45 protein-coding genes and 4 pseudogenes are annotated in these 57,671 nt (G+C 58.4%); 28 read left to right on the plus strand and 21 right to left on the minus strand.

Annotated elements, in window-relative coordinates; translation table 11 throughout:
- On the minus strand, nucleotides 1-3,152 hold a 3,152-nt coding region (locus FHX16_RS26785), incomplete at its 3' end, for a N,N-dimethylformamidase beta subunit family domain-containing protein (protein WP_259131320.1).
- 355 nt (nucleotides 3,153-3,507) lie between these two features.
- Between FHX16_RS26785 and FHX16_RS26790 the strand changes: the two genes are divergently transcribed.
- From FHX16_RS26790 to FHX16_RS26800, 3 genes are read left to right on the plus strand one after another with little or no spacing between them, the layout of a single operon-like run.
- Nucleotides 3,508-5,307 carry a thiamine pyrophosphate-binding protein gene (locus FHX16_RS26790; protein ID WP_259131322.1) on the plus strand — a complete coding sequence of 600 codons (1,800 nt, stop codon included), beginning with the start codon at nucleotides 3,508-3,510 and terminating at the stop codon, nucleotides 5,305-5,307.
- Between the two features lie 13 nt (nucleotides 5,308-5,320).
- Entirely contained in the window at nucleotides 5,321-7,012 is a 1,692-nt protein-coding gene (locus tag FHX16_RS26795; RefSeq protein ID WP_259131324.1) for an FAD-dependent oxidoreductase, read from the plus strand.
- Nucleotides 7,005-8,006: a 3-oxoacyl-ACP synthase gene (locus FHX16_RS26800; protein WP_259131326.1), complete on the plus strand. Its 1,002-nt coding sequence runs from the start codon at nucleotides 7,005-7,007 to the stop codon at nucleotides 8,004-8,006. The genes FHX16_RS26795 and FHX16_RS26800 overlap by 8 nt, the downstream gene beginning before the upstream one ends.
- Nucleotides 8,007-8,129: 123 nt before the next feature.
- Here FHX16_RS26800 and FHX16_RS26805 read toward each other — a convergent pair whose 3' ends face one another.
- Nucleotides 8,130-12,059 carry an AAA and adenylate/guanylate cyclase domain-containing protein gene (locus FHX16_RS26805; protein ID WP_259131328.1) on the minus strand — a complete coding sequence of 1,310 codons (3,930 nt, stop codon included), beginning with the start codon at nucleotides 12,057-12,059 and terminating at the stop codon, nucleotides 8,130-8,132.
- 264 nt (nucleotides 12,060-12,323) lie between these two features.
- Between FHX16_RS26805 and FHX16_RS26810 the strand changes: the two genes are divergently transcribed.
- The 8 genes from FHX16_RS26810 to FHX16_RS26860 all read left to right on the plus strand — a co-directional run bounded on the left by FHX16_RS26810 (nucleotide 12,324) and on the right by FHX16_RS26860 (nucleotide 19,003).
- Nucleotides 12,324-13,985 carry a SulP family inorganic anion transporter gene (locus FHX16_RS26810; protein ID WP_259131330.1) on the plus strand — a complete coding sequence of 554 codons (1,662 nt, stop codon included), beginning with the start codon at nucleotides 12,324-12,326 and terminating at the stop codon, nucleotides 13,983-13,985.
- A 231-nt stretch (nucleotides 13,986-14,216) separates the two neighbouring features.
- Nucleotides 14,217-15,011 carry a DUF2092 domain-containing protein gene (locus tag FHX16_RS26815; protein ID WP_259131332.1) on the plus strand — a complete coding sequence of 265 codons (795 nt, stop codon included), beginning with the start codon at nucleotides 14,217-14,219 and terminating at the stop codon, nucleotides 15,009-15,011.
- A 22-nt stretch (nucleotides 15,012-15,033) separates the two neighbouring features.
- Entirely contained in the window at nucleotides 15,034-15,234 is a 201-nt protein-coding gene (locus FHX16_RS26820) for a hypothetical protein (RefSeq protein ID WP_183757890.1), read from the plus strand.
- Between the two features lie 1,080 nt (nucleotides 15,235-16,314).
- A complete protein-coding gene (locus tag FHX16_RS26830; RefSeq protein WP_259131334.1) occupies nucleotides 16,315-16,989 on the plus strand; it encodes a L,D-transpeptidase in 675 nt (224 codons plus the stop codon).
- 13 nt (nucleotides 16,990-17,002) lie between these two features.
- Nucleotides 17,003-17,539 carry an OmpA family protein gene (locus tag FHX16_RS26835; protein WP_259131335.1) on the plus strand — a complete coding sequence of 179 codons (537 nt, stop codon included), beginning with the start codon at nucleotides 17,003-17,005 and terminating at the stop codon, nucleotides 17,537-17,539.
- A 389-nt stretch (nucleotides 17,540-17,928) separates the two neighbouring features.
- Nucleotides 17,929-18,072 (plus strand): selenium-binding family protein, encoded by a 144-nt coding sequence (locus tag FHX16_RS26845; protein ID WP_259131338.1) that lies wholly within the window; start codon nucleotides 17,929-17,931, stop codon nucleotides 18,070-18,072.
- Nucleotides 18,073-18,546: 474 nt separating this feature from the next.
- Nucleotides 18,547-18,792 carry a hypothetical protein gene (locus tag FHX16_RS26855; protein WP_259131340.1) on the plus strand — a complete coding sequence of 82 codons (246 nt, stop codon included), beginning with the start codon at nucleotides 18,547-18,549 and terminating at the stop codon, nucleotides 18,790-18,792.
- Nucleotides 18,782-19,003 (plus strand): hypothetical protein, encoded by a 222-nt coding sequence (locus FHX16_RS26860; protein WP_259131342.1) that lies wholly within the window; start codon nucleotides 18,782-18,784, stop codon nucleotides 19,001-19,003. The genes FHX16_RS26855 and FHX16_RS26860 overlap by 11 nt, the downstream gene beginning before the upstream one ends.
- Before the next feature lie 365 nt (nucleotides 19,004-19,368).
- On the opposite strand, the gene FHX16_RS26865 is transcribed toward FHX16_RS26860, so the two are convergent.
- Nucleotides 19,369-20,472: an NADH:flavin oxidoreductase/NADH oxidase gene (locus tag FHX16_RS26865; RefSeq protein ID WP_259131344.1), complete on the minus strand. Its 1,104-nt coding sequence runs from the start codon at nucleotides 20,470-20,472 to the stop codon at nucleotides 19,369-19,371.
- Between the two features lie 914 nt (nucleotides 20,473-21,386).
- On the opposite strand from FHX16_RS26865, the gene FHX16_RS26870 reads away from it, so the two are divergent.
- Nucleotides 21,387-21,683 carry a hypothetical protein gene (locus FHX16_RS26870; RefSeq protein WP_183757880.1) on the plus strand — a complete coding sequence of 99 codons (297 nt, stop codon included), beginning with the start codon at nucleotides 21,387-21,389 and terminating at the stop codon, nucleotides 21,681-21,683.
- A gap of 529 nt (nucleotides 21,684-22,212) precedes the next feature.
- Complete coding sequence (locus FHX16_RS26875; RefSeq protein ID WP_259131384.1) at nucleotides 22,213-24,264, plus strand: bifunctional diguanylate cyclase/phosphodiesterase; 2,052 nt, start codon at nucleotides 22,213-22,215, stop codon at nucleotides 24,262-24,264.
- Here the strand turns inward: FHX16_RS26875 and FHX16_RS26880 are convergent.
- The 5 genes from FHX16_RS26880 to FHX16_RS26900 all read right to left on the minus strand — a co-directional run bounded on the left by FHX16_RS26880 (nucleotide 24,185) and on the right by FHX16_RS26900 (nucleotide 30,932).
- Nucleotides 24,185-24,652: a hypothetical protein gene (locus FHX16_RS26880; protein ID WP_183864105.1), complete on the minus strand. Its 468-nt coding sequence runs from the start codon at nucleotides 24,650-24,652 to the stop codon at nucleotides 24,185-24,187. The genes FHX16_RS26875 and FHX16_RS26880 overlap by 80 nt on opposite strands.
- 208 nt (nucleotides 24,653-24,860) lie before the next feature.
- A complete protein-coding gene (locus FHX16_RS26885) occupies nucleotides 24,861-25,502 on the minus strand; it encodes a VOC family protein (RefSeq protein ID WP_259131347.1) in 642 nt (213 codons plus the stop codon).
- A 385-nt stretch (nucleotides 25,503-25,887) separates the two neighbouring features.
- Nucleotides 25,888-27,036 (minus strand): DMT family transporter, encoded by a 1,149-nt coding sequence (locus tag FHX16_RS26890; RefSeq protein ID WP_183757874.1) that lies wholly within the window; start codon nucleotides 27,034-27,036, stop codon nucleotides 25,888-25,890.
- A gap of 15 nt (nucleotides 27,037-27,051) precedes the next feature.
- Nucleotides 27,052-28,293, minus strand: coding sequence for a type III PLP-dependent enzyme (locus tag FHX16_RS26895; protein WP_259131350.1), 1,242 nt, complete (start codon nucleotides 28,291-28,293; stop codon nucleotides 27,052-27,054).
- Between the two features lie 41 nt (nucleotides 28,294-28,334).
- Entirely contained in the window at nucleotides 28,335-30,932 is a 2,598-nt protein-coding gene (locus FHX16_RS26900; protein ID WP_259131352.1) for an EAL domain-containing protein, read from the minus strand.
- Nucleotides 30,933-31,229: 297 nt separating this feature from the next.
- On the opposite strand from FHX16_RS26900, the gene FHX16_RS26905 reads away from it, so the two are divergent.
- Entirely contained in the window at nucleotides 31,230-31,460 is a 231-nt protein-coding gene (locus tag FHX16_RS26905; RefSeq protein WP_183757867.1) for a patatin-like phospholipase family protein, read from the plus strand.
- 315 nt (nucleotides 31,461-31,775) lie between these two features.
- Here the strand turns inward: FHX16_RS26905 and FHX16_RS26910 are convergent, their stop codons facing one another.
- Nucleotides 31,776-32,252 carry a response regulator gene (locus FHX16_RS26910; protein ID WP_310503155.1) on the minus strand — a complete coding sequence of 159 codons (477 nt, stop codon included), beginning with the start codon at nucleotides 32,250-32,252 and terminating at the stop codon, nucleotides 31,776-31,778.
- Nucleotides 32,253-32,474: 222 nt separating this feature from the next.
- Here FHX16_RS26910 and FHX16_RS26915 point away from each other — a divergent pair, with 222 nt between their 5' ends.
- The gene (locus FHX16_RS26915; protein ID WP_183864039.1) at nucleotides 32,475-33,146 is read left to right on the plus strand and encodes a DUF938 domain-containing protein; all 672 of its coding nucleotides are present in this window, start codon (nucleotides 32,475-32,477) and stop codon (nucleotides 33,144-33,146) included.
- A gap of 541 nt (nucleotides 33,147-33,687) precedes the next feature.
- Nucleotides 33,688-34,875, plus strand: a complete 1,188-nt coding sequence (locus FHX16_RS26920; protein WP_183757861.1) for a diguanylate cyclase — start codon at nucleotides 33,688-33,690, stop codon at nucleotides 34,873-34,875.
- Between the two features lie 210 nt (nucleotides 34,876-35,085).
- On the opposite strand, the pseudogene FHX16_RS26925 reads toward FHX16_RS26920, so the two are convergent.
- Nucleotides 35,086-35,530, minus strand: a pseudogene (locus FHX16_RS26925) (3-hydroxyacyl-CoA dehydrogenase family protein); the annotation flags it as partial.
- A gap of 229 nt (nucleotides 35,531-35,759) precedes the next feature.
- Here FHX16_RS26925 and FHX16_RS26930 point away from each other — a divergent pair.
- Nucleotides 35,760-35,993: a PAS domain-containing protein gene (locus FHX16_RS26930; protein ID WP_259131355.1), complete on the plus strand. Its 234-nt coding sequence runs from the start codon at nucleotides 35,760-35,762 to the stop codon at nucleotides 35,991-35,993.
- A gap of 44 nt (nucleotides 35,994-36,037) precedes the next feature.
- Entirely contained in the window at nucleotides 36,038-36,604 is a 567-nt protein-coding gene (locus FHX16_RS26935; RefSeq protein WP_246712699.1) for an HWE histidine kinase domain-containing protein, read from the plus strand.
- A 1,104-nt stretch (nucleotides 36,605-37,708) separates the two neighbouring features.
- Here the strand turns inward: FHX16_RS26935 and FHX16_RS26940 are convergent.
- Genes FHX16_RS26940 through FHX16_RS26950 form a run of 3 tightly spaced genes read right to left on the minus strand, consistent with a single transcriptional unit; the run spans nucleotide 37,709 to nucleotide 38,935 of the window.
- Nucleotides 37,709-37,999, minus strand: a complete 291-nt coding sequence (locus FHX16_RS26940) for a hypothetical protein (RefSeq protein ID WP_183757859.1) — start codon at nucleotides 37,997-37,999, stop codon at nucleotides 37,709-37,711.
- A complete protein-coding gene (locus tag FHX16_RS26945) occupies nucleotides 37,980-38,759 on the minus strand; it encodes a sulfite exporter TauE/SafE family protein (protein WP_259131358.1) in 780 nt (259 codons plus the stop codon). The genes FHX16_RS26940 and FHX16_RS26945 overlap by 20 nt, the downstream gene beginning before the upstream one ends.
- The gene (locus FHX16_RS26950; protein ID WP_259131360.1) at nucleotides 38,756-38,935 is read right to left on the minus strand and encodes a DUF1127 domain-containing protein; all 180 of its coding nucleotides are present in this window, start codon (nucleotides 38,933-38,935) and stop codon (nucleotides 38,756-38,758) included. Before FHX16_RS26950 ends, FHX16_RS26945 begins: the two co-directional genes overlap by 4 nt.
- A gap of 178 nt (nucleotides 38,936-39,113) precedes the next feature.
- On the opposite strand from FHX16_RS26950, the gene FHX16_RS26955 reads away from it, so the two are divergent.
- The 3 genes and pseudogenes from FHX16_RS26955 to FHX16_RS26965 all read left to right on the plus strand — a co-directional run bounded on the left by FHX16_RS26955 (nucleotide 39,114) and on the right by FHX16_RS26965 (nucleotide 41,939).
- Nucleotides 39,114-40,457 carry a PLP-dependent aminotransferase family protein gene (locus FHX16_RS26955; protein WP_259131362.1) on the plus strand — a complete coding sequence of 448 codons (1,344 nt, stop codon included), beginning with the start codon at nucleotides 39,114-39,116 and terminating at the stop codon, nucleotides 40,455-40,457.
- Between the two features lie 399 nt (nucleotides 40,458-40,856).
- Nucleotides 40,857-41,006, plus strand: a pseudogene (locus FHX16_RS26960) (SDR family oxidoreductase); the annotation flags it as partial.
- A 381-nt stretch (nucleotides 41,007-41,387) separates the two neighbouring features.
- Nucleotides 41,388-41,939, plus strand: a pseudogene (locus tag FHX16_RS26965) (integrase).
- Nucleotides 41,940-42,190: 251 nt separating this feature from the next.
- On the opposite strand, the gene FHX16_RS26970 reads toward FHX16_RS26965, so the two are convergent.
- On the minus strand, nucleotides 42,191-43,009 hold the full coding sequence (locus FHX16_RS26970) for an alpha/beta fold hydrolase (RefSeq protein ID WP_183864034.1): 819 nt from the start codon (nucleotides 43,007-43,009) through the stop codon (nucleotides 42,191-42,193).
- A 256-nt stretch (nucleotides 43,010-43,265) separates the two neighbouring features.
- Between FHX16_RS26970 and FHX16_RS26975 the strand changes: the two genes are divergently transcribed.
- Together FHX16_RS26975 and FHX16_RS26980 are read left to right on the plus strand one after the other, a co-directional pair.
- Complete coding sequence (locus FHX16_RS26975) at nucleotides 43,266-44,189, plus strand: LysR family transcriptional regulator (protein WP_183864033.1); 924 nt, start codon at nucleotides 43,266-43,268, stop codon at nucleotides 44,187-44,189.
- 935 nt (nucleotides 44,190-45,124) lie between these two features.
- Nucleotides 45,125-45,577: a hypothetical protein gene (locus tag FHX16_RS26980; protein WP_246720187.1), complete on the plus strand. Its 453-nt coding sequence runs from the start codon at nucleotides 45,125-45,127 to the stop codon at nucleotides 45,575-45,577.
- 307 nt (nucleotides 45,578-45,884) lie between these two features.
- Here the strand turns inward: FHX16_RS26980 and FHX16_RS26985 are convergent, their stop codons facing one another.
- The 5 genes from FHX16_RS26985 to FHX16_RS27005 form a co-directional block, all read right to left on the minus strand.
- Entirely contained in the window at nucleotides 45,885-46,502 is a 618-nt protein-coding gene (locus FHX16_RS26985) for a DJ-1/PfpI family protein (RefSeq protein WP_183864031.1), read from the minus strand.
- 61 nt (nucleotides 46,503-46,563) lie between these two features.
- Nucleotides 46,564-47,514: a substrate-binding domain-containing protein gene (locus tag FHX16_RS26990; RefSeq protein ID WP_183864030.1), complete on the minus strand. Its 951-nt coding sequence runs from the start codon at nucleotides 47,512-47,514 to the stop codon at nucleotides 46,564-46,566.
- A gap of 57 nt (nucleotides 47,515-47,571) precedes the next feature.
- Entirely contained in the window at nucleotides 47,572-48,564 is a 993-nt protein-coding gene (locus FHX16_RS26995) for an ABC transporter permease (RefSeq protein ID WP_183757841.1), read from the minus strand.
- Nucleotides 48,561-50,138, minus strand: coding sequence for a sugar ABC transporter ATP-binding protein (locus tag FHX16_RS27000; protein ID WP_405049328.1), 1,578 nt, complete (start codon nucleotides 50,136-50,138; stop codon nucleotides 48,561-48,563). Before FHX16_RS27000 ends, FHX16_RS26995 begins: the two co-directional genes overlap by 4 nt.
- Before the next feature lie 10 nt (nucleotides 50,139-50,148).
- Complete coding sequence (locus tag FHX16_RS27005) at nucleotides 50,149-50,829, minus strand: GntR family transcriptional regulator (RefSeq protein WP_183757838.1); 681 nt, start codon at nucleotides 50,827-50,829, stop codon at nucleotides 50,149-50,151.
- A gap of 111 nt (nucleotides 50,830-50,940) precedes the next feature.
- On the opposite strand from FHX16_RS27005, the gene FHX16_RS27010 reads away from it, so the two are divergent.
- The 5 genes from FHX16_RS27010 to FHX16_RS27030 all read left to right on the plus strand — a co-directional run bounded on the left by FHX16_RS27010 (nucleotide 50,941) and on the right by FHX16_RS27030 (nucleotide 56,038).
- Nucleotides 50,941-51,975: an Ldh family oxidoreductase gene (locus FHX16_RS27010; protein WP_183864029.1), complete on the plus strand. Its 1,035-nt coding sequence runs from the start codon at nucleotides 50,941-50,943 to the stop codon at nucleotides 51,973-51,975.
- Nucleotides 51,972-53,198 carry an iron-containing alcohol dehydrogenase gene (locus FHX16_RS27015; protein WP_183864028.1) on the plus strand — a complete coding sequence of 409 codons (1,227 nt, stop codon included), beginning with the start codon at nucleotides 51,972-51,974 and terminating at the stop codon, nucleotides 53,196-53,198. Before FHX16_RS27010 ends, FHX16_RS27015 begins: the two co-directional genes overlap by 4 nt.
- A gap of 17 nt (nucleotides 53,199-53,215) precedes the next feature.
- Complete coding sequence (locus tag FHX16_RS27020) at nucleotides 53,216-54,703, plus strand: NAD-dependent succinate-semialdehyde dehydrogenase (protein WP_183757832.1); 1,488 nt, start codon at nucleotides 53,216-53,218, stop codon at nucleotides 54,701-54,703.
- Nucleotides 54,704-54,718: 15 nt separating this feature from the next.
- Nucleotides 54,719-55,540 (plus strand): alpha/beta hydrolase, encoded by an 822-nt coding sequence (locus FHX16_RS27025; protein ID WP_183864027.1) that lies wholly within the window; start codon nucleotides 54,719-54,721, stop codon nucleotides 55,538-55,540.
- A gap of 222 nt (nucleotides 55,541-55,762) precedes the next feature.
- The gene (locus FHX16_RS27030; protein WP_183864026.1) at nucleotides 55,763-56,038 is read left to right on the plus strand and encodes a hypothetical protein; all 276 of its coding nucleotides are present in this window, start codon (nucleotides 55,763-55,765) and stop codon (nucleotides 56,036-56,038) included.
- 42 nt (nucleotides 56,039-56,080) lie between these two features.
- Here FHX16_RS27030 and FHX16_RS27035 read toward each other — a convergent pair whose 3' ends face one another.
- A complete protein-coding gene (locus FHX16_RS27035) occupies nucleotides 56,081-56,653 on the minus strand; it encodes an AraC family transcriptional regulator (protein ID WP_183864025.1) in 573 nt (190 codons plus the stop codon).
- A gap of 248 nt (nucleotides 56,654-56,901) precedes the next feature.
- Nucleotides 56,902-57,121 (minus strand): annotated as a pseudogene (locus tag FHX16_RS27040) (helix-turn-helix domain-containing protein); the annotation flags it as partial.
- Nucleotides 57,122-57,671: the final 550 nt, after the last annotated feature.

Below are 57,671 nucleotides of genomic sequence, written 5' to 3' on the forward strand. Positions count from 1 at the left end.
GGCGAACCACCAGAGCCGTTGGCGACACCGCCCTTCTCTGTCGCATCGCCGGCATCGGCAACCGCCGTCGGCGGCGTGTTGTTTGCCGTCGCCGGATTGAATAGGACATCGACCCAGTAATTCTCACTGTTAAAGGTGCTGCTCGGAAAAACACTTGCCGAATTGTAGCTATAGACGCCGGCATTCGCCGGCGCCGTGAGTGATCCATTCGTTACGGAAGAGGCAAAATAGCCTCCTGTTGCCACATAGTGCCCGTAGTTGGTGTGATAAGAGACCACATATGTGGTGCCGGCAACGATCGAGACTGGCGTTGAAAAGCTGGCGGCCTGCCAACCGACCCCTGATTCGTTGGAAAAAGTGACCGTCGCCAATCTGGTGCCTGTGCTCGACCACAGCGACCCTGTGTGCGGTCCGATGTTCAAATCGCTCTTGTAATACCGAACACCCGTTACAGTGCCTGCGACGGAGGATTGGAACTTCATTCCAACTTCGATGGCATTTGCATCGCCGTCCGGCACGGTAGGCGGTATCGCTGAAGCGGAAAAGAAGTTGTTGCCCGTTACCGTCACTGTTCGGCCACTACCGGGGGTTTCGAGATTGAGGCTGTCGTCTACCGCCCTGGTCTTGATGGTGAACGTACCGGCTGTCTGCGCGACCCAGCTATAGGTCCAGGACTCGTCTCCAACCGCCCGGTGCCAGGTCGTACCACCATCGGTGGAGACCTCGACCGACGCGATAACACCGCCGACGTCGGATGCGGTTCCGCTAATGGTGATGGCATTGCCTACCTTAAGCGGGGTCCCGTCGTTCGGCGCAATGATCAATGACACAGGCTTTGTGGTATCCGTTGACTGTGTTTCGGCTACCAGTCCCGCTTCCAGCGTACCCGGCTGGATGCCCATGTCGGCCAGCAAATTGACCATCGCCTGCTTTACGCGCGGGTCGACGGGCGTGGCTTCTAGGTCATGGTTCGCATCAAGCCCCCATGCCCAGTAAACTGTGCCGGCACCGAATACCAATGCACCACTCGGCGCCCGGTAAAGCGTCAGGTTGTGCGTTGCGGTTGCATTGCCGGTTGTCGTACCGTAGTCCAGCAGATATTCGCTGACCGGCAACGTCGTCGACGACAACTCGATAAGCCCAGCGGGGCGAAATCCATTGTCAGGCGACTCATCCCATTCATATCCGAGATAGTTCTGCTGAAGGGTTGCTGTCTGGCCCGGCTGGAGGGTTGCCACGCTGGTATCGCGCCAGAACCGCAGGTTGGCGTCATCATACGGGATGGTAATCGCATCACTTCGGTAGGAATCGACCTGGAACATGGTACCAGTCAGCGCGTTTTCCGGCCGCCCTCCCCCGACCGCGGTCGACGAGACATAACGTGGATCCCGGAAGGTTCCAGTCCATTGATTATCCGGATCAATTGGGCCGGCCCTTGTTTCCTTGTAGCTGACCAGGGTGCGATAGGGTTGCGCGCCCGCACTGATGCTTGGAGCGAAGCGAGTCTCCCAGTAAACCTCGTTGCCGCTCCAAAAGGAGAGGTTAACCCCGGCATCCCGCGCTGCCTCGACATTGGCACGCTGTTGTCCCGACCAATACTCATCGTGGCCTACACTCAGGAACATCTTATGATTTTTAATCAGGCTGCCGAGGCGGTCGGAGTCCATTCCAGCCATATAAGACACATCATATCCGTTTTTCTCAAGCCATTGAATGGCTGAGAATTCGACACCGAAGATATAATCCTGCGGCCCGGCCGCGAGGCCGCCGCCCCTGGTGGTGATCGGGCGATTGTAGCTGACAGCGTATGCACGACCCGGGGCGGAATCTCCCCCTGGCCCGTTGCCTTGGTAGAGATTGGCTCCACCCCAGGGGTTATAGGCCTGCCAGGTCTCATCGGAGGTTTGAAAGATAACATCGCTGTGGCTGCTGTCGTCGCGTACGATGAATGGGATTTGGTTCTCACCAGCGGTACCATCCTGCCGCACGAGCTTTGCAATATAGATGCCCGACGTCGCGTCTGCCGGAATTGCCCAGGACGCCGACACCGACCAGTTGCCGGCGTCGACCAGACCGGTAGCGTTATCGCGCAACGGTGTAGGCTGGTTCTGCACGCCTGTATGCTGGATCGTCGTAATCTTGCGCGCGCCCATGCCGCCGTAATAGCCGAGGCGATAGATGTCGATTCGATAGTTGTTGGAGTTCGTGTTGATTTTGAAGCTGACAGTCTGGCCGCGATTGACGCTGATGTCGGTGGCAAAACCCTCGATGTTCGTGCTGCCTGCCCCGTCGATGCCCCATTCACTCTCCGGATTACCTTGCTTCTGGTTCTCGGTCACGATCGCGTTGCTGACCGCCGCTGCGGCCGCCAAACTTTGGATCGCCGCACTCTGAGTGCCGCCCAGATCGGCTGCCGGCGCAGCAAAAAGCGTGGCGCTCTTGGAGCTGGCGCCTCCGGTTACGGGCTCTCCAACACCAACTAGAGTTCCGCTCGAGACCGTTGAAACGGTCAATCTTGCGGTTTCACGAAAACCTGACATTCGGGACAGGCCATGCAGCTGGTCGGTCGCCGACGCGCCGAACGACAGACCAAGCGCCTGGAGTGAACGAGACCCAGTCGCGCTTCCTTGGTCGAGCGTGGCCGTCTGCGGCATGACGAACCTGCCGGAAGCGACGTGCCCACCCACCATAATGGCCGGGTCTTGTCCTGAAGTCTTGCCAACCGTGCTGTGACCGGCGTGCGGCGATGACTCTATTCCAAATGTTTGCGCACCCCAACTGCCTGAGAAATGATCCCATCCCCCGGCGACAGAGCGAGACACGGCACCGTTGCCCCCCTGAGGTCCGTCTCCGTTGCCATTTGCCAGTGATAGCGGCGTCAGATCGCTGATCACCTGACCGTGCGCATCGCAGACCGCGCCCCCGTTCCGACGATCTTCTCCATCGGCTATCGTTTCCTTAAACGGGTTGTCGGCCACGGCGCCGGAGGTCGTCCCCACAGCGGTCGGCGTGGCGAGCGCGACCTGATGAGATCCGTCGCCTCCGTGGGCCGCATTGCGGGATTTCGACTTTCGGCCGCCGGAAAGCCACCTGGGGAGCCATGAATCCATGAGTGTCGAGCTGGAAGCCCATCGGCGAGCGTTGCGATTCATGGCATGCTCCCTCATAAATTTTCAAGATCAAACCTCTGAGAACCGGCCAATAAGCAGGTTTTTTAAGTATAATCTATAACGCATGAAATACAGTGTACGCCTTTCGATGTAAAACAGTCGACATCTCTTTGGCGATAGGATTGCAGCATGCTCAATGTGTAGTTGCGCTAATGACGCTCGCTGGTCACAGACTATATTCGATACATAGCAACGCGTAGCGTCTGCTAGCACTCGACATGCGGCCGGACCTCAGGCAAGATGCGTTACTGCCCGCAAGTAGCACCTGCATTCGCAACCACCTGAAATCGCGTTCATAGCTCTTCTGCCAATCTAACGAAAAGCGGAGTTCATGACGATGGCTGCACCTACGTCTTCGCAAGGCGGCACCGTTGCCGACCAGCTTCTCGATTACCTGGTTCTCGAAAATGCGACGCTGATGTTCGGCGTTCCGGGTGCCGGTATCGCACATCTTTTGGAGCGGGTCAGGCAAAGACGCGAATTCACCTATATCGTGTGCCGGCACGAGTCCGCGGCTGCTTACATGGCCGACGGTTATTTCAGGGCGACCGGCAAGCCCGGCGTCGTCCTGGTCACCAGCGGCCCCGGTGCCACCAACGCCCTCACCGGCACGATGAACGCCAATTTTGGCGGTTCTGCCGTCATGACGTTGACCGGCGAGGTGCAGCAGAACTTCCTTGGCCGCGGCTATCTCCAAGAAGGGACAGACTGCGGTCTGAATATTCGTGACATCTACGCCGCGGGAACACGTTATAGCGCCGATATCGCAGCATCGGCCGGGGCGCCTATCATTATCGAGCAGGCGCTGCGCGACATGCTGTCAATTCCCCGGCGCGCCGTACGTCTCGGCATTTCCGACAGTGTCGCGTCGGCAATGATCGACGACGAGGACCCGTTTCAGATCGTGGCGCCGCGCCCCCCGGCCCGTCCCACCAACTATCGTTCGCTGCCAGGCGGTGCACCGGTCGACGCCGTCCGGCGAGTGCTCAAGGTGATGTCGACCGCCATGCGTCCACTGATCCTGGTCGGCAGCGGCTGCCGAGACGCGGTTCGGGATCCTGACACGGCCGACGCGCTTCGGGCCCTGGCGGAGTGGTGGCAGGTTCCGGTCATGACGACCTCGGATGGCAAGGGCGTCTTTCCCGAAACGAACGAGCTGTCGCTTCGCACCTACGGGTTTGCTGGTTGCCAATGGCCGCAATATTGGATGATCAACAAGGATGGCACTGCGGCCCATGACGCCCTGCTCGTCATCGGCTCCTCGCTCGGCGAGCTTGCAACCTACCGATGGAACCCGATGCTGGTGCCGAATGGCCCATTCATCCAGGTCGATATCGATCAGGCGATGATTGGACGCGGCTTCCCCGTAACCGACGGGATCGTCGCGGAGGCCGGAGCCTTCATCCGGGCTCTTTGGGATCAGGCGCCAACCTGGCCGGCTTCCCCTGCGGTGGTTGCAGAGCGAAAGGCCGAGATCGCCGGGATCAAAAAGGCCAATTCGCCATTTTCCTCGCCCGACGACTACACCTCGGAAGCGGCTCCTCTCCAGCCGGCCGCCCTTTGCCGAACGCTCAACGAATTGCTGCCGCCTGATGCATCCATTTTCATCGATTGCGGAAATTGCGTCGGCTGGGGCCTGCATTCCCTGATCGTTGACCGAAAGCAGGAATTCCATAGCGCCCTTGCCATGGGCCCCATGGGATTTGGTGTCTGCGGCGTGATTGGCGCCAAGCTCGGACAGCCGGGTCGCCTCTCTCTCGCACTGGTTGGGGACGGAGCCTTCCTGATGCAGCTCGGCGAGATCTCCACCGCCGCCGCCCACAAGGTGGGCGCCATCTGGGTCGTCCTGAAGGACGAGGATCTCAACATGGTGGCACAGGGAATGGCGATGATGTTCCCGAGCGATGGCGGCTTCAGCGATGCCTACAGCCTTGGCACGACCGACCTGGTGAAGGTGGCGGAAGGCCTTGGCGCCAATGCGGTTGGCATCTCGAGCCCCGGCGACCTTCGGGACGCCTGGCCAAAGATCGTCGATGGCGCAAACAACGGGAGACCGCAGGTGATCGTCGCGCATATAGACCCCAAGGCCGCTCCTCCATACTGGAGCCCGCCTTACTGGCAAAAGAAGGTCGACTGAGGGAGGGGAAACCATGGTTGCATTACCTGATGTCGACGTTGCGATCGTCGGCGGCGGGATTGGCGGCATTTATGCCGGATGGCGGATGCTGACATCGCGTCTGACGGGCTCCGGCCTCGCAGGCTGGGAGACTGCCCGGGGAAAACTCAAGGTCGCCCTCTTCGAAGGGAGCGACCGCATTGGAGGCCGCCTGCTTTCGGCCCGTTCTCCGCATATGCCCGATACAACCGCCGAGGTCGGGGGCATGCGCTATGTCGCACCAGCACAAACACTTGTTACCGGCCTGGTCGAGTGCGTGTTGAAACTGCCCTACCATGCCCAGGTTGTCGATCTTCCTGGTAATATTGCCTTCCTGCGCGGCAAACTCCTGCGCACAAGCGATCTCGGCGATACGGCGGCACTCCCATACTGGTTCGATCCAGGGGAAGCGGCATGGCTGGCGGCCAGCGGTGCCGGGAGTCCCGCCTCGCTGATCGGGCGCGTTCTGACAAGCCTGATGCCCGGGCTGATGGAGAATCTCAATGCCGGGACACTGCGCCAATATCTCGAGAAAGTTGAGATCGACGGATTGCCACTATGGCAGCACGGACTGTGGAATCTCCTCGCCAAGGGCCTTAGCGCTGACGGATATGCCGCCGCCCGTGCGACTGTCGGATATGACTGTCTCGGCGGAAACACCAATGCACTTGACCTGACCGCCGAGTATTTCGATTTTACTCCTGGCGTCAGCTACCGGATGGTCAACGGCGGTTACGAGACTGTGCCCTGGGAACTCCAGAACCGTTTCCAGGCGGCTGGTGGCGAGATCCAGTTCCACCAATGGCTTGCCGGTTTCAAAGGCATCACGCTTGAGGACGGCTCCACAGGTATCAAGCTGCGTTTCCGCGACGGGACGACAAGGACGGCGCGTGCCATCGTGCTCGCCATGCCGCGCCGTTCCATCGAACTGCTCGATCCGGAAGGCAAGGTTCTCGGCCCTGAGAACATCCAGTTCCGACAAGACCTCGCTTCCGTCGCACCAATTCCCCTCTTCAAATGTTTTTTGCTCTATCCGAACTGCTGGTGGCAGGATTCCAAGGTAAGTTCCGGTCGTTCGCTCACCGACATGCCGATCCGGCAATGCTACTATTGGCCCGCAGGGCCAGACGGCGGGATCATTCCCAAGCGGGACGCACCAGGCCTCGTCATGGTCTACGACGATCTCCTGAACGTGAGTTTCTGGGAGGGGCTGGACAAGCGGGCGGAAGTCCACAAGGCAGGCCTGCCGCTCAACCTTAAAAGCCCGGGTCACCATTGGGCGAAGTTCCAGCCAGACACAGCCGAAATCGCGGACCCGTCTGACCCGTTCGCCAAACGGCTCGCCGATAACTGGGCACTGCACCCCGCCACCACACAGATGGTAAACGAACTCCATCGAGAACTCATGCAGATGCACGGCAACGACAGCGCCCCGCGCCCCATCGATGCCGCTTATATGGACTGGTCGCGCGACCCCTACGGCGGCGGCGTGCATCTTTGGAACGTCAACGTCCAGTCGGATGTCATGCTTACCCGCATGACCCAACCGGTTGAGGATTTCCCCTGCTACATCTGCGGAGAAGCCTATTCAACCAACCAAACGTGGGCAGAGGGCGCCCTGCAGACGGCCGAGATCGTCCTGCAGCAGCGGCTCGGTTTGCCGAAAGGCGAGTGGCAGCATGGTTGAGAGCGATTTGGGGATCATCGGACTGGGCTACCAGCTACCAAAAGGCGTGCGGCTCAACGACGACCCGATCTTCAACGCACTGAGGAATAACGCCTCGGAAACGGAGATCCTCGCGCTGTTCCAGGGTTATGAGCGGCGGCATGTCCTTGGAGCCGACGAGACATTGGCCTCCATCATGGTGGCTGCCGCCAAGAAGGCGATGATCGACGCGGAGGTAACGGCTGATGACATCGACCTTCTGATCGGCTGCGCTTCGCTCAGCCGTTACATCGTGCCGAGCGACCTCGGAGACGTGCACAAGGGTCTTGGTCTGCCTGAGCGGGCCATGCCATTGGCGCTCGGCAACGACTTTTCTAACTTTACGGAATCGCTCGTCATTGCCGATGCCCTGCTCAAGGCGGGACGGGTCCGGCGTGTCCTCGTCGTTGCCGGCTGCGACTGGACGCGGGCTGTCGACTATAACGAGGCTCCCTCTATCAGCGCCGGCGACGGGGCTGCGGCTGCCGTGCTCGGCGGTGCAACGGCCGGTGTACGATGGGTCGTCCGGGACCAGCAGGCTCTTGTCCAGTCCGACCTTTACGGTGTCATGTACGTCGCCGGGAACCGGATAAAGACCGACGGGCAACCGGAAGACCAACTATATAGCGGTCCCTATTTTCACATGACAGAGAAGGGCATCGACGCCTTCAAGTCTTTTGGCGGTGAAACCGCTCCGCGGGCGGCGTTGGATGTGTTGCAGCGCCAGGGGCTTTCCGGCACAGACATCACCCTAATCGGCCACCAGGCCTCGACAGTGCTTTTGAAGAGCTGGTCCAGCAAGCTGGAAACCGGACCGGCGCTCAGCACCATCACCGATTTCGGAAACATGACCGTCGCGAGCATCGCCGTGACGCTGGCTGCTCGCGAGGAGGACATAACAACGCCCTACGTCATGCTCCTCGCACTCGGGCTGGACTTGCATGCGCATGCCGTGCTGCTGCAGCGGGTGATTTGACGAAACTTACGACAACACCCAATGAATTGAGCGCAGTTTCGTTCAGCGGTGCATTTTTGTGCGACCAAGATGGAGCGACACAATACGTCGAAGTCATCGTCTCGCAGTCCACACATCTCAACCTCAGGCAAATTCGTCAGCGAGGCGTGCGCGTTTCCCTTCGGCACCCCAAGTCCGGTAAGCAGCCAGCGCCCCGGGAAGCGAGCCCGGGACCTTGCCGACTGCTTTTTGCAGCCGGGCCAGGCATTCCAGGGCGAAGGCATGGTCCTCCAGATGGCCAACTTTTGCCGCGCGTTGCGCGGCCGCACGAAACAACCTGTCAGCTACCTCAATATGCCCGGCACCCGCCTCGAGCAGCCCCTCGAGAATATCCGCCTTCGGACCGAGCCAGGACTCGTTCAGACCTTCCCAGTTGCGCATCTGGTCCGCGCAATCCCAACCCTCGGCACGCAGGGCCTGAGCGTCCTCCGGGGAGCCAAAAGCAGCAAGCGCCAGGGCCGCGACGCCATGATAGTGTAGCAGCATGACCTCGGAGGGTTGTCCGGCGAAGAATGGCAACAGGACACGTGCCTTTTCTGCCCAGGAGAGCGCGCTTCGCCAGTCTCCACCAAGCGCGGCCAATCGGAGTTTGGCAGTGTAATAGCAGGCAACCTGGTTGCTGAAGCGCGATTGCAGCATGGAGGAGAACTCCGCCTCCTCGTCCACAGTAGCATCGGAAAGCTGATCGAACGCCCGTGTCTTGCCTGCCAGTGCTCGGGCCGACTGCAACTCCAGGAGGAGCGTGAAGGCAGAATTGCGCACCCGACCACCGTTTTGCGCGAGAAGCGCGATACCGGTCGATATCACCACATCGATAGGACGGCCCGCCGCAACAAGCAGCACGACGACCGTCGTCAGATTGAAACAGCCATAGACAATTTCACCGCTTGCAAGGCCTGCGTCGGCCCCCGCCGCGGCGCGGGCAATTCCGTCCTCCAGATTTCCTACCCAGTGATTGTGGAACCACACGTTGATAAAGGCGCAGCGGGCAAAGCTTGCGCCCTTGATGACAGGTTGCAGCTGCATGCTCAGATCGCTCCATGCAGCACCCGTCCGCCGGTCACCGGTCATAGCCGCGTGGACGATAGAATACATTGCGTAGACATCTGGCGTAAAATCTGCCTGCCCATGAGCAAGCGTCAAGCGCAGGCACCTCGCGCCAAGAAGCGCGAACAATTCCGGCTTCTGACTTTGATAGGCGTAGGGCGCGATGCTTAGCAACAGCGGGACGAGACTTGCGACATGTTCGTCCTCAAGTCTTGGCAAGTCGACGAGATCCGCCGGTCGCCTGTCGCCGAGGAGTGCTGTAATCTGCTCCATTTCCTGGCCGATTGCCCTTTGAAGTTCGGCGCCATCGACCGGCACCTGCGAACCAAGGAGTGCGGCACCATGAAGGCCGATCGAAAGCGATTGCCGAACGGAACCGAGACCGAAAACGCGCTCGGCCTCGAGCCGCAAATAGTGAGCCGCGCGAACCAGTTCGCCCGCTGCCTCCAGGTGATGCGCGATGAGCGCATAAACGCGTGATATGTCGAGGACGCTGTTTTGCTCGTACCAGCTAGCGATCGCCCGGTGCAGTTGCTTACGCTGCCCATAGAGCATCAGCTCATAGGCAACGTCGCGCATGATGCCATGGCAAAAGCTGTAGCCGTCCAGCTCGTCGATGTGATCAGTCTGCAGCATGCCGGCACGCTGGTGCATCAACAGGTGGCGGCCGACGATGGCCGGCTCGGCGTTGGCGGTCGGGTGAACGGCGGCCACAAGGGCGGTCGGGAAACGCAGGCCCGCGGCGCTTGCCACCTTGAGCGTCACTTGACTTTCGAGATCGAGACGGTCGATGCGGCGCGCCACGGCGGCGTGTATCGAATCTGGCAGGGGCAGGCGATCATCGGCCAGATGTTGCGCGATCCGGCACGTCCCGTCGACCACTTCGATCAAGCCATCGTCATGAAGCGCGCGAGCGAGTTCAAGACAAAAAAACGGATGCCCGCGGGCGCGTGCTCGCAAAAGGTTTGCCAGTTCGGGAGCGATGCGGTCTGCACCGAGCCTGGTCAATGCCAACCTGTCCTGTTCCTCGTCCGACAGACCGAGCAGCTTAAGGCGCACCACACCGCCCCCGGACAGGCTTTCGATCCGCGCGTCGTCCTCCATCGGCTGCATCGCCATGACGAGGCAGAGACCGCGCACGGAACGAATAGCCGTTGCCGCCAGGGTCCAACTCTCATCGTCGAGCCATTGGGCGTCGTCGACGGTAACCAGCAACGAGCCGTCAGACGCAAAGCGGCGGAGAAGTGATACGAACAGGTCGAGCCGAGCCTCCATGCGCAAGGGCGCGCTCATCGCTTGCAGTTCGGGCGTTTCGGAAAAGTCGAGTTGGAGGATGGGGTTAAGGAGCGCTGCGCGGGGTGAAAGCTCCGGGCCAAGTGCGCGCAACGTCGCCTCGCGCCGTTGTAACTCCGGATGTCTGACCTCCAGCCCAAGCAATTGCGTGAGTATGTCTCGCCAGCCTCGATAGGGGACACGATGCTCGATCCGGTCGGCGACACCGGCAAGCGTAGCCCATTGTTCGCTCCTGAGACGATGATGCAATTCCGCAAGGAGGCGTGACTTGCCCATTCCCGATTCCGCCTCGACAAGGACGAACCGGGAATTGCCGGATTGCCTCGTCTCCTCGAAAGCTTTCAAAATCCATGCGAGTTCACTGTCGCGCCCATGCATCGATTGGTCGAAGCCGGTGCGATCCTGCCGCCTCGGCGTCCAGACGGGGACATTCAGATCCCACCCACGAACCTGGCTGTGACCGATCGGAGTGAAAGAGATGGCGTCCTGTGCGCCGCGGACAGTGGCTTCGTCGCACTGGATGGTGCCCTGCTGCAAGCCCTGCAGCCGCGCGGCAAGGTTGACTGCCTCCCCGTAAGTGGTCCATGCCCGGAAAACGTCGTTTCCGATCAGTCCGCAGAATGCCGTTCCCGTCGCGACGCCGATACTGCTCGGCTGGCCTATGCCGCGCAGCGCATCACGCATGTCGATCGCAGATCGGACTGCCCGGACCGGATCATCTGCGTGCGCAACGGGCGGAATCCCGAAAACGATCACAAGAGTGGCGCCGCGTTCATCGACGCGAATCTGTTGTATGAAACCGTCGTGCTCAGCGACCTTGGGTTCGATTGCGGCAACGACCGACTCCAAGCGGGACAGGATATCGGGCGAAGCGTGATCCAGACGTGAAAGAGCGACGAACACGACGGATATGCGCCTGAGCTCGGCAGTCCAGTCGAGGAGCTGGCTGTTGAGGCGGCTCGCGACAGGAAGCGGGATATGCCCGGCAAGTCGCTCGCGGTCTTGCGGCGTCATCGGCGGAATGGTCAGGGGAATGAGGTCGGCTTGATCGCGCAAGGTCGAAAGGATCGTTGCGTCGGGGCCGATCGAGCGCACGGCTATTGCATCACCGAGGATCGAACACGCGGCCGCGGATACCAGCAACTGTCCCTTCGCCCGTGTGATGCTCGCCGCCTGCAGGTCTGCGAGCCCCTTTCCTACGGTGACGTGGAGACGCAGGCTGCCCGTTCCGATCTCCGCCGTATGACATTGCCCGAAGGCGAGCACGGCATGGAGTTCGATCGGCTCGCCCGAAGGCAAGCTTGTTCGCGACGTGGCAAGAACGTGATTGCCGCAGGTGGCAGCGCGGAGAAGTGCGTCCGAAGGTGTCGAGCCTTCGCACGGCCAGCCGGCAAGCAGGCCGTCGCCCGCAAACATCAGCGGCTCGCCGCCATGGGCCACGATCACATCGATCAGTCCTGTGAAATGCAGTTCCAGCAGATTCGCCAGATCTTCGATGCCAGCCGGTCCCCGGGCCAGGAAATGACCGGTAATCCGGGTGAAGGCGACTACGTCGAGCCACAACAAGGCCATGCGGCGATCGGAAGGCTCATCCTTCTGTCTCCCGAAGAGCCTCAGCGGCGGTGGCGCGAAACTCTCAATCAGCCGAGCCTCATGCAAACTCGCATCCGACATAGGGGGCCTCGCGCTTTCCCGGAAACGCTGAGGGTAACGCAAATTTGCGAAACGATCCACGTCTGAGAGGCCCCTGCCTCATCCCGACAGCGGATTTCCGATCGTGTGCGATACCGTAATATACGCCCCTTGCATCGCCGATTGGGGCATAATGATGGCGGTTTGATGTGGATGCTTGGCGCGCCAATTTTTGAATGAGTCCGCCAGACGAGCGTTAGGGTCGATGCCCCGATTGAAGGAATAGCTGTGACCCCGGAAACGAAAATGACGATAGGCAGAAACAATGGCGGCGCCGCGTTCTCATCCGGCCTCCGGCTCGATGTCGTGGCCGGCCTGACAGCTGCCGCGATCGTCCTGCCCAAAGCAATGGCCTACGCCACAGTCGCCGGGCTTCCGGTGAGCGTTGGCCTCTATACAGCCTTCGTGCCGATGATTGTCTACGCATTGCTGGGCACGTCGCGAGTGTTGAGTGTAAGTTCAACGACAACCCTTGCCATCCTGGCGGGGACCGAGCTCGCGATTGTCGTTCCGGATGGCGATCCAGCCAAAATGGTTACGGCACTTGCAACACTTACTGCTTTAACCGGTGTGCTCCTGCTTGCAGCCTCGGTCCTTCGGTTGGGGTTTGTGGCGAACTTCATTTCCTCTCCCGTGCTAACCGGTTTCAAAGCAGGCATCGGGTTTGTGATTGTGCTCGATCAAATACCGAAACTGCTCGGCGTGCACATCGAAAAGGCAGGCTTTTTCCGTGACATCGTCAGTCTTGTTCATAATTTACCTGATACATCGCTGCTTACGCTGACAATCGCAGTCGTGGCACTGGTCGCGTTGGCAGTCATGGAACGGCGTTGGCCCCATTCTCCGGCCCCACTCGTGATCGTCGCTGCGGGCATCCTGATTTCGTGGGTCATCGGCCTGGATGCCCTGGGCATCGCGACGGTCGGCTTCATTCCGCGATCACTGCCGTCACTCACTCTTCCCAGTGCCGGTTTGGTCGAGCAGCTTCTCCCGGGAGCACTCGGCATCGCTCTCATGAGTTTCACCGAAACGATTGCCGCTGGCAGGGCATTCGCAACCCCGGCCGAACCACCCATACGACCCAATCGCGAACTTCTCGCGACCGGCGCTGCGAATGCAGTCGGCGCGTTCTTTGGCTCAATGCCTGCAGGCGGTGGAACGTCACAGACGGCCGTGGTTCGAGCCGTCGGCGGGCAATCCCAGACGGCCTCCCTTGTCGCTGCCGCAACGTCGGCCGCAACCATGTTGTTCCTTGCCCCGCTGCTTGGCTTGCTGCCGCAAGCTGTGCTCGCCGCGATTGTAATCATCTACTCGGTCGGGCTCATTTCCCCAGTGGAGTTTGCGTCCATCCGAAAGGTCCGGCGGATGGAATTCCGTTGGGCGCTGGCGGCGTTCCTGGGTGTGCTCGTCTTTGGCACGCTCCAGGGCATCGTGGTCGCGATCATTCTTTCGATGATCGGCTTGGCCAGCCAGTCGGCAAAAGCGAAAGTTTATGTCATCGGCCGCAAGCGGGGCACCGACGTCCTCCGGCCGCTTTCGCCGGAGCACCCTGACGATGAAACATTCGATGGTCTGCTCATCCTTCGCCCTGAGGGTCGTCTGTTTTTCGCCAATGTGCAGCAAGTCGCTGATCAAATTCAGGCATTCGCAGCCGAATATAAACCGCGAGTGCTCGCACTCGATATGAGCGCGGTTTTTGATATCGAGTATTCCGCACTCCAGACGATGATCGACAGCGAACGCCGTGTTACCGCTCAAGGCGTAACCGTTTGGCTTGCAGGATTGAATCCGGATGTACTCGATTATCTTCGAGCCTCCGGTTTCGCCGAAACGATGGGGCGGGAGCGTCTGTTTTTCAGCACGAATGCAGCCCTGCAACACTATTTGGAAGGACTTAGTGACAGCTAGTCAGAACTGACCAGCCGCGCTGCGGTCGTATTTCGCCGCACGGCTTGTCTGCGTGGTTACCGCCATTCCTGCATTGCAAACTTCATGAGGGAGCAACTTTCCTCGACCTGATGCCACAGGCGAACCGGTCGAACACAAGCGCTCCTACGAGTTCTAGAGAACCATTCATGCCGCGCGCTTGTTCCGAGCCGCGCGGATCGTCGTCTCACGTATGGAACGGAGGAAACACCCATGCGATCTAAAGTGGAAAGCCTCTTTCGAAATGCCGGACTGCTGGCGGCGGCAACTGCCTTGACCGCACTTTCCTGCGCGACGTCGGCCCATGCGGACGAGAAGCAGGCCAAGAGCCTTTTGAAGGCGATGTCCGATTACATGGCAGCCCAGCAGGCAATATCATTCGAGTATGATACAAATCTGGAGGTCGTTACCAAGCAGGATCAGAAGATTGCGCTAGCAAGCTCCGGCGCAGTCAAGATCAATCGGCCAGACAAGCTGTACGTCACACGCCAGGGTGGCTTCGCCAACGTCGAAATCGTTTTTGATGGCAAGACACTGTCGATCCTCGGCAAGGACGCCAACCTCTACGCCCAGGCCGAGGTGCCAGGAACGACCGATCACCTCATCGACGCCCTGCGCGAAAAATTCCATCGGCCACTGCCGGCCGGAGACATCCTGATATCGCATCCTTACGACGCGCTCATGTCCGAGGTGGTTGACGTCAAGGATCTCGGCAGTGGCGTCATACGAGGCGACGAATGCGACCACCTGGCTTTTCGCACCAGGGAAGGGGTTGATTGGCAGATCTGGATTGCCCAGGGCCAGACCCCCTACCCCTGCCGCTATGTTGTCACAAGCACCAAGGTCAAAGGCTTCCCGCAATATACCATCGACATACGATCATGGAAGGCCGGAACCGACGCGGCGGCCGGCGATTTCAATTTCAAGGCGCCTGATGGCGCTAAAAGGCGAGATTTGAAAGACCTGCCGGATGCTGACGAACTCCCCGAAATATTCTCCAAGAAATGATTAGCCTGAAAGGAGAGAAGACATGCTCAAATGGATCGCGATTGCAATGCTGGCAGTTGTTGCCTGCGCCTCAAGCATCGAGCTACACGACGGTCTCGTGGTCGATTTCAAGCTACCGCCTACCGCAGAGGCAAGGGTCGGGCGACCGTTGACACCCGTGAGTGTCGCCGGTGTTGCCCGCAGAAGCGCACGTCGGTGCGCGGCAGGCGTTTACTACTGCTAGCGTGCGATTATTCATGCGTCGATTGGCGCGCCCACGCGAAGGGCGTAATCGTGGCATGCGAACTCCTCGGTGTTTGCTTTGGGAGCTCGCCCCGACCGCTTTTCGCCCGGTGACCGAGGTCCGAAAAGTCGGATTCGAGCCGGCTTTTCGTCCTGCGTCTTCAACCCATTCTTGACTTTATCCTATTAGCCCAATGGTCTGAAAGACAACCGGATTTCGCCTATGGATCCCAATTGTTTCCGAGTTCAGCTTCCAGGTGTCCGCTGGATCTTGGAAGCTTTCGGTGGCATGATAAATTTGCGCTTTCCGGTGTGCACACACAGGGCTGTGGATCGTTTTTTCGGGTCCCAGTAAGGCATTTCGCGCAGAAAACACGACTCTGAAATGCGTAGATCCGAGGGGTGGCACGCGCATGCGAACGGGCATAGACGAGTCTCTGGGTTCCTGGGCTGAGCGTGTTGTCGGCCTACTCATCATTGGCGCGATTTGCCATTCCATGGCGAAGGGACGAAAGAGAAGGCATCTGTTTTTCGGCACTTCTGAACCAGCTTTATCTGCTATGGGCCATTATTCGGGACGGCTCGTCGTCATGGTCGGCTGCGGACTCGTGATCGGCGCATTGAAGATTGGAGGTTCGGCGACGCCTTGTACTTCCCGTTCGTGACGGGCCTTACCATCGGATTGGCGATGTAAAGCCGAAGCACGGGTTTGCCCGTATCCTGGCTCTCATCATCGGATTTTCCCGCATCGTGATGACCGGGATTATTGCAGCGGTCAGCCTACACCCGCTCAGCCATGTAGATCGCGGTCGGGAGCAGTAAAGGAGCAGTAAAGATGGGCAATTTCCATGAGGATTTCTGTGGAAATCTGACATTTCGCGACACGAACATGCCCGCTGTGACGCGGCCAATGCAGAGTCGGCTAAAATCCTGATCAATCGGAAAAAAGCGGTTGCGCAATGACGGGGCGCGTCAGGTAATTGAACCTTCTGCTTCAGGCGGCGTACGTAGATTTATCTTGTGACGATAAAAAAATCTGATTTACTGCACGAAGTTTCTTGGCATTGAGGGGATGTTGCCAATGGGATGGACGCGCAGGGATTTTGTGCTTGGCGGAGCGGCTTCGCTTGGCACTTTGGCAATCAATACTCCGACATTCGCTGCAGCACCTTCATATTTTTCCGGAACCCGTGTCGACAACGGCGTGACGTTTCGCAGCACCAACTTTGCCAGGATCGACAGGAAATGGCAGCGCCAGGTCGTCAAGTATTTCAGTAGCGAGCCGATCGGAACCGTCGTTGTCGATACCACCCATCACTTTCTCTACCTGATCATGGAGAACAAGACTGCCATCCGCTATGGCGTCGGGGTCGGGCGTGACGGTTTCAAATGGTATGGTCGCGCCACGATCGACCAGAAGGCACTCTGGCCACGCTGGACGCCGCCGCCGGAGATGCGCCAGCGTCACCCGGAACTGCCGGAGTTTGTCGATGGAGGGTCACCGAAGAACCCTCTTGGTCCGCGCGCCATGTATCTGCATCGTGACGGCGTCGATACCGGCTATCGCTTCCACGGGACTCTGGAGCCGGGCAGCATTGGGAAGGATGCCTCCAGCGGCTGCATCCGCATGTTCAACGAAGATGCAATCGATCTTTATCAGCGCTGCCCCATCGGCACAGCTGTACAAGTCCTGCCGCACATTGCCGATCAGGGTGAAAGTGCCGCGAAGATCAGCCAGGCCAACGCGGTCGAATGAGGGAAATGCCCTGATGTCTGCTTTAACCGGATATTCGAGGCTGGTTGTCGCTGCGACCATCCTTATGACTCTTGCCGCCTGCACCACCACCGATGTTGCCGAAGTCGAGGAGCCTGCAGTCGCGCCGATGACCGGGCAAACGAACGATCCTGCGCCCGGTTTTGCAAATGTCAAAGCCGGCAGCGAAGAGGACTTCATCTTGAACGTCGGCAGGCGGACCTACTTCACGCAGGATTCCGCCACACTCGATCCCGTCGCCAAGGCGACACTGGACAAGCAAGCCATCTGGCTGAAAAGCAACCCGCAGTGGCTGGTCAAACTGCAGGGATTTGCTGACGATTCCGGGTCCACTTCAGCAATGGCAACACTATCGCAGAGACGTGCCGATGCGGTCATGGCCTATCTCGTCTCGCAGGGTGTAGACGCCAGCCGCGTGTGGGCCAAGGGTTACGGCAATGACCGCGAGGTTCGCGACTGCACGAGCCGCTCCTGTAAGGTGCAGAACCGGCGTGTCGTCTCAAACCTGCGCACGGAGCGCGACGCGGTCTGATCGTTCTTGGACTTGATGGAACAGCTCCTGTCGCAGCGCGCCAGTTTCGAACATCCTTCGCGACAAAAGGCTCCAGCGCACAGCTAATTTTGCCGCAAGCCCCATGGCAGGTTGATCCATCCCGCAGCCGAGATCGATGAGGGCAGCGGTGAAGCGTGGATCGCGAGGGCGTAACAGTGGCTCGAGAGGTGTAGTCATCAGCGGCCGGCGGCCTGTTCTAGTGATCGAACCAGAAGAGGTCGCCGAACGGGCCGGCTACTGAAGGCCGCACACAGTCCACTGCGGCCCCAAGGGCATTTATGTTGCTGCACTTGGCAATGCCGACGGCAAGGGATCTGGCGGCGTTTTTGATGGATCACAAGACATTTGATGTGCGTGGCCAGTAGGAAATGGATCCAGGACCAGAACGGCTCTCCTATGACGTCTGGCGGCACCCTGGCCATGACACGCTTGTCACCAGCGACATTGACCGCTGCGATCGCCATCGCCGCGGACTGATCGCCGCCAACGTCGCGGAGTGGCGACCCCATTAGACAGAGCGGCATCAGCGCCGCCAAGATCTTTCGTCGAATGGCCACAGTCGCATCACCCACACCGGGTCCGCCTACAGGGCGGAGACTGCTCGCCAGGATCGGCGGGTTCCGCCGGGATATCGATCATTTTGATGCCCCCCCATTTTTGCCCCGTCCCGGCGCAAGACCCAAATTGAGGAAGAGAGGTCCTCGAGACTTAGGACGCTATTGACGAAACCGTAGGCCTTGGTCGGATCATGTGCCGGCCGAAGCTCGAACACGAGCTGATACTTCTCGCCGAAATCCCCAGGTCGGCAATGTTGACTCGATAGCAAAATGGAACATAATGGGAACATCCAAAACACACAGAGGACGACGGCCCCACGCGTGCCGATAGCGCAGCCGCGCGCTCAACAAATCGCGGGCACCTATTGGACACCTCCCACCGAAGCAACAATCGCCGAAATCCATCCCCTTTTGATGGCAATCATTATCATGACGCCGAACCCTCGGGGTTGGGGTTTCTATTCGGCGAATGTCTATGACATCTGTTCGGGCGAGCCTCTCGGCTATTTCGATATCGCTTTTGACCAAGCTACGCGTAGAGCCTGTGGTCACTACAGTGCGGTCGGCTCCCGCGTCGTGATGCGGTCACCGATATGGTTCCAGTGCGCGGGAGATGAGTACGACGCTATTCAGCTCTTCTATGAACTCGTAAGAGAGGCAGGTCATGTCGAGTAAATCAGCAAAGCAGCTGGATATTGATTTCGAGGTCGAAGCCGCCCTCGCCTTCCACGATGAGGATGCCAAGGCGACCATCGCAACTCTTCTTGGAGATATCAAACACCTTCGCATACAGCTGGCGTTGGCCGAAGCCGCAATGAGCCGAGGCATGACTCGCGGGTGTACACCCAAATTCGAACGGGAGCCTTTAGGCGCTGGAAAGAAATAGGCGATCGCAAAGGCCGAGCTTCGAGACCGCTCCAAAAATGGCACTTCGCCCAGGGGCCGGACTTCGGAAGGCGGGTCGCGCTAAGTCGACCGGGAGATTATTCCGGGCGAGATAGTCATCTGGTCGCCGCGCCAACCTCGGCCGTTATATCTTCATGGCGGCCGATATTGGATAAGTGTTTGGGCTGAGGGGATGCCGGAGGCGAAACGGAAGCGGCCGCCGAGGCGGACGTCAGGGCTGCAAGACGCGGTTGGAAGCGCCCCAAAATGGGTGGGACCTCAAAAAGGTTCTGTGAACGGCGAACGACCAAAGCCAAAGTCGCGAAAAATCCTGGGGGCCGAGGTCGAATCCTTCACTTCGTAGAGCTACGTCCGGAACAGGTTCCTGTACTGCGACGGTTGCGACCTCAGATACTGCGGAGGAGCCGATACCTGACCGCCAAGTGCCGCGGCAGCGTGCCAAGGCCAACGAGGATCGTAAAGTGCCGCCCGTGCAATTGCAATCAGATCCGCGTCGCCCGTCGATACAATCGCTTCAGCCTGGACCGGCTCAGTTATCAATCCGACAGCCACAACGGGGATTTTCACTGCATTCTTGATGGCCCGTGCCAGCGGGACCTGGTAGCTTGGACCCACGGGGATCGATTGTTTGGGATGCAGGCCGCCGCTTGATACATGAATGGCGTCACATCCCCTCGCCTCAAGCGCTTTCGCAAAGGCAATGACTTCGGCCAGTTCAAGGCCACCCTCAACCCAATCCGTCGCCGAAACCCTCATCGTGACGGGCTTGCCTGCCGTGAACGCGCTTCGGACCGCATCGAAGACCTCCAACGGGAAGCGCATTCGATTTTCGATCGTTCCGCCATAGTTGTCCGTCCGCAGATTGGACAGCGGTGACAGGAATTGATGCAACAGATAGCCGTGCGCACCGTGTATCTGGACGGCATCGATACCGATATTGGCCGCCCGTCTTGCAGCTGAGGCAAAAGCATTGCAAATGCGCTCTAAACCGCCGAGATCCAGAGCCGTCGGTAGCACGTACTCCGAACTGAACGCTACAGCAGAAGGCGCTTCAGTCTGCCAGCCGTTCATCTGATCAGGCGGGATTTGTTGGCCACCGCGCCATGGGATGCTTGTCGAAGCCTTACGCCCAGCGTGAGCGAGCTGAATCGCGATCGGCATGTCCGAATATCTGCGTACCCCTTGAAGGGTCCTTGCCATGGCGGCTTCCGTAACGTCATCGTATAGCCCGACATCGGCGAAGGTGATCCGCCCCTCCGGCGATACGGCAGTCGCTTCTATGGTCAGCAATCCCGCTCCCGATAGGGCGAGGTGGCCCAAATGGATCAGATGCCAGTCAGTTGTGCATCCATTTTCCGCTGAATACTGGCACATCGGGGCGATGACAATTCGGTTTGAAAGCTCCATCCCGGCTACGCGAAAAGGAGTGAAAAGAACAGGAGTTGGCATAGGGTTCCCTTACTTGAGCGATAAGAAATGCAGGACGGTGGCCCCATATTGTCCGTGAGTTGCCACTTTCGCAAGTTGACGGGTAATCTATCGACGGTCCCTTGCGCAGTCGTGCTGTTTTCGGACCGTAGAGCCAGCAGCGTACAATTTCGATGAGACGATCCGAACCAATGCAATCAATTTCATTCCCGACTAGACGGCTCCCACCGAAACGGAAGCCAAAAGGCTTTCCTCACTTGGGGGTCTCAAGACCGCCGCTTGCTCCATAGTGCGCAGGATGCGCATGCTCACCCCCTAGTTTCCGGGGCTTGAAGATGCTGATACTTTGGAACAAACGCGAGCGGCTACTGCTTGAGGCGTCGAAAAAGCGATTTGATTGCGCTCCACCGTTGTTTTCCTCAGTGTGGCCCCGCTTGTTCTCAGGCAAGCGGGGCTTTCGAGTTAGTATCGTCATTGGGAGGGGAAGAGGTTTCAGCAAGGCCGAGAGCGCTCTTCTCCATCCAATCGTTCGAAACAGCGTCGACAAATATGTGAGCCCTCTCCTTCAGCATGCAACAAACGTTGAGATGGTATGTTGGTGGCCGGAAGAACGGGGTTCCACGTTCCGTTGTTCCTCACCTAGCCAGCACTGCCCCGCTTGCTCGAACCAAGCAGGACCCTTTTTGTGGGATCGCCTGGCTCGATGCCCCCAGGCAGCACGTCGGATCTGGAGGTCCGCAATTGTGGCCAGTGCGGACAGATTCCGGATCTGATCCGCCGCCCAGATTGCCTCGGCGGGGATACACTTGAAGGACTGCGGCCAACAATCATCTGCTGGCCCGGCTTGCGAACTGGGGGGCGAGCTTGCAATCCTCGAAAGTGTGATGAAGATACGGGTAGGTTTGCGGTCGCAAGAACGTTGGAGTTCAAATCTCTTGACAGTCACCACCAACCTCGTCGTCGATCTCGTCCGAGCGGCGAACCATCTTTCCAAGCTACCGATGGCGGATCGGCGCCGCCTGTTGGAGCGCAGCATTGCCGCATCTAGCGCTCTGCGGGATCTACTCGTCAAAAACGGAAAGATTTTCCCTATCGACGCGTCCACCGAACAGGTGATTGATGACATCGCCCGAAATGTTGAGCTGATGTCGGACGAAACTGTTGCGAAGGCGCTGTTGACGCTTGCGGATCAGATAAGGACGCTAGGAATCTTAAATCGCGAGCCATACTGAAGCGCCTGACGTCGCAACACTCAAGGAGAGCGGCGTCATTTGCGGGCATAGCGCGTTTATTGAATAGGTCTCCGTTCGGTTGCGAACAAAAGCCCCCTGCTGTTGCGGATGCAAGGGTCAGCGCAGGACGTCGGGTCGCTTCAATTCACCAAACTTGATCTAACGCACCCTGTTACGGGCGCATTCCTCAGCGAAGATCTGGCCGAAGATCGCCAGTACGTCTCGCATCGAAATAGGGTTCGGTTTGTCTCGATCGTCGAGTTCACAACTCGACCAATCGCCATAAACGGATCGTTCACCATCCTCAAAACGGAAGATATCAACCATGGCGCTCGGCCACCTTCTTCATAGTTGCATAATACGTTGTGCCTAACGTTCGCCATAAGCCAATCAGGCTGTGAGGAATGGAATGAGCGCCCGCAGAAAAATCCGGCAAGAAGCGACCGAGCCGGCAGTCCCTGACACAAACGAGAATACCAAGCACACACAATCTTCGGACCCAGGCGAGCGACATGAATGGCTTAAGGCGATGATCGATCACGTGCCAGATTTCATCTATGCGAAGGATCTCGAAGGCCGGTTCCTGTTCGCGAACCGTGCGGTGGTGAGGAACAACGGCTTTTCGCATGTGGACGAACTGGTGGGACTGACTGACTTCGATATTCACCCGTCGTCGTTCGCACAGGAGATCGACGAGATCGAGCGACAGGTCATGACGACCGGTCTCGCGGATCTCGGCGTGGAGGAGCCCCGCCTCACAGGGGATGGCTGGCTGATGATGACTCGCGTTCCACTGCGCGACCGCAACGGCAACGTCATCGGCGTTGTAGGCGCCTCGCGAGATATCACAAGCCGCAAGCGCGCCGAAGAGCTGATGCGGGCCCAGACGCAACTTCTGCAAAACGTTGCGCGAGGTGTCGAAATCCAATCACTCCTGCAAGACTTCATCGTCACGCTGCGCAGCCTCTTTCCATCACGAAGCGTGCAGATCGTGATCCATGGCGAGACCCTGGACGCGCCCTCCCCCGAAACCCTGGCGCTCCCGATAGCCTCCCGAGATGGCGGGCGGCACGGGTCACTGATGATCTCCAAACTCGCAGACGAAGACGCGGGCGTACTGGAATTCCTGTCCGCTGTCGCGCAGACAATCGGAATCGCACTCGATAGAAACCGGGACGTCGAACGTATCGCCCATCTGGCGGAACACGACGTGCTCACAGGCCTGCCGAACCGAACTTTGCTTGACCGCACCCTCCAGAGGATGCTCACCAATGCCGTAGACGACGACAAAGCCGTCGCCGTCGCCTTTCTTGATCTCGATAACTTCAAACTCATCAACGACAGCCTCGGGCATGCCGCCGGTGACGAACTTCTCAAGGCCGTTGCCAACAGGATCGTCCGTGAGGTCGGCGAAGCCGGATTGGTGTCACGCATAGGCGGCGACGAGTTTGTCTTGATTCTAGGACAGACCAACGAATCTTTCAGAGATCGGCTTGAACGTTTGCGAGCGGCGATCGCAACTTCGATATCGATCTCGGGAATCGACCTTCGCATCACGGCCAGTATCGGTGTGGCATGCCTGGAGCGGCCTGGAGTGACCTCCTCGGAACTCTGCGCCAATGCGGATCTCGCCCTTTACCGAGCGAAAGAGGCTGGGCGTGACGGTATTCAGATGTTCACGCCTGTGATGGCCGCGGAAGCAAGAAACAAACTTGCGCGTATCGATGACCTCCGTCGGGCAATCGAGAGCGATGAATTCGTCGTTCACTACCAGGCTCAATACGCCAATACAGGCAATGTGATTGGTGTCGAGGCGCTTGTCCGATGGAACCATCCTACAAGAGGAGTCCTTGCTCCATCGGAGTTCGTACCCCTCGCCGAGGAAACGGGTTTAATTGTCGCGATCGGCGATATCGTCCTCAACAAGGCATGTCAGCAAGCCAAAGACTGGCAGAAACGTAGTGTTGCCCGCGTGCGCGTTGCGGTCAACGTTTCGCCTCGCCAGTTCCTGGAGCCGTCGTTGACCTCTCACGTCAGTCAGGCACTGGCCGACGCGGACCTTGACCCGGAGTGGCTCGAATTGGAAGTCACAGAAAGCCTCATCATGCAGGACGTTGAGGGGGCTATCGCACGGATGCATGAATTGAAGGCCCTGGGGGTAAGCCTCTCGATCGACGACTTCGGGACTGGTTATTCCAGCTTGAGCATGCTCAAGAAATTTCCATTGTCCCGACTCAAGATTGATAGATCGTTCATCGCAGATATCCCGAACGATTCAGAAGACATGGCAATCACCAATGCCATCGTTTCGCTGGCAAAATTGTTGAGACTGGAAGTCGTTGCGGAGGGTGTAGAGACCGAAGCACAGGCGCGTTTCCTGGAAAGGGCGGGATGCGAGGTCTTCCAGGGATATCTCTTCGCGAGGCCGCTTCCGACCGTGGACGTCGAACGCCTTTTTGACTGCCGGCTGAGCTCGAAAGAATTGCTACCTCAGTCTGCGGTTAACTCTGGCAGAACTTGGCCACGTTTTTCTCCAGGCTGCGGCGAAGCGCGCTTGCGATCTCATCCTCCAGTCCCTTGACGATGTCACCGAAACGACCGCCTGTCCCGACGATCTCTATCGAGCTCTCGGTCGTCTTGCATGTTGCGAGGTCGACCTTTAGATGAACCTGTGCGGTCGCCGAGAAGCCTCCTCTCACGAGGGCATCGTCAGATGTCTTGCAAGCAAGCGTCCCCCTCGCACTTGCCTCGGCTGCGTCGCCATTCACCGAGATCTGCAGACTTTCGATCTTGGCCGTGTCGAACCTGTCGATTCCAACATCGATGCTCACACCGAAGCTGGACACCTTCGCTTTCAGTGACTTGCATGGCTGTGCCTCCCCGATCGCTCGTTCGAGCGCGTTGGCTGCGTCAGCGTTCGTGGCCAGCAATTGGAATAGAAGTCCCGCTGCAAGCAGGCACGCCACCATCTTACCCATGTCTTCGTCCTGGCTCGTGTACCGGAAAAATTAAAGCTAGCGTACTGTGCCAGATGTTCAAACGGTACACTGGCAGCGCTACGAGGCTGCAACAAAGGTTTGGGTGGTGACGAGAGCGGCGCAGTTTCGCTGACAGGAAAAAACCGGGCGTTCAATTCTCTGTCATTCCGCTGTGAAACTGCTGATTGGATGGCGCACGCTATTTGGGCAGCGGCCCGCCGGACTGCTCGGCGGCGATGAAATGCGCATACCATACCGGCCAATTCTCGTCGTGCCTTCCCGTGATGTTCTCATGTTCACCATGAGCAGCAGCCGCCCTTCGCAGGGCGCCTTCGATTTCTGCAGGTGACGCGAACGTAACCTCGGTGCTCTGCCGTCCCTCAAGCCGTTGCGTGATTTCCTGCAGCAGCCAGGCATTTCCGTCCGGATCCTTGAAGGTCGCATAGGTCCTGTAGCTTCGTCCGTTTGGATCCCGGCCCTCGATTGCCGGTTGCCCGGGGCCGTCGCGATGAAAGATCTCGCTCACCTGCGCACCGCCGCTCGCGAGCGAAGCACGAGCCGCCTCGATGTCTGTGACGACGAGATAGAGTCCTTGAGCAGAACCGGGAGCGGCGCTGGTGATGCCGACGCCGAAATGGATGGACGCGGGTGAGCCAGGCGGCGTGAATTGCACCACCCTGAAGTCATTGCCGACCGGGAAGTCGGCGTCGAGCCGCCACCCCAACGCGGAATAGAAGCGTTTCGAGCGATCAACATCAGCGACGGGAATCGCGACGACTTCAAGCTTTAGATCGACGTTCGTCTTGCCAGCTTTGCCGTTGCCTTCACCAAGAATACTCATTCTTGTCTCCTCCGTCCTCGATCCCGAGATGATCGCGTTCCAGTGATTCCAGTTGCGGTTCGCTTGGAGGCCTGGATCGGCTTCCGTATGAATTTGAATGATGCGTGCTACGCAAAAAATGAACTCGAGCTGCTGCCAGGTGGTCGATCGCCTACCCTTGAGCGCTCAATAGTAATTCATGAACACCGGATAGGCCATTTCCAAACTTTACAACGGGGCTTTTGCACGAGGTGAAATGGGCGCTGATCCTTCTTCGGCAAGCCTCGAAGAGCGCCTGTTTCCAAAGCCTCATGTTAAAACCATGAGTAGGCTTGCCGTCCCGGGGATTGGTTTTCAGACCGCTCGCTGCGCCCTCGTCTGACATAGAGCAGATAGCAGCAATGCCTCAGGCCGCAATTTCCCTGGCGTCGCTCTCTGTGATGGCCTTATCCCAGATCGCTACCGAAATGCCCAAAGCGAGAAGCAACTCCGCAAGCTCAGCATCGTGTTTGCGGGGATCTTTGTAATCGCGACCAATCTCGATGAGGCGCTCAAGCAGCCTGTTGTTGATTGAAGCAAGCTCACCTTTGGAATCCGCCTCGGCAAGCAGCTGAAGGATAGACCGCTTGGGCACCGGAGCTCCGGGCGTACGCATCGTCGCTTCCTTTCCCTCGTTATCGTCCTTTGTATCGGGCTTCCAGAGCCCCGAACTCGCCAATGCAGCGCCACCCACAATCAGTGCGCCTGACCAAAACAAGGAGGCTTCAATCGCTGCTGAGGAAAAGATCGCAACAAGGACCGCTCCGATAAATGGCTCGACATAAGAGAACGCGCCAAGCGCCTGAATGTCGCCACGCTTCATTCCGTGATCCCACATGTAGATCGCCAGGCCCATGGGCAGAACGCCGAGTGCTGCCATCGCGGACCATTCCGCCACACTAGGCGCCACCCAGCTTTCAAGCGCCAGATGTGCCAGGAAGGATACGGCCGCAGATGCTGCGTAGAACCACCCGAGAGCAGACGAGGGTACTGCGGCCTGTGTCCGGGTCAGCACCGAATAGATGCCCCAGAGCGCGGCAGCGATCCCGATGAGCGTCAGGTAAAACGGCGCACCCTCGGATATGGATGCATCACCGCCGCGCTCGATGAGCAGCAGCACGCCGAACAGTCCGACGGCAACACCGACGACGTGCCACCATCTGAGTCTCTCGCCCGGCAGAAGACAGGAGCCAAGAACGATCATCAGTGGGGTAGTCCCTTGAAGCAGCGCAGCTGCGGCCGGCGGCGCCTTCTGGGTCGCGTAATAGATGCAAGCATGATAGCCAACAAGCGCGCTCACCGACAGCAGCCAAACATGGATCGGCTGCCGGAAGGCGAGAAGAGGATGGCTTCCGGTCAGGTACCATACAGCCGGCGACAGAGCCGCCGCGAAGAGGAACGCCATCGAAACCGTCTGCAGTGGAGGAATGGAAGTCGTATAGGTTACGAGCACGGTTTCGCTTGCCCAAAGCACGATCCCCATGGCTCCGATTGCAGAAGCGGCCAATCGTTTCATTTCGAAGCCTGTCTCCTATGCTCCGATCGTCACGATCTTGTCGGCAAAAAATCCGTTGAAGTGAGTGCGCATGGAGAGGCTATAAGCTCCCATCATGCCCACCTCGATCCAGTCCCCCTCACGCACATCATCCGGGAGGCTGAAAGGTGCACCGAGCACGTCGTTTGAATCACAGGTCGGCCCCCAGACCTTGAAATCGGTGTATGTGGCGGATACACGCGGTGTGCTCGGAATGAGACGCACCGGCCGGCGTTCTTTTGAATGCCCGAGTTCCTGCAAGGTGCCAAATACTCCGTCGTTCAGAAAAAGATTGTGATCACGCCTCATTACCACTTGGACGAGCGTGATCCCGGCGGTGGCGACGAGCGCTCGGCCGGGCTCACATAAGATGGAGCAGGAGCGAGGTATTGCGCCATTGCGCAGTGCGCGCGCGACGCTCTTGAAATAATGCCCCGGGCCAACAACGTCATCGCCTGGATAAGGAGCAGGAAAACCACCACCGACATTCAGAACCGCGAGCTCCACTCCTGCCCGCTTCGCCACGTCTCCGGCAAGTTCCACAGCCTCTGAAAACGCACCAGGTGCGAGGCACTGTGAACCGACATGAAATGAAATCCCCGCCTTGATCCCCTTTGAGCGGATGTGACGCAGCAGGTGGATTGCCTTGTCCGGCGTCGCACCGAATTTGGTCGAGAGAACATAGCGAGCGTCGGTTCCATTCGTGGCGAGCCTGACGGCAATCACGAGATCGCTACCGCGGGCTTCCTCGGCAATTTTGTCCACCTCCTCCAGGCAATCGGCCGTATAGAAGCGAATGCCGTGCAGATCATTTGCCATTCGGATCGAACGGCGTGTCTTCGCCGGGTTGTTGTAGAACTTTCCAGCGGTGCTTCCGAACAGGCTGCCAATCAGTTCGACCTCGTCGAGAGAGGCGACGTCAAAGTTTGTAATTCCGGTCTGGTAAAGGGTCTCCAGAACAAACGGATGAGGATTGCATTTGACGGCGTAAAGGCAGGTCCCGGGAAACGAAGAGAAGCTCGCAGCAGCACTGCGTAGTCTTTCGGGCGTGATGCAGAAGACGGGTTCTGACGGCTTGAGCTCCGCAATGACCGCATCCACGCTTGCGAAATTTCTGAGCGCATCCTTCGCGGGCCGGAGGGTCCTTCCGTCGCCCGAAAAAGCTGTCTCAATCTGACCTTGCAGATGTCGCGCGTCGTGGCCGAGTACGTGCTCGGCCGAAAGGGCATGGGCATTCATTTTCGTTGAACCTGTTTTTGATTATTCGTCGTGCGCGAAAGCTATGCGGCTTCTTCGCCAGCTTCCTTACCGGAAGCCCAGCGCCCGATGAAGGCGGACAGTTCCGGTGCGGTCACAGGGCGGCTGAAGTAGTAACCCTGCAGCTGGTCGCAACCCTCCTGGGCAAGGAACGCGGCCTGCTCCGGCGTCTCAACGCCTTCTGCAGTCGTGGTCATGTTCAGGCTCTGGCCGAGACTGATGACGGATTTCACAATGGCGCCCGACTTATCCTTGCTGTTCATGTCTCCTATGAAGGACTTGTCGATCTTGATCTTGTCGAAGGGGAACGAATTCAGGTAGCCGAGCGACGAATAGCCGGTGCCGAAATCATCCATGGCAATCTTGACACCCAAGCTCTTGAGGCCATTCAGGATTTCCAAGGCTGCTGATGTGTCGTTGATAAGGACGCTTTCCGTTATCTCGAGTTCCAAGCGCGCAGGATCGAGCCCTGTGCGTACCAGGACCTGGCGCACTGTCTCGACCAGCTCCTTGTTGCGGAACTGCACGGGTGAAAGGTTTACCGCGACGCGCAGTCCATCCCATTCCATGACCTGTCGGCAGGCCGTCTCGAGGATCCACTCGCCCATCGAGACGATGAGGCCGGTTTCTTCTGCGAGCGGAATGAATTCTGCCGGAGACACGAGACCGCGGATCGGATGCCTCCATCGAACCAGCGCTTCCACGGCCGCAACGCCATGCTGTGCAAGATCGATCAACGGCTGATAGTGAATCTCGAGTTCGTCCTTCAGGACCGCCTGACGAAGATCATATTCGAGAGTCTTGCGTTCCTGGAGTTCGGCATCCATCTGAGCCTCGAAAATCCGGTAGGTCGCCCGACCACCCTGCTTGGCTCGGTAAAGTGCGATGTCCGCACTTTTGAGCAACCGTTCCGGATCGGCATCATCCACGTTTGCAATCGCGATCCCGATACTAACTCCGACATGAAGATCCTGCCCTTCAATGATGAAAGGCGCGCGGACGACATCGATGAGTTTTCGGCTGAGTTCTTCGGCTTCCAGCGGTTGGTTGAGGCCGATCTGGATGATCGCGAACTCATCACCGCCAAGTCGGGCGACGGTGTCATTCTGGTGTACGCATGCCCTCAGCCGTCCCGAAAGTTGCTGAAGCAGGAGATCTCCAGCACCGTGGCCCAAGGTATCGTTGACTTCCTTGAAGTGATCGAGATCGAGGCAGATCACCGAAACTCTCGCGGTCTGCTCGGCATTCGACGTAAGAGCAACATTCAGACGTTCCCGGAACAGAACGCGGTTCGGAAGTCCAGTCAGGGCATCGTGGTGCGCCAGATGGCTTGCCCGTTCCTGGGCTTCCACTTCTTCGGTAATGTCTGTCGCTGTCCCCCTGAAACCAAGGAATTCCCCTGTCGTGCCAAGGATGGGACGACCGGCCAATCTGGAGATGCGGATGTGACCCTTTGCGTCGCGATAGCAGCAGCGAAGATCTCTGAACGAGACGTGCTCATCAGATCCCTCGACCAGCCGCTTCCAACCGTCAGAGTCAGCGTCACTTGAAAAGAACTGACCGAGTGTCTTCCCGAGAACATCAGAGGCGGGCAACCCGGTGACATCGGTAAAACGTGCCGAGAAGTAGACCAGTTTGAGCGAATGGTCGGTTTCCCAAATCCAGTCGGACGATGCTTCCGCCACGTCCTTGAACCTTACTTCGCTCTCCTTCAGCGTCTGAGCATAGGCTTCCACGGTTTTGGCGGAATCCTCCAATTCCTTCGTCGAACGCCTGGCATTGCGCACGACAAGAGCTGAAAACGCCGCCAGAACTGCAAGCACCAGACATAGCGGGGGCAGGATAAACTGCAGGAGCTGGTATCCCGGCTTTGCGGGTGACCAGGTAATCGCTCCGAGGAATACCCTGTCTTGTGTCAGCAATGGTATAGATGCCTCCGCTCCACCGGCCTCATGAAGCGAGATCTTCAAGTCGGAGAGTAAGTAGTCTCGTCCCATGCGATCCAGGAAGCTCTGGTCGAGCCGCTTTGCGAAAGCCAGCATCGTAAGTTTGCGCGGATTAACCGTCGATCGATCAATCGAGGGAGGCAACAAAGCGCTGGCCGCAACCAGGTAGACATTGTCCCCTGATTTGATCAAGCTCGTAACCGGGTCAGTCTGTATGGCAGCGACATGCAAGAGATCACGCAATCCACGTGGCATCAGCTTGAGGGCATCAACCTTCTGCGGAACGCCCTCGATCACTGCGTATACGGTGTTTTTGTTGGCATCGACAGCAAAGGCCATCTCGTAGCCCAGGCCTTCAAAGATATTCGCCCCGATATTCCCGTCGGTTGCCGCCCACTCCAGGTTGCTCTTGTCGTGCAGGTTTTTGTATGCGTCCTCCCAAACCGCATAGTCCCGCAGATTGCGCGCGACCTCGCGCGCCTTGACCTGGAGAGCCGTAGTTGCAAGCTTGGTGGATGCTTCGACTTCAAGGCTGTTTTGCTGACGCGCGGATAGAACAACAATGGCAATGACAATCGTAATTGCCACGATGAGGATCCCAGCCATAGGAAATACGATCCTGCGGTTGAAATCGCGACCGAAAAAGTTGGCCGTATGGGGAACGAAGGCGCGCATCTTTTCCTCATGAAGTTTTTTCAAAACTACGAGTTGAGATACAAATTCTCAGTTAACTAGAATTGTAACTTTTCGCGTTGGTTAACAATATATGGATCTGATTTCCCCGCGTGTTTTATTCCATTAAACCACTGAAATATGGTGGCATTTGTCTCTGGCTACGCCGCAATATTCGCCATGGTCTAGAGATGCTGAAATGGGAAGGTTACCATACCACTAAGACCAAGCAGCAATTCCAACGCGAACATGTCATCCGGCGAGAGCCTATAGCCATCGATCTCGCCCTGCAAAGTGGCGGTGCGCTCGGGCGTTCAGCTGGGGGTAATCGAGCGGATCATCGACGAGGCCGGCCTGGTCATTTCAAGCATTACCGGCACATCCGCGGGGGCGATGAATGCGGTCGTTCTTGCCCACGGCGTTGCGCTGGACGGGGAGAAAGGTGTAATGGCGGCGCTCGAGACATCCTGGCGCCGCGTCAACGGGATAGCCGGCTTTAGCCCTTCCAGCGCACCGCACCTGACGTTATGAGCGGTGGCCCGGAACGCGGTGACAGCGATCGGAAACCGGTTGGGATCGTTTTGACGATCACGCGTTGGATTGCCTACGCCCGCGCCATTGACGTGCGCTATCGACGATGTCATCGCATGTTAACGGTCGGTTCTTCCCGGCTCCAGGCGATGCCAAGCCCGATCCTGATTTAAAGTCGATGCCCAGGCCATCTCAAGCGGGGTAAAACAGGCTGCAGAGCAACCCTATGCGACGTCCCCGCGAATTACGGCAGCTGAACGATTTGTCGCAAAGGCCTTCGCGGTTTTCATTTTATAAGCTTGAGCGGGTCTTCCCCTAAATCCGAACGGTCGAAACAGGTGTGTTAACTCCCAGCAGGAACCGGAAGCATTTAATCGCCTCCTCAGGTTCATATGGCTTACTCAGGAACCGACAGCGTGGGGGAAGCGAAGACTGCCGGAGACTAACGACTCCCGATGTTATGACAATTGCGAGATCCGGTCGCTCACGATGAATGCGAACAGCAAGAGCAACTCCGTCAAGTGGACCTGGCATGTTTACGGCGGTGAACACAAGCCCGATGTCAGTTCGCCGGTCGAGAATACTTAGCGCTTCTAGTGCGTTTATCGCAGGGATCGCAGCGAGGCCCGTGCATGCCAACTGAGCCGCGATGCGAGAGTACAGATCCGCATCGGGTTCGACGATAAGAATCGCGCCGGCGAGTTCGGGTTGAATGTCTTTCTGTTTCAACGCAGTCCCCCGGGTGCATTGTTCTCCTTGCTCCGATCGGGAGCAACGGAAGGACGTATTCAAACCAGCAATCTAGAGGCTCGCATTTTGCTTTCCCACGTCGACCATACTTCAATTACGCCCAAAATAAATGCGACTTTATGCAGACCAGTTATGCGCTATGCATTCACCGAATAACAAGGTTCATAGAATTGAACCTCCACGGGGCCGCGTTAGACCAAGTGGTTTCAGTCCCATCGTTTCAGCTATAAGGTGGGAGACAACGCCAAAGTGGATTCAAGACCCATGCCCGCAGAGAAGGACGACCGTTCGCCTGTTGCACTGGAACAGCGCGACGTAAGCGCCGACAAGCGCATGTTCTCGCCTTCCGTTGCGCGAAATTCGGCGCCGATCCTCACGGCCCTAAAACGTGTCCTTCCAACACATGGCGCTGTGCTGGAGATTGGTTGCGGGACTGGCGAGCACGCCGTGTGTTTTGCGGGAGCAATGCCCAACCTCACCTGGCTGCCCAGTGATCCGGATGCCGACGCTCGCACCAGCACGTCTAGCTGGAGCAAATTCGCAGGGCTGAAGAATGTGCTGGCACCGCGGGATATTGATGTGTGCTCAGGACAATGGGACGTCGAACAAATGGGGGCTTTTGACGCCATCGTGTCGATCAATATGATCCATATCGCGCCATGGGCGGCAAGCTTAGGATTGTTCGCAGGAGCTGGCCGTTTGCTTCGCGCTGGTGGGCTTCTTGTTCTATACGGCCCGTTCATGCGCGACGGCGCACACAACGCCCCCTCGAACGCTGCTTTCGACGCGGCTCTAAAGGAGCGCAACCCATCCTGGGGTGTGCGTGATATCGCTGATCTTGAACAAGTGGGCGAGGCCGCTGGACTTAGTCTCAGCGAGGCGATCGAGATGCCTACCAACAATATGTTGCTGGTCTTCTCCAGCGGCAGTGCCTGAACGACAATCGTCCCAGGCCCCGGAAGATCGGGTACCACAAACGTGCCAGCGGGTGCCCTGCAACAAAAAAGCAAGGACGCGTCGTGTCAGTCGCCACTGAACCGAATGCAAGCCGTGCCAAGGAGTTGCGCTCGGTTGCGGCCTTTGGTCAGCGGATCCTGGAGGGCGTCATGTCCGCTTCGCAGCAACGGCGGCCGATGGCTCCACACTATGGACGTGAAGCCGTCATTAAAACATGCTCATCGCAAACCTCCGAAAGAGGCTCGACAGCGGACGAGCTCTCGAAGGTCCCGCCGGAACAAAACCTGAGAGCCCGTCATTCGCCATCCAGTGCAGTTGAAAGGAATCTAGCCACCGCCCCGCGTTTGTCTTATTGCGGCTGCGGATCCAGTCCCGCTATGAAGCGAGACTGGATCGAGTGAAGTGACCTGGATCGCCAGGGTGATAATGCGACCTCGGGCAACGATCGCTATTTCGTGTTTCACAATTTATTAGGACACTTGTACTGAAGCTTCGGCCGGGCTTGTAGTGGGATGTGGCAATGGTGAACGGAGCAGTTTTTTTCCTTGTAGTGAACTTCATCATCGCGATCTGCTTTGCACTGGTTTTCGCCGTCGTGGCAGTGCGCAGCCGATCGCGTCAGGCCGCACTGTGGTTCTCGGCGGGTTTCGCTGTCGCTTCACTTTCCGCCATTAGTGAACTCCTTGTTGCATACACAGACTTGCCGCGACTCTTCGCCGTTCTGGCCTTTGGAAGCGTGCTTGGGGGGATGATCCTTCTACGCGTGGGTATCGGCGAGCTTTATGACGTCCGAATAGCGCCGCTCTGGGCCACATTTTTTTTCGCAGCTTGTGTCGTACTCGATCTCGTTATCTATGGTTTGCCGCGTAGCACGCTTCGGCACGCCATATCTTATCAAACACCGTTTGCCCTGGTCGTTCTCGCCAGTGCTGTGGCGGTCTTTGCTTCAGCGCGCCACGCGAAGATCGATCGGGTCCTCGGCTTTCTGCTCGTTGCAACCGGTCTACATTTCTTTGCGAAAGCTGCGCTGGCGGTGACCGCGGGTGCTGGTACCAAAGCCGCCGATTACGTTCACACGAACTATGCAGTGATTTCTCAGGGATCGACTGCGGTGTTGATTGTAGCGGTGGGTCTGACACTGCTTTCGGTGCTCGTCCTCGATATCATGGCTGACGAGCGCAGCAATTCCGAAAGGGACATGCTTTCGGGTCTTGCCAACCGCCGAGGCTTCGAGAATGGTGTCTCCGCTGCGCGCCTGGTTGCACCTGCTGTCCTACATTCTGTCATGATCTGCGATATCGATCGCTTCAAAAGTATCAACGACACGTTCGGACACCATGCCGGGGACCAAGTGATCCGAGCCTTTGCCGACCTCCTGAAATCCATAGCCGAGCCGGATTTTATCGTCGGGCGTATCGGCGGGGAGGAGTTTGGGGTGTTTATGCCGAACACCACGGTCGATGCGGCCATGCTATTTGCCGGTGTTGCGCGGCGCGAGACGATGGCAATCACTGTAGAGGGTTTGCCTAAGTCGCTAACCGTGAGCGCAAGTTTCGGTGTCGCGGAAGTCGTCGCCGGGGAGAGTCTTGACGACACAATGCGCCGGGCCGACATGGCGCTTTACGAAGCAAAGCGAGCCGGAAGAAATTGCGTTAGACAGGCTCGAAGTGCCCGTTCTGCGTCGCCGGATATTCGGGTGGTGTCGTGAAAACGGGCTGTTCAGGCCAGACTATTTCTAGCCCTTAAAGTTGCCTGCTTTTGGAGCCTGCGTGAGACAGTAGCGGCATAGTCCGAAAAGCGCTATCAGTGGCCGGAATGGCCGGCAGAGACATATTTTACTATTACAGCAGAAAACGGAGCGAGTAACGACGTGCTCTTGGTGGCAGGACTGCCGTGGCGATGTCCACCCGCTAAATTGGCGGCTTGGCACCGGCACATCCCCGCGATAGTCGTAAAATCCTTTCGCTGACTTTCGTCCGACCCAGCCGGCTTCGACGTATTTGACCAGCAGGGGACTAGGTCGATATTTGCTGTCCGCGAGCCCTACGCGCACGAACTCATAACGGAGAGGCAGGTGTCCAGACCGATGAAATCGGCAGGTTCGAGCGGTCACATTGGGCGATCGGCACCCAGCCGCATACTGTTGTCGATTTCGCGAACTGAGTTCGCCCCCTCGTGCAGAGCGTAGACCGCTTCATTGATCATTGAAATGAGGTCCGATGCACGGTGAAGCCCGGATAGTCATCTACGACCACAGCAGTTTTGCCGAGTCGCTTGATGACGTCATAAACCGTCTCGAATGTTTCTCTGCTGGTCGCATCGCCCCGGATCAGCTCCACCAGCTGCATCGCAGGTGCCGGATGGGGGTCGCAAGGGCGGCCCGGCTGTTCACATTTCAGCCATGCCTTGTCGAACAAAAAAAGAAGTTCATTTTCTCGAAGCGTTTCGGCGAGGCGGAGGCAGATGCCCCTATAGCCAGCCGTTGTTCAGACGCCGTACAATGATGCCGTCGTGAGTGAGCTGATCACATGGGCCGATCAAAGCCCAAAGGATGCCATATACGGGAAGCCGCGAGCGCGGAGGAATACGCATGTGGTCGACACGATGACGCAACCGGTCGTCGTCATCGATCAGAATTTCTGCGTGACGACAGCCAACAATGCGTTCATAGAAGCCTTCGGGGTCGACAGGGACGACATTCTCTCAGAAAATTTCTTCTCTCTCGGAAACAGACAGTGGGACATTCCCGAACATCGGGCCACGGACCTTCCTCCGTGGACGCGCGGCGGCTTATCCATCCCGACGACAACAGCCGCAATATCCTAGTTATGTTCGAGGACGTGACGGAACGCCAACGTCACGACGCTGAAATGGACTTCATTGTCGCGGAAATGCGGCATCGAATGAAGAACATGTCGGTTGTTGTCCGATCCGTCATCACGAACACACGGGCCGATCAGCCTGATGCGGCGAACTTCAAAGAGGCTTTGCTCGGTCGCCTCGACGTGACGTTCAAGCCGCAGGACATCGCCGCCCGTTCCGAGACTGCCGATTTCGAATTCCTCATGAGGGAGTCGATCAGCATCGGAGTTTCGAAACGGCTCGATTGCTCAGGTCCGACCGTCGAGGTGCCAAGCGCGAAAGTGCTTCCAGTCAGCATGATTTTCCACGAGCTTTCCACCAACGCGATGAAATACGGTGCGATATCCGAGTCGCAAGGTCGCATCCACGTGAGCTGGGAGTTGGAAACCGGAACGCGAGGGCGCCAATTGATCGCCTGTCAATGGCGCGAGAAAGGCGGGCCACCTGTGTCGGATCCGCAGCGGAGGGGCTATGGGAGCGAACTGATCGAAGGGCTCAGCGTCCACATCGCAGGATCGGTGGAACTTTCCTATCCCGCTGAGGGTTTTATCGCTCTAATCAAGATCCCGGTGTGAGAAATGTGAGCGCCCCCGAGGAAGTGGAAACCACGGCGACAGCGTTCTCGTGGTCGAGGACGAGGCGGCAGAAGGTCACGCCAGTGGCGGTGGAGCTTGAGAAGCGAGGCATCCCCTTTGTGCTTGCAACCGCATCCGCAGCGCACGAACTGGCTCCCTTCCCTATCCTCGCCACCGCGTTGAATGTGGGAAAGCCCACCGATTAAGGTCAACTTGTCCGAGCCATTCGTAAGCTGATCGACGGCTAGTAGGGATCGCGCCACTTACCGACAAGCACCTTCCGCACTTGCCAACCGCGATCAGTGAGCGAGACGGCTGTCCAGAGATTGAGGGTTCATGGCGAACCGCGACTTGCGCGCCGCGTTAAGCTACATGTTTCATCTGCGCGCGTAGCTTCTTGCGGAAGACCTAGGCCGGCGTCCGATGGCCGAGACATTCGCCCGGTGTCGCATCGAGCTGATTGCTGATCTCGGACTTCGAGTTTTCTTCTGGATCGCGCCGAAGACCTGAGACATGGCGACCAGCACGACCTGCGCATCGACGAAGTCTTCGAGCTTCAGCTTGAGATCCTCGCCAGTCGCCGCTCATTGCTGCGGCTCCGACTGGAGGCAACTGCCATTGCAGCGATGCGTCTGCACGTGGAGCGCGACCCCATAGTGGCAATCTCTTTAATTCTCGAATCCCGTCATAGCCCTGCTGTGCAGGCATCCGACTAGAACTTGTCATTCTGTGCACACCTTGAACAGCTTGTCCTTCACTGAGGATAACTCGGTGACCGAGCATCTGCCCCGTTAGACCTTCGGCAAGAAACATATTCGGCGACTATCATATTTGCTGCATCGGTCACGGACCAACCGCTCTTCACGATCAGGTCAGTTGCGAAGGTACCTCATGAATTGGTCGCCTGAAATTTTCGGTCGCGACTGCATCGATTGCCGTGTCATTGCGGCACCGTTCGCTCGATAGCGGACTCGGAATTTCTCCACTTCGATCCAGAGCAACTGGACTTCGGGTGAAAGCAGGACATGTTTTCTTCGCTTGAAAAAGCCGAACATCTCCACCTCGCGTATGTCTCCAAAGCATTCGCGTCCATCATTTCGCGGTCTATGGATTTGCCTTGAGATAGACAATCAGGTCTTCAATTTCGAAACCCCAGAGGCCCGAAAACGAATCGTGGTGCCAGACACCTTCCTGCTCGGCTTCGAAAGGAATCCCCACAAATCGATGACCGTCCAGACCAACCCGTCCTCTCCCGCCTTCCGCATCGCCGGGAATAGTTGTATCCCGCGAGACCGCCTGCCTTTTTCCGACGACGTTCTTGAGCGACGGACGGAAGGACATCGCCACCACATCGACCCTCACCTCCTGGTGATCTTCATACCAGATACCCGGCAACACCGTCCCACAGAAGCTTCACAGCAGTCACAGCAAGCAGTGCGTAGCATGCGCGGAAGATCTGGCGTTGATCGAGACGTCCATGAAGTCGCCAGCCCATTCCGACACCACTGGGAACCGCGAGCAAGCATACGGCCATTAGCACCAGGTCAGCACCTTCCGGCCGCACCAGCATCAACCACGGAACGGCTTTGGTGGCATTGCCGACCGTGAAGAAGAGGCTGGTCGTTCCCGCATAGACTTCCTTGGTCAAACCGAGCGGCAGCAGGTACATCGCAAGCGGCGGTCCGCCGGAATGAGCAACCATCGTGGTGATGCCCGACGCCAGCCCGGCTGCAACAGCCTTGGGTGTCGATCGAGGCCGAATGGAAACGCCGCCGCCTCCCGCGAGCCACAGCCCAACGAAGATCAGTGTGACGACAGCCATGACGATTTCGATCGCATGATGGTCGAGAAAGCGGAAAAGCAGATATCCGCTCCCGATTCCGACAATAAGTCCGGGAAGCAACGGGGCGAGATCCTGCCGCGACCACGTGTTTGGCTTCCAATAGCGGAGCGCGTAGAGGTCCATGGCGACAAACAGGGGAGCGAGCAGGCCACCGGCGGTTACCGGATCCATCACGAGCGACAGGAGCGGGATCCCGACAATAGCGAATCCTCCTCCGAACGCCCCTTTCAGGAAGCAGATCAAGAAGACCCCTGTGAAAGCGACCAGAACGGTCATCAAGGTCAGATCTGCAGCGATTGGCTGGGTGGTCACGACCTCCTCCCTCGGCTGTAGGCATGCACCCGGCCGAAGGCTGCGGCCTCGATTTCAGAGCGCGCAAGACCGATGTCCTTCAGAGCATCGTCGTCAAGTTCGCGAAGCTTTGACACCGCGATACGACGCCCGTAGTGGCGCAGAACCTTCCTGAATGCTGAGAGCACTGTGATCATTTCCATTCTCCATCGGTTGACCCGCTGCAACGCGAGGCCGTCGTCGCTTCCGCTGGTCGAGATCGGCAGGCGGCCTGGAATGATTGCGGTTGTGATAGTGCCCCGCGCCACCGGTTGACGAGGGCATTATGCTCCGATACTATATCGGTACAATAAAAACATTGAGCTCGGAGCAATAATGGCGAATTCCGAATATCTGAAGCTCGCCGACACGATCGCCGCGCAGATCGCCGCCGGGGCTCTTAAACCTGGCGATCGCCTGCCACCGCAGCGAGCATTCGCGTATGAGCGTAAGATTGCTGTCTCCACTGCAAGCCGGGTTTACGCAGAGCTTCTGCGCAGAGGACTGGTCGTTGGCGAGGTCGGTCGAGGCACGTTCATATCCGGTGAAGCGAGGCGGGGCGCCGCCGCACCGGGCGAACCCCGCGACGTTCGGATCGATCTCGAGTTCAACTACCCCACCCTCCCCAACCAAACGGCCATCGTCGCCAGGAGCCTGGAGGGACTGGGTCAGCCTGCGGCGTTGGAGATTGCCTTGAGACAAGCGACCAGCGTCGGCACCCGTGGAATACGCGACGTCGCGGCGGCCTATTTCGCGAGAACCGAGTGGTCTCCGAACCCGGAGCAACTCGTATTCACTGGCAACGGCCGCCAGAGCATCGCGGCGGCGCTAGCGGCCGTTGTTCCGAACGGCGGACGATGCGGCGTCGAGGCCCTGACCTATCCATTCATAAAGGGCGTCGCGATCCGACTGGGCATCTCGTTGGTTCCGCTCGCGATGGATTCTTCGGGCTTGCGTCTAGACGCGCTACGCAAGGCGCACCAGGAGGCAAACCTGTCGGCAATCTATGTTCAGCCAGCAGTGCACAATCCTTTGGGAACGACAATGCCGGCTTCCCGTCGACGCGATCTCGTTCGCGCCGCCGATGAGCTTGATCTTTGGATCGTCGAGGACAATGTGTACAGCTTTCTCGAGGACGGCCCGCCACTTGCCAGTCTCTCTCCGGATCGCTGCATCGTCGTCGACAGCCTTTCCAAGAAGATTGCACCGGGGCTCACCTTAGGGTTCATCGTCCCCCCGCCTGCGCTGCGCGAAAGCGTGATGGCGGCAGTGCGCTCCGGGGGCTGGACCGCATCGGGCTTCGCATTCGCTGCGGCGGAGCGTCTGATGACGGACGGGGCTGCCGCAGAACTTGCGCGCCTGAAGCGCGGCGACGCGCAGGTACGCCAGGCGCTCGCCGCCGAGTGTCTCGCGGGGTTCGACTTCCAGGCCAATCCGAACTGTTATCATCTGTGGCTGACGCTGCCGCAGCACTGGCGCTCCCAGAGTTTCGTGGCGGCCGCAGCCCGTCGCGACATCGCATTGACCCCGTCGACAACCTTCGCCGTCAACCCCGGCCACGCGCCTAACGCCGTCAGGCTTGCCCTGGCGGCGCCTTCAATCGATCAGCTCGAGACGGGACTCCGCACGCTTGCCGCCCTACTCCGGTCCAGTGACCACGATCTCGAAGCGACGGAGTGAAGAACTTCCAGTCGATTAACTCGACGCCTTGGCTGGAGTTGTCAGCTTACACGTTCGGTCGTTCGTGCCGGTGGCAGAAGCTGCCATTTGCCTGGCATTGGGAGAAGTCTGTTTATCGGGCCTCATGTGCCGCCGGCCGCCCAATGCCGAGTGATCGCCGCAAGTGGCCGAATCCCTCATGGGGGCGAGCACCACGCTCGAGCCTCCCTTCGATTGACGTTTCCTGCTTTGTCCTCCGATCTTGGGTCGCGGCAAATTCACGCGCAGCTTGGATGAACGCTGTGAAAGCCGCTGGCGGATTCTGTAGTACAACGCTAGTGGTGCTAGAGAGGGTGGCCAGTCTCTAAGGACGCGTATCGCCGAGGAAGCCGGCTCAGCTATGACGCGGCGATCCAGGTGATCATGAACTCGCTTGGCGGCATACCGCTCGGACGACCGGCCAAGCCGGAAGAGGTGGCGGACCTGATCGCCTTCCTGGCATCTGATAGAGCGTCATCGATCACCGGCACCGAGCATGTGATCGACGGTGGGACCGTGCCCACCACCTAAAGCACGTGCGTACCGTACCGTTCGGTGTGTGGACATGACCTGTCTGAGCTACGGTAAATGTCACCAAAGGTCGCAAACGCCTCCGCGATTTGGCGAAGTGCTCGTGCATAGGCATCACTTGCCCCATTGGCCAAACGCCGGCCTGCGCAATGATGCGGCGGTGGGCCGTAGAGGCGCGTAGCCGCATAATGGTAACTTCTTGGTCTGTAAACCTGGCGCTCACATGACTGCAATGATGGCGGAAGTGATCATTGAGCTCACCTGTTCTGTGGTTGCAATTCCATCCGGGCCCCAACTCCGGTCAGTCTATTTCCGGCCGCGTCATAGAACCGAGAGCTCTGCGTTCTCCCTCTGGCCAATGGTGGCCATAGGAGAACTGAAATGGGTATCTCACAATACGATCCTGCTGCACTGGGTCGACCTGCTTGGAACGCAGGCAAGCAAGTTGGCGTCAAGAAGCCCCTGAAGCAGCGCAAGATCTGTGCAGTGTGCTTCTTTCTCGACCGAGAAGGAAGGATGCGAGATCGAGCGCGTTCGATCTCGCCATCGACAGCGAGCTCCGCGGCTGCGATTTGCCAAAAATCAAAATTGGGACCCTCGTCACGTGCCACGAAATTCGAACTCGAGCGATGGTCGTTCAGAAGACCGGCCGCACGGGGAGGAACAGTCGATGACTATGTCTCTCCCCAGTCGAGTCGACCACCCGATCATCTCAGCACACGGCAACACGCCAGACTGGTCGATGAGTGGGTCACTGGGATTTGGCTGCGTCGGCAAGATCACGGCACGCATTCCCTTCGACGAACGAAGGCTGCCTTGATCCAAGGCCAGTGGCAACCTCCGAGCGATCCAGATCCTGCTTGGCCATACCAAGATTACTCAGTGAGGTATCTCGGCGTTGACATAGACCTCGCCGAGCGCACGGAGATCTAAAAATTTGCAGCACCGTACCGGGCGATGCCGTTCGTGCATAATCGAGCGGCACCGTCGATTCGAGGAAGCGACTATGCGCCGGCATTTCAGCCGTTCGGACACGATGGCCAGGTCCCAAAGGCTGCCATCGCGTTGAGCGCAATAAAACCCGAAGATGGCAGCAACGCCAGCAATGCTGGCATGTCAATGGCAACAGGTGTCACCCGGCACTCCCGGGTGACAGGTTGAAGGCCGCGGTCCGGTCGATGTCGTCAAGACCTGATGAACGAGAGCAGGTCGGAGTTGAGGACATCCGCATGTGTGGTCAGCATGCCATGGGGGTATCCTGGATAGGTCTTCAGCGACCCGTTCCTGAGCAGGTCGACCGCACGCGGCACGGAACTCGCAAAGGGGACGACCTGATCGGCCTCGCCATGCATCACCAATACCGGCACGGTAATCTTCTTGAGGTCTTCCGTATAATCTTCCAGCCAAGAGTCGACAGTCGCGTAGTGAGCCAGGGCCCCCCCGGTCATGCCCTGACGCCACCAGTTTGCAATGATCGCCTCCGAAGGCTCGGCCCCGTCCAGGTTGTAACCGTAGAACGGGTTTTCAGGGACGAACCGGAAGAACAGCGAGCGGTTGCCAAGCACGCCCGCGCGGATCGCTTCGAACCACTCCGGCGGCTGACCGGATGGGTTGTCCTCGCTCCGGTACATGTTCGGCGTCAGGGAAGCGACGAGTACCGCCTTCGAGACCCGCTCCGGGTGGCGGGCGACATAGCGAGCTACCTCGCCGCCACCCGTGGAGTGGCCGATGTGGATCGCGCCGCGCAGGTTGAGGTGCTCAGTGAGGGCCGCGAGGTCGGCAACCCAGTGGTCCATGTCGTTGCCGGTGCCGGGCTGGTCGGACCGGCCGTGGCCGCGCCGGTCGTGGGCGATCACCCGGTACCCGGCCTGAAGAAAGAAGGTCATCTGAGCGTCCCAGTCGTCCGCCGACAGCGGCCAGCCGTGGCTGAAAACGATCGGCTGGCCTGAGCCCCAGTCCTTGTAGAAGATGTTTACGCCGTCCGTGGTAGTGATTGTAGGCATGGTCTCGCTCCATCCGTGCTGTTAACTCATTTAAAGTCATAATTGCTCAACTAGAGCCACTCACCCACGCGCGCTGAAATAAACAACGCAAGATTGTCAGGAATACCTCATCTTTCCTTTCGACTCGCGAGCGAAATACTCCGGTGAGGCGTGTTCGATTGTATCCCGAAATTGCGACATTGATTAAATCCTACTTTTATCAAAGACAAATACCTTGTACGTTCGAGCTATGCCTTGAAGGTATAGCGAAGACCCGATGGAACTGAGGCATTTGCGCTATTTTGTTGCTGTTGCGGAGGAGGGAAGCTTCCTGACCGCAGCCGAACGGCGGCTTCACACTTCCCAGCCTTCACTCAGCAGGCAAATTCGCGATCTTGAAACCGAAGTCGGTGTGAAACTGTTGGAACGGCAGTCGCGCGGCGTGACGCTCACCGCTGCCGGTAAAGTGTTTCTTGATCACGCGCGGCTGGCGTTGTTGCAAGTCGAGGCCGCTGCGGAAGGAGCCCGGCGGGCAGAACGGCCAGAAAAACAGTCGTTCGCTATCGGTTTTCTCGCAGGCCAAGAGGTCGTGTGGCTACCCCATGCATTGCGCATCATTCGTGAGGAAGCGCCGGGGGTTGATATTATATTGTCTAGCCAGTCTTCCCCAGACCTTGCTCTGGCACTGATGCGAGGCAAGCTGGACGTCGCTTTCCTTCGCCCCGAGACGCAGAGTCTTGGTGTCTCCTTCAAGTTTTTAGCTAAGGAGCCACTGATCGCCGTGATGCCGGCGGACCACCGCTTGACGTCGCGTAAAAAGATCCAGCCCCAGGACCTTGCGCGCGAAACTTACGTGAGTTCGGCTAGAATTTCTCCCGTATTGCAATCGGTAATCCAAGATTACGCGTCGAGCGTCGGGATCACACTCGAGGCAGAGTACGAAGGCGAAGGCCTACCATCAGCAATGTCGCTCGTCGTGTCTACAGGTGGAATAACGCTTATTCCGCTTTATGCGCAAAATATGCTGACTCCAAATGTCGTTGCTAGAGCACTTGAGGGTGTGCCTCCGACAATTGATCTCACCTTAGGATACAACGATTCAAATTCCTCACCTTTGCTCCGCCGATTTTTGTCTCGTTCTGATGAACTAGTCGCGAACGTACAGAATCAGAGCATCATCCGCTATGCTGAGGTTCCATAGTAGAGATCAAGCTTTGTCGGAGGGGCGCCGCATCCAGAACTGACGGACTGGTTTTAGGGACATATTCCTTTCGCCGATGTCGGTTTACAGTCGAATGCCGACTTTGTTCACGGACCCTGCCGACCGCAAACGATCAGGACTATGTTGAGATCAATCTTGCAGATATTGGCGCGGACTTTGTCGCGACCTCGATCACCTAGGCCGCCCGTTGCGGCTTGAAAGTGTCGATGCCGGTACGCCTCAAGACCTTGGTGCGTGAGATTGCCCCCGCGGCCGTCTGAACTTCTCAGATTGATGCTTCGCACTTGTTGCTGGAAGGTGATCCCGTCCCATGATGACGGCAATGGGCCGCCCTTAGATCTACAGAAATCGGTTCCGCCGTCAGTATTTGCGTTCGCTGTTGCTGTGGGGGCCCGTTATTCCTGGACCGGCCTAGAGGCTCATCTCACCCCGTGATGGGCCTTGTTGCGTCCGCACCCCTTGGTCACCGGCTCTCTGGTGTGTTTGCTTTGAGCGACGTAACGTTCGTTTCGTCGACTAAGAGCTTCCGCCCTCGACCTTCGTAAGAGAATGTCGCCCGCTTAAGCGCCCGTTTCAGAAGCTTTCGAGGCGTGTTGGCAACCCTATCGGCATGGACGAGAGGCGTCGCCATGGCGAGGGTCAAGCAGCTCCCACAGCTTTGACGACCTCCGGCGTCCGCCCAGACGCGCGGGAGCGCCAGCTGGTTGCCCTCCCTGAGCGCCTTGCCGACAACCGCGATCTTTCATGGCATGTGGCGAGATGCCGAATCTCGCGGACGCGATGCTGGCGCCGGTCGTGACGCCTGTCTGCAGGATTGACGCTGCAAGGCTTCGATCCCGAGCCGCAGCACGACTAAAGAGGGCACGGGAACTGTTGGTTACGCACATCGTTATTGTCGGACCATGGAGGACAAAATGTCGAACGTTTCGAAGACTGGTACCGACGAAGTCAACAATGCGACCAATCCCAATACATTTGGACGTTCAGTGGAGAGCCAGGCTCAAATCGCCGACGCTGCAGCGGCGGGGGCGTCCGGGGATGCTGGTGAGACGCTTCGAATCTATCGTCTGGAGCCGATCGCCGAGCCAGATGATCCGCGTTGGGGCAATTCGCCAGGACATGACGTAGTGATTGTCGCCGCAAGAACGGCGGGGGATGCGCGGATCGTCGCGGCGAGCCGTGAACTAGACTTCATGGAGGTTGACGCCGCGCCCGCAGATGACGTTACCACGGTCAACGCGAGCGCATTTCGCGACGACAAGCTCTACACGGTGATCGAGATCGACAGAAACCGCACCGATGTCTCGCGCGGCGTCTTGGAGGGGGAGATTTCGGTGGAAACGATCCGGCCAGTTCAGCCCGACTGACGATGGAAATAGCTCTTCAAACGAGTTAACTGGCGCTGCTCGAGGCCTCTCGCCTCGAGCGCTATCACGCACTGGACAGTGTTTAGGGCGCTTTCGAACTCGATGAATACTTCGTCCCCACTGAACTTGATGATCAGTCCGTGGTGAGAGGGTCAGACAGCGTTCCCATGGGCGTGCCTCCATGTGAATTCTCCTATCCGATCGAACCCGACCCCAAAGATGAGGTCGCTTTTCTTTCTCATGATTGGAAGGCCGCCAACATGGCAGCCTTAAACTTAAGATCTATAGGTCAGCAAAAGTTTGCCGGTTATTCCGCAGCCTGTGCCACGTCGTCACGATGATGAATTTCAGTCCCAAGGACCTTCAGGCACTCGCGAATGAACGCCGCAAGTGCCGTCCATCCCTTCGCCGAAACCATAGTTCCATCAACGAGTGCCTCCGTCGGCGACAGATCGACGTAGGTGCCACCGGCGAGTGTCACTTCAGGCTCGCAAGCGCCAAGAGCACCAACCCGCTTGCCGCGCACGACCCCGTCGACGGCGATCAGGATCTGGACCCCATGGCAGATCGTGAAGATAGGCTTCCGGGTCTCGTGGAAATGGCGAACCATCGCCTGGACGCGCTTGTCGGTGCGGATGTATTCAGGACCGCGCCCGCCCGCCGCGTAGACCGCGTGGTACTGATCAATTTGCGCCTCGGCTTCCGAGAAGGTCTTGTTGATCGTGAAAAAATGGCCGAGCTTCTCGGTGTAGGTCTGGTCGCCCTCGAAGTCGTGTAGCGACGTCTTGATCAGATCCCCTGCCTTCTTGTCCGGGCAGACCACATGCACCGTATGGCCGACCGCTTCCATCGCCTGCTGGTAGACGAAGATCTCGTACTCCTCGGTGAACTCGCCCGTCAGCATCAGTATCTTCTTGCCTGACATGATTTTACTCCTCTTAGGTCATGCGATGGGGCGGCGCTGGCCGCCCCGGTGACGTTGATAATCAGAACGGAGAGTCCGGGAAGTAGTATTCCTTGGCGTTCTCCTGGGTGATAAGCGGCGCATCCAGCTTGACCGCTCCACGCACAGGCGCCTGGCCGACGAGGTTGGCGACCGTCATGTAGATCGCAGTCTTGATCATGGCAGGCGGGTAAGGCGTCTCGACCGGGGTCATTGCGTCACCGTCGATGACCTTTTTGACGATGTCCTTCATACCGTTACCGCCGAGCGCCAGCTTGATGTCCTTGCGACCTGACTCCTTGACGGCCTCCAGTACGCCAAGCAGCATGTCGTCATCGTTTGCCCATACAGCATCGATCTTCGGGTACTTGGCAAGATAGTCCTGCATGAGTTTGAAGGCTTCATCGCTGTTCCAGTTCGCGTACTGGATGTCCAGAACCTTGAGATCGGTGCCCTTGATGGCATCCTGAAATCCTTGGATACGCTCATCGTCAATCACGGTCGGAATGCCGCGTAGTACGACGAGATTGCCTTTGCCGCCGAGCTTGTCGATCATGAACTTCGCCGTGTTACGGCCTACGGCGATGTTATCGCCCGCCAGATAAAGGTCCTGGATGGACGGGTCGTTAAGACCCCTGTCGACGACGGTGATGAACGTCCCCGAATCCTTGACGGCCTTCACAGGCGTGGTCAGTTCCTCGGACGTGTAGGGCAGGATGACCAGCGCATCGAGCTTGCGGCCTGCCGAGAGATCTTCAAGCGCGCTTACCTGTGCGGTTGCCGAGGGCGAGGTCTTGACGACGACTTCGACGTTGGGAAACGAAGCGTTGATTTCCTTGGCTGCCGCCTGAGCGTGATAAACGATACCTGCCGTCCATCCGTGATCGGCTGCGGGGATCGAAACCGCGACGACCTTCTTGTCGGCGGCAAATCCATGACTTGCAATGAACAAAGTACTCACGGCCGCGGCCGCTATCCATTTCGTAGTAGACATTCCATTCCTCCCAGAATTTGGACCGAAGACCGTGAACCCGTGTGGTCCTGACACGGATTATTTCGAAAACCTTTGAATGAGCATGGCGATAATAATGATGACGCCCTGGACACCAGCTACGAGGTATTCCGAGACGAAATCGGAAAGCACCATCAGGTTGGCGATGAGTTCAAGAATGACCGCGCCCGCGACCGTTCCCCAAATGTGTCCCTTGCCGCCCCGCAGCGCTGTTCCGCCGATCACCACCGCGGTGATGACCTGCAGTTCCCAAAGAACACCTGTCGTCGGAGTGGCTGCTCCGAGTCTCGGCACGTAGCAGATGGCGGCGATTGCAACGCAGGCACCCTGGATCGCGTAGGCGATAGTGCGGGTCTTAATGATCGAGATGCCGGAGTAGCGCGCGACGTCCTCGTTGGCGCCGACGGCTGCGCATTTGCGCCCGTACTTCATCTTGTAGAGGATGAAGGATGCGATCGCGGCAACTGCGAGCGAGATCACGATAGGCAGTGGTATACCTGCGACCGTCCCGAAATACACCGGACGGTAAGCGTCGCGTAGGCTCCGGTCGATCGGGATCGTGCCTCCGTCCGACATGTAGGTAATCAGCGCCCTGAAAATGCCCATCGTGCCGAGCGTGGCAATGAACGGCTCGATCTTCCCGACAGTGACGATCAGGCCATTCATGAGGCCGCAGAACAGTCCCACGGCTACAGCCACGACCATGCCAGCCGGGATTGCCGACACCCCCCACTCCGGGGCCATCCGGTTCATGAACATGATGGTGATTCCGGTGATGAACGCGGCCATTGATCCGACGGACAGATCGAGCCCACCCGAGGAAATCACGAACGTCGCGCCGACGGCGATGATGGCGATGAAGGCGCTTCTCGTGATGACATTGCCGAGGTTGGTCGCGGACAGAAAGTCCGGATTGATCGCAAAGCCGATCACCATCAGCACGGCCAAAGCGACAAAGGGTCCGACGTCGGCCCAGCCGATATTCCATTCCCGCTCCGGTCTAACCGAAGTGGAGCCTGTTAATACGGTCATCTTGTTCCTCCCTGAACACGTTCAGCGGCATCGCTCGTCGCCAAGAGCGCGACATTGTGTTCTGTCATCTCTTCGCCAGAGACCTCTCCTGCGATGCGCCCTTCCCGCATCACAAGGATCCGATCGCAGATGCCGATCAGTTCCTGCATCTCCGACGAGATGACGATGCAGGTCTTGCCCTGCGAGACCAGCAGCTGAATGAAGGCGTAGATCTGCGCCTTGTTGGCGATGTCGATGCCGCGCGTTGGCTCATCGATCACGACGATCGACGGTGCGGTCAGCAGTACCTTGGCGAGCAGCAGCTTCTGCTGGTTGCCGCCTGAGAGCTGGCCCGCCTGGACCCTCGTACTCTTGAGGCGAATATCGTATTGCTCGATTGCGTCAGCGAGCGCGGCCCGCTCGCGGCGACGGTGCATCAGGAGCCCGGGGTGAAAGCGACCGAGAGCCGATAACGTCAGGTTAGGCGCCAATCCTTCCCGCAGAAGAAGACCTTTTCCCTTTCGGTCCTCGGTCAAATACCCGATGCCCGCATCGAGTGCCGCCCGCGGCGAATGGATGTCGATGGGCTTGCCCAGCAACTCAACCACACCTTTTGCCGGGCGCAATCCCATGATGCCTTCGAACAGTTCCGTCCTACCGGCACCGATCATCCCGGCAAAACCCAGTATCTCGGACTTGCGCACCTGGAAGGACACGCCCTTGACGAAACCTGGCACCGAGAGGTCTCGAACAGTCAGTTCCACGCCGCTTGACGCCTTTACCCGCTTGGGCGGATAGAGCGCGGCGAGATCGCGGCCGACCATCAGGCGAGCCATGTCCATCTGGCTTAGGGTGTGGCCGGGATAGCTGCCAACCATCTTGCCGTCACGTAGCACCGTTACCTTGTCGGCCAGGCGTTGCACCTCATCGAGCCGGTGGCTGATGTATAGAATTGCGGTGCCTTGTTCTTTCAGTCGCATGATGATCGAAAGCAGACGCTCGACCTCTTCCTCGGTGAGGACTGCAGTCGGCTCGTCGAAGATCGCAAGCTTGTAATCGTCGAGAAGCGCGCGGGCGATTTGAACGAGCTGGCGATCAGCGAGCGATATGTTGCGCACCAGCGCGTTGGGTGACGCATCACAGCCGAGTTCGGAGAGCTTCTCCCTGGCGATACGACGCATGGCCTTGTCGTCGACCACGCCGTTTCGCATCCGCTCACGACCGAGGAACAGGTTTTCTGCAACGGTAAGCGCGTCAGCGAGCAGGATCTCCTGGTGGACAAGAACGATACCTGCCTGTTGAGCCTGCTCCGGCCTAGAGAACCGGACCGCACCATCGCTCATGGAAAGCGACCCGGTGCTCGGTTCGGCGTAGCCCGACAAGAGGCGCATGAAGGTCGACTTGCCAGCACCGTTTTCGCCGATGACCGCGTGGATCTCACCCGGGAAGATTTCGAGGGAGACATCAGATAGAACCGTAACTGGTCCGTACTGCTTGGAGACACCCTCGGCGCGCAGAACGGGAGCGCGCGCAACGCTGTGGGTCTCAGTCGCCGAGGCCCCTCCGTTTCGTTCCATGCTCACAACGCTCGACATCGGCGGCCTCTTAATCGAACGCGGGGAGCAGTCGGTCACGTGAGTGCTCGAGATGGACACGCATTGCCGCTTCGGCTGCGGAAGCATCGCCCGCAGCGAACGCGGTGATCAGAGCCTCATGTTCATCTAGAGCCTCCTCGGTGACCCGAGAGTGAAACATCAATCGGAAAATGTGAAAGTGCGTGTGTTGATGGTTCAGCGTCTCGCGAATGAGCTCGTTTCCAGCGATTTCGAGAATCTTGTCGTGGAAGAGCGCGTCCTGGCGAGCGAAGGTCGAATAGCGCAGTCGTTCGTCGCCGCCGTCCCGGCGGCCCATCACACCTGCGGCCTCTTTAAGTGCGGAGAGCTTGTGCTCATCCATGACAGATGCAGCCTTGGCTGCGCTCGCAGGCTCAAGCAGCAGACGGAGCTGATAGAGTTCATCAAAACGCCTGCGAGCGATCTGAGGCGCTGCGCTGTATCCGATGAGATGGGTCTTCACCACAAGCCCTTCTCCCTCAAGGCGACCGAGCGCCTCGCGGATAGGGGTTTGCGATACGTTGAGTTCACGGACGAGGTTATCGACGGTGATCCTTGCGCCTGGGGCAATCTTCAAGGACATCAACTGGGCGAAGATCGCGTCATAGACACTGCCTGCGAGGCTGTTGCTCCGCTGAATGAATCCACTTGGGTCGGGCGCTTCGTTCAACATCGTTATATTCCGGTCCTGCATTATTTTTTGCCTCTTGACACAAACCATCGCTAACACGATGCTCCGCGATATGCAATCCCATATCCTATAGGATTTTATATCGGAGATGTTGTGAGGGTAGATAAAGACGGCGCCATGGCGTTAGCAACACGCCTCCTTGCGGACCGCGGAACACCTGCGGCCCACGCTGCAATGCAGGCACGCGTGCTGGTGGAAGGGGAGCTGAAAGGCCATCCCTCCCATGGCCTGCAGCGGCTACCGCGTATCTTGTCCCGCATTGAGCGCGACCTTATCGATACATCGGCTGCGGGAATGCAAAACTGGCGCTCGTCCTCTTTCCTTGAGGTTGATGGCCAGAAAGGACTGGGACCGGTCGTCGCCCATGCCGCGCTCGAGCGGATCGCTGACAAGGCTCGTGCAACTGGCATTGCAGTTGCTGGCATCCGCAACTCCAACCATCTTGGCATGCTTGCGCACTACGTCGAATGCGTGGCCGATCGCGGCCAAATCGGCATTGCCATGTCCTCGAGCGAAGCGCTTGTTCACCCCTATGGAGGGACGCGCGCGCTCCTCGGAACCAACCCGCTCGCGATCGCTGTTCCCACGGCCGGAAGGCCGCTCATTGTCGATCTGGCAACCGGTCTCGTTTCAATGGGCAAGATCCACCATCATGCTGCCAACGGCGTCGCCATTCCGCAAGGTTGGGCTCGCGACAGCAACGGAAAGCCGACCACGGATGCCGCAGCTGCCACAAGGGGTTCGATCGCGCCTTTCGGCGATGCAAAGGGGTACGCTCTCGGGATAGCGCTCGAGCTCCTCGTCGCCTCGATCGCTGGTTCGGCGCTGGCTCCCGACGTGCGCGGCACGCTCGACGCCGACAATATCTGCAACAAGGGAGATGTGCTGATCGTCATTGACGTTGCTGCAGAGCCAGCCCTGGTCCGGCGCTTCAGTGACTATCTCGAGCGAATCCGAACTTCCATCCCCGCTGATCCTTTGCGCCCCGTCACAGTTCCCGGCGACGGCGCATCGTCGCGGTGTGAACAGGCGCACAAGGACGGAATCGAGATCAGCCCCAAACTGTGGGACGAGCTCAACGCACTTTCCTACTCGAACAAACCACTTGCCAGAGGACATCGACAATGACCCTTTTCGCCGCCATCCGGCTTCCCCGCGAAATTCTTTTCGGCAAGGGGCAGCGCCATGCTCTCCCCTCGGTTGCGACTAAACTAGGTCAACGCGCCCTCATCTGCACGGACAAACGGTTTGCTGGCACGCCCGTCTTCGGCGAGATCGTCAAGTCGCTGGAGGCTGCGAACATTGCAGTGCTGATTCATGATGGTGTCCAGCCTGACGTCCCCGCAGCTACTGTCTCGACATGCGTCGAGGACGCAAGCAGCTTTGATCCCGATCTGGTGATCGGGATCGGCGGAGGAAGTTGCCTTGATATGGCAAAGTGTGCGGCCCTGCTGCTCACCCACGGCGGAGCGTTGAAGGATTACTACGGCGAGTACAAGGTCCCAGGTCCCACTATCCCCGTCATTGCCGTGCCAACAACGGCAGGAACGGGATCAGAGGTCACACCCGTTGCGGTCATTTCCGACACCGACCGCACGCTGAAGGTCGGCATATCCAGCCCATATCTAATCGCGGCCGTGGCGATCTGCGATCCGGAACTGACGATGACCTGCCCTCCCGGACTGACCGCAATCGCCGGAGCCGACGCCCTGACCCACGCTATCGAGGCTTTCACCGCGGCTCGCAGAGGCACCGATCCCGCTTTGGCGCAAGAACACGTCTTTATCGGAAAGAGCGCCCTCACCGATCATTTTGCACTGTTGGCAATCAAGCTTCTGGGGCGCAGTCTCGAAAAGGCTTGCAAGGATGGCTCTGATGAAGAGGCCCGAGCCGATGTCATGATGGGAGCGTTGGCAGCGGGTTGTGCCTTCGGGACAGCAGGGACCGCAGCGGCTCACGCCGTCCAATACCCAGCCGGAGCGCTGACCCACACCGCGCACGGCCTCGGTGTTGCAACCATGATGCCGTACGTGATGAACTACAACAGGTCGGTTTCCACCTCCGAAATGGCCGATATCGCTGAAGCGCTTGGGCTTGATCGTGAGGGTGCCGATCCAAAACAGCTTGCCGTCGCCGCGATCGAGGAAATTCGCAGGCTGTTCGCAGCGATCGGTATCACCCCCACCCTTGCCGATCTCGGGCTGGCAGCCGACAAGCTCGATTGGACGGCAGAACAGGCCTTCGGCATCGACAGGCTCATCAAGAACAATCCACGGCCGTTCGATCTCGATGCAATGAAGCGTCTTGTAAGAGCAGCTTACGACGGCGATCTCGAAGCCTCCGCAATCTGAACATCGAGGGAAAACTCATGACCATTGCCCAGCAGATCCATGCAACCGAGTGCGAAACGCCGGACATCGACGCCGCTGCACGCGGGCTATATATCGACGGGTCATGGCGGCCGTCGCAGTCCGGTCGGCAAATCGACGTCGTCGATCCGTCGACTGGTGTCATTCTCGCAGCTGTGCCTGATGCGACAATCGAAGATGCCCAGGCATGCGTCGATGCCGCAGCGGCGTCCGCGCGTGCATGGCGTGCCACTCCGCCCCGCAAGCGATCCGAGATTTTGCGTCGCTGCTTCGAACTGATGGTCGAACGCTCGGAGATGCTGGCGACCTTGATCTCGTTGGAGAACGGTAAGGCGTTGCGTGACGCGCGCGGCGAAGTCGCCTACGCTGCCGAGTTCTTCCGCTGGAACGCCGAAGAGGCAGTACGCATCACAGGAGAGTTCGGCATCGCCCCATCAGGCACGAACCGCATCATCGTGGATTATCAGCCCATCGGGATCTGCCTGATGATCACGCCTTGGAACTTCCCCGCAGCGATGGCAACCCGCAAGATCGCCCCTGCCCTTGCGGCAGGGTGTACGGTCATCCTCAAGCCTGCCAGCGAAACGCCACTCACGGCCTACGCACTTGCGGCAATCTACGAAGAGGCTGGCGTGCCGAAGGGCGTCGTCAACGTTCTGACAACCACCAATCCCGGGCCTGTGACGGCACATGTTTTGGCAGATCCGCGTGTACGGAAGCTTTCCTTCACGGGATCGACAGGCGTTGGTAAACAACTGCTTGCAGCGGCAGCGAAGCATGTCATCTCGTGCTCAATGGAACTCGGCGGCAATGCGCCCTTCGTAGTCTTCGATGATGCCGATCTCGGTGCCGCGCTCGACGGGGCAATGATCGCCAAGATGCGCAATGCGGGCGAGGCATGTACGGCAGCAAACCGCTTCTACGTGCAATCCGGCATATACGACGCATTTGCCGAAGGATTGGCCAAGCGTATGGCCGCCTTAAAGGTCGGTCCGGGCATCAACGCCGAGACCGACTGCGGCCCGATGATCACTCGCAAGGCGGTCGAAAAAATCAGCCGCCTGGTTGACGATTCAAAAGGCAAGGGCGCGCGCGTTCTATGCGGCGGTGAGGCGCCGTCCGGGTCTGGTTTCTTCTACCCGCCGACTGTCCTTGCCGACGTCCCGGTAAACTCGGAGATGATGTCAGAGGAGATTTTCGGTCCCGTTGCACCGCTCTACCGTTTCCATGACGAGGAAGAAGCCATAGCGTGTGCCAACGATACGGAATATGGTCTTGCAGCCTATGTGTACACCCGTGACCTTGCACGCGGCCTACGCGTTTCTTCCGCCATCGAAGCAGGTATGATCGCCCTCAATCGAGGTTTGGTCTCCGATCCGGCAGCGCCGTTTGGCGGCGTAAAGCAGAGCGGGTTGGGGCGCGAGGGCGGACAGCACCATGGCATTGCCGAGTTCATGGAAGCCAAATATATCGCTACGAGTTTCTGAAGCGGAGTTGCTCTTATGGAAACCGACCCATTCCGGATCCGCGACCATGTCGCGGATTTCGATGCCATTGTTGGTGAGATCGTCGCGGCGAGTGCGAGGACGCGCGAAACCTTGCCAATGATACTGGACGTCGCATATGGCGACGGACCAGATGAGACGGTGGACATGTTCTTTCCTGCGGGTCCCCGTCAGAACCTTCCTGTCCACCTGTTTGTCCACGGCGGGTACTGGCGGATGTTCTCCAAGCGGGATTACTCTTGCATCGCCAACACCATCACTTTGGCGGGTGCTATCGCCGTGATTGTTGATTATTCCCTCATGCCGGGGCAGCGCATGGAGGTTCTTGTCGACCAAGTCGTCCGCGCCAAGGAATGGGTCGTCCAGCATATTGCAAGTTATGGCGGCGATCCCTTGCGTCTTTCTGTGAGCGGACACTCTGCGGGAGCGCATCTCGCGACGTTCACGTTCGAGGAGAGCGAAAAAGCATCCAGAGTTCAGGGCGCTTTCCTGCTCGGCGGCCTTTATGATCTTGCACCGCTCCAACAATCCTTCTTGCAGAGAGAGATAGCGCTGACCGAGGACGAGGTGTCTCGCTTCACACCACTTTTTCGACGGCATCGAGCAGATTGCCGAGTTTTAGTGGCTGTCGGCCAGGACGAAACACGTCCCTTTCATGACCAATCGGATGCTTTCATCAACCACGTTGCAGCCCAAGGCCTTTCGGCAACGCGTAACAAGATAACGGGTCGCAACCATATGAACTCTGTTCGCGACCTGGGAGTAGCGGGATCCGAAACGGGAGATCTTCTGATCAGCTTCATAAATTCTGGAGCTTGATCGTCGGATAGTTCTGTTGGCCCAAATTGCATATGTTGCCGGCAGCGCAGACGGGGCCTACATGAGGGTGGAGTACTTTTGTTTGCTGCCAGAAAGTGCCGCATTGCAAAGTCCGGGGATTGGTGACGCGTAAAAACAAAACGGCAATGCTAAGCTCAAGCGCGCGTTACATCAAGGTTCGAAAGACCGTCTCCGCGCGGGCAATTCTTGGAATGGCAACAAGTGACGGCCACATCGCTCAAGATGCTGACCCAGAAGGCGGGCTGCTCGAGGCAGCCTGTTCCGATCGTTTCGGATGGGTTTCAAACAGACGTCCGTGAACAAAAACATGCTGAGGCGATCCACGCTAGTCAGATCGACATCGAGATTATCCTTCGCGCGGATCGTTATCTGCCACGCTGTAAACGGACCAATATGGCCGAGCATCGGCTAGCCATGAACCGTCTCGACAGCGCCCTTTGGAGTAACGATGGCGAAGCGGCCAAAGAGTCGGCATGAGCATCTAATCCTCCAGCTTGCGCGAGATCGCCGTGGTGGTCCTCAGCTATTGTAGCGCGGGACATCAACTGCTGCCGCATGTCGCCGCCATGCGCTTGGCGTGGTTCCAGTCGCGCGACGGAAGGCTCGCGAAAGATGGGATTGATCGGCCAAGCCGCAATCCAATGCAATTTCGCAGAGGGAGGCGTTGCTTGTCAGCATCCTATGCTTGGCATGCTCGACCCGTCGCGAAACGATGTAGTTGTGGGGCGTCAAACCGAAGCTAACCTTGAACACCGCGGCAAAGTAGCTCTTACTCAACCGAACTAGACGCGCGAGGTCCTCAAGTGAGATTGGGCGGGATATCCGCTCATCAACGAAGCTCTTCAAACGGTTGATCTGCCAAGGGGCGAGGCCCCGCGTTGAGCCTTGTTTGCTTTCGACGCCGCTGGCTTTCAAAGGCCGCAGCAGGGTCGACGCTGCCTTGACGAGGTTGATGGTGATGGCCTCGTCCCGGTCGACGTAACTTGTGGCATGGAACAGCAAGCGCGAGACCTCGCGCAAGGTCTCGTGGCTGACATCGGAGAGGTCAAGAGAAGACGGTGTAGGTCGGGTAAGAGGCGTAGCGCCAGGCATCCATGATCTCCTTGGAGAGTTCGGCTGGCCCCATAGTGAGACGCAGGATGCGAGCAATGAATTGTACGGCCAGTGTATTTCCCTAGACGTTGGTATGGAACCGCTACGCCTCGGTATAGATTGTCGGGTAGGCATATAGGCGCGCCCATTGATGGAGCGAGAAATCCGATGCGCTTGCTCAGTGCGGAGTAGGGAGCCAGAGCCAAATGGCACTGCGAAACAGCATGCTCGCTTCTCCATAAACGGGATCATTTATACAAAGGTCCCTGGTGCTTTTGGCTTCCCGAACTACCGTGGCTCTCGCTGGGTGATGCTTCGGGGCTCTTCGACGTCGATTTGCGAAATGCCCGGAAGAAGGAGCTAGGCTCCGAATAGCCAAGCTGGGCTGCGATTTCGCCCGTCGCCTTCGACGGTGCTCAGCAGCATCTCGATTGCAAGATCGCGGCGTATGTCATCCTTGATGCTCGCGCATCGACCTCATCCGTCAGAGTGCAGCTAAAGGTGTCAGCGATGCGGCCAGCGCCGCCATCAGACCTTTCATTCTCTCTGATCGGCCCATCGGCGTGGAGAATGAAAGTGCCGGTGGCAGCTCCAATCGACTGCTGGTCTAATCCAGCCAATACCTAAGTTTAGTTACGTGATCGGCTGGACGGGTCTACCTTCGACTCCATCGCCTCACCCCTCATGAGGCGGGTAGCGCCCTCCCAGCTACCGGCTTCGGTGTTCCCTCCCCCTCCGCCGAAGCCGCGGATCCTCCCAAGATCCGCCAAGGCCGTCTCCATCCGCCCGGAGACGGCCTTCTTTTTCTGAAGCCGTGTCGGGCTTCATAAGCGGAAGCGGATATGGTTCGCTGCCACCATTGAACGTGCCAGCATATGATTCGGCGGCCGCCCTATTCATCAAGCACCGTCCGAACCAATATCCGGCGCTGGGCGAGATTGGCTTAAGGCCAACACCTACGGGAACAGTCCGCGACGCCCTATTCCTCAGTATAATGGGCCGGATGCACACCTGTGAT

Source organism: Rhizobium sp. BK661 (genome assembly GCF_024808825.1).
Lineage (GTDB): Bacteria > Pseudomonadota > Alphaproteobacteria > Rhizobiales > Rhizobiaceae > Rhizobium.

Excerpts from the sequence above, each read along its gene's own strand:
- FHX16_RS26790 (WP_259131322.1), top strand. The coding sequence starts at position 3,508 with ATGGCTGCACCTACGTCTTCGCAAGGCGGCACCGTTGCCGACCAGCTT.
- FHX16_RS26795 (WP_259131324.1), top strand. The coding sequence starts at position 5,321 with ATGGTTGCATTACCTGATGTCGACGTTGCGATCGTCGGCGGCGGGATT.
- FHX16_RS26800 (WP_259131326.1), top strand. The coding sequence starts at position 7,005 with ATGGTTGAGAGCGATTTGGGGATCATCGGACTGGGCTACCAGCTACCA.
- FHX16_RS26805 (WP_259131328.1), bottom strand. The coding sequence starts at position 12,059 with ATGTCGGATGCGAGTTTGCATGAGGCTCGGCTGATTGAGAGTTTCGCG.
- FHX16_RS26810 (WP_259131330.1), top strand. The coding sequence starts at position 12,324 with ATGACGATAGGCAGAAACAATGGCGGCGCCGCGTTCTCATCCGGCCTC.
- FHX16_RS26815 (WP_259131332.1), top strand. The coding sequence starts at position 14,217 with ATGCGATCTAAAGTGGAAAGCCTCTTTCGAAATGCCGGACTGCTGGCG.
- FHX16_RS26820 (WP_183757890.1), top strand. The coding sequence starts at position 15,034 with ATGCTCAAATGGATCGCGATTGCAATGCTGGCAGTTGTTGCCTGCGCC.
- FHX16_RS26830 (WP_259131334.1), top strand. The coding sequence starts at position 16,315 with ATGGGATGGACGCGCAGGGATTTTGTGCTTGGCGGAGCGGCTTCGCTT.
- FHX16_RS26835 (WP_259131335.1), top strand. The coding sequence starts at position 17,003 with ATGTCTGCTTTAACCGGATATTCGAGGCTGGTTGTCGCTGCGACCATC.
- FHX16_RS26845 (WP_259131338.1), top strand. The coding sequence starts at position 17,929 with ATGGATCCAGGACCAGAACGGCTCTCCTATGACGTCTGGCGGCACCCT.
- FHX16_RS26855 (WP_259131340.1), top strand. The coding sequence starts at position 18,547 with ATGACGCCGAACCCTCGGGGTTGGGGTTTCTATTCGGCGAATGTCTAT.
- FHX16_RS26860 (WP_259131342.1), top strand. The coding sequence starts at position 18,782 with ATGTCGAGTAAATCAGCAAAGCAGCTGGATATTGATTTCGAGGTCGAA.
- FHX16_RS26865 (WP_259131344.1), bottom strand. The coding sequence starts at position 20,472 with ATGCCAACTCCTGTTCTTTTCACTCCTTTTCGCGTAGCCGGGATGGAG.
- FHX16_RS26875 (WP_259131384.1), top strand. The coding sequence starts at position 22,213 with ATGATCGATCACGTGCCAGATTTCATCTATGCGAAGGATCTCGAAGGC.
- FHX16_RS26880 (WP_183864105.1), bottom strand. The coding sequence starts at position 24,652 with ATGGTGGCGTGCCTGCTTGCAGCGGGACTTCTATTCCAATTGCTGGCC.
- FHX16_RS26885 (WP_259131347.1), bottom strand. The coding sequence starts at position 25,502 with ATGAGTATTCTTGGTGAAGGCAACGGCAAAGCTGGCAAGACGAACGTC.
- FHX16_RS26890 (WP_183757874.1), bottom strand. The coding sequence starts at position 27,036 with ATGAAACGATTGGCCGCTTCTGCAATCGGAGCCATGGGGATCGTGCTT.
- FHX16_RS26895 (WP_259131350.1), bottom strand. The coding sequence starts at position 28,293 with ATGAATGCCCATGCCCTTTCGGCCGAGCACGTACTCGGCCACGACGCG.
- FHX16_RS26900 (WP_259131352.1), bottom strand. The coding sequence starts at position 30,932 with ATGCGCGCCTTCGTTCCCCATACGGCCAACTTTTTCGGTCGCGATTTC.
- FHX16_RS26915 (WP_183864039.1), top strand. The coding sequence starts at position 32,475 with ATGCCCGCAGAGAAGGACGACCGTTCGCCTGTTGCACTGGAACAGCGC.
- FHX16_RS26920 (WP_183757861.1), top strand. The coding sequence starts at position 33,688 with ATGGTGAACGGAGCAGTTTTTTTCCTTGTAGTGAACTTCATCATCGCG.
- FHX16_RS26935 (WP_246712699.1), top strand. The coding sequence starts at position 36,038 with ATGGACTTCATTGTCGCGGAAATGCGGCATCGAATGAAGAACATGTCG.
- FHX16_RS26950 (WP_259131360.1), bottom strand. The coding sequence starts at position 38,935 with ATGATCACAGTGCTCTCAGCATTCAGGAAGGTTCTGCGCCACTACGGG.
- FHX16_RS26955 (WP_259131362.1), top strand. The coding sequence starts at position 39,114 with ATGGCGAATTCCGAATATCTGAAGCTCGCCGACACGATCGCCGCGCAG.
- FHX16_RS26970 (WP_183864034.1), bottom strand. The coding sequence starts at position 43,009 with ATGCCTACAATCACTACCACGGACGGCGTAAACATCTTCTACAAGGAC.
- FHX16_RS26975 (WP_183864033.1), top strand. The coding sequence starts at position 43,266 with ATGGAACTGAGGCATTTGCGCTATTTTGTTGCTGTTGCGGAGGAGGGA.
- FHX16_RS26980 (WP_246720187.1), top strand. The coding sequence starts at position 45,125 with ATGTCGAACGTTTCGAAGACTGGTACCGACGAAGTCAACAATGCGACC.
- FHX16_RS26985 (WP_183864031.1), bottom strand. The coding sequence starts at position 46,502 with ATGTCAGGCAAGAAGATACTGATGCTGACGGGCGAGTTCACCGAGGAG.
- FHX16_RS26990 (WP_183864030.1), bottom strand. The coding sequence starts at position 47,514 with ATGTCTACTACGAAATGGATAGCGGCCGCGGCCGTGAGTACTTTGTTC.
- FHX16_RS26995 (WP_183757841.1), bottom strand. The coding sequence starts at position 48,564 with ATGACCGTATTAACAGGCTCCACTTCGGTTAGACCGGAGCGGGAATGG.
- FHX16_RS27000 (WP_405049328.1), bottom strand. The coding sequence starts at position 50,138 with ATGTCGAGCGTTGTGAGCATGGAACGAAACGGAGGGGCCTCGGCGACT.
- FHX16_RS27005 (WP_183757838.1), bottom strand. The coding sequence starts at position 50,829 with ATGTTGAACGAAGCGCCCGACCCAAGTGGATTCATTCAGCGGAGCAAC.
- FHX16_RS27015 (WP_183864028.1), top strand. The coding sequence starts at position 51,972 with ATGACCCTTTTCGCCGCCATCCGGCTTCCCCGCGAAATTCTTTTCGGC.
- FHX16_RS27020 (WP_183757832.1), top strand. The coding sequence starts at position 53,216 with ATGACCATTGCCCAGCAGATCCATGCAACCGAGTGCGAAACGCCGGAC.
- FHX16_RS27025 (WP_183864027.1), top strand. The coding sequence starts at position 54,719 with ATGGAAACCGACCCATTCCGGATCCGCGACCATGTCGCGGATTTCGAT.
- FHX16_RS27035 (WP_183864025.1), bottom strand. The coding sequence starts at position 56,653 with ATGCCTGGCGCTACGCCTCTTACCCGACCTACACCGTCTTCTCTTGAC.